This is a genomic window from Marseilla massiliensis, assembly GCF_016899955.1.
Taxonomy (GTDB): domain Bacteria; phylum Bacteroidota; class Bacteroidia; order Bacteroidales; family Bacteroidaceae; genus Prevotella; species Prevotella intestinigallinarum.
In genome coordinates, this window is record NZ_JACJJL010000003.1 from 57,672 (window position 1) to 115,342 (window position 57,671).

At 49.8% G+C, this 57,671-nt stretch carries 31 protein-coding genes and 1 tRNA gene (2 of these 32 cut by a window edge); 19 read left to right on the plus strand and 13 right to left on the minus strand.

Annotated features, from left to right (window positions below; translation table 11 throughout):
* Positions 1-124 carry the 5' end (the start) of a Do family serine endopeptidase gene (locus H6B30_RS02505; RefSeq protein ID WP_205107587.1) on the minus strand. 1,328 nt of this gene lie to the left of the window's left edge, so the window shows 124 of its 1,452 coding nt (coding positions 1-124); the start codon lies at positions 122-124; the stop codon falls past the left edge of the window.
* 494 nt (positions 125-618) lie between these two features.
* On the opposite strand from H6B30_RS02505, the gene uxuA reads away from it, so the two are divergent.
* The 4 genes from uxuA (at position 619) to H6B30_RS02525 (ending at position 5,975) form a co-directional block, all read left to right on the plus strand.
* A complete protein-coding gene (gene uxuA / locus H6B30_RS02510) occupies positions 619-1,818 on the plus strand; it encodes a mannonate dehydratase (RefSeq protein WP_205107589.1) in 1,200 nt (399 codons plus the stop codon).
* A 71-nt stretch (positions 1,819-1,889) separates the two neighbouring features.
* Positions 1,890-2,702: an SDR family oxidoreductase gene (locus tag H6B30_RS02515; RefSeq protein WP_205107591.1), complete on the plus strand. Its 813-nt coding sequence runs from the start codon at positions 1,890-1,892 to the stop codon at positions 2,700-2,702.
* 1,000 nt (positions 2,703-3,702) lie between these two features.
* Positions 3,703-5,142: a tagaturonate reductase gene (locus H6B30_RS02520; RefSeq protein ID WP_205107593.1), complete on the plus strand. Its 1,440-nt coding sequence runs from the start codon at positions 3,703-3,705 to the stop codon at positions 5,140-5,142.
* A gap of 95 nt (positions 5,143-5,237) precedes the next feature.
* A complete protein-coding gene (locus H6B30_RS02525) occupies positions 5,238-5,975 on the plus strand; it encodes a TIGR02757 family protein (RefSeq protein WP_205107595.1) in 738 nt (245 codons plus the stop codon).
* A gap of 111 nt (positions 5,976-6,086) precedes the next feature.
* On the opposite strand, the gene proS is transcribed toward H6B30_RS02525, so the two are convergent.
* On the minus strand, positions 6,087-7,568 hold the full coding sequence (proS, locus tag H6B30_RS02530) for a proline--tRNA ligase (RefSeq protein WP_205107597.1): 1,482 nt from the start codon (positions 7,566-7,568) through the stop codon (positions 6,087-6,089).
* Between the two features lie 130 nt (positions 7,569-7,698).
* On the opposite strand from proS, the gene H6B30_RS02535 reads away from it, so the two are divergent.
* Both H6B30_RS02535 and mtgA read left to right on the plus strand, forming a co-directional pair.
* A complete protein-coding gene (locus H6B30_RS02535; protein ID WP_205107599.1) occupies positions 7,699-8,373 on the plus strand; it encodes a YiaD family glycine zipper/OmpA-like lipoprotein in 675 nt (224 codons plus the stop codon).
* A 17-nt stretch (positions 8,374-8,390) separates the two neighbouring features.
* Entirely contained in the window at positions 8,391-9,104 is a 714-nt protein-coding gene (gene mtgA / locus H6B30_RS02540; protein WP_205107601.1) for a monofunctional biosynthetic peptidoglycan transglycosylase, read from the plus strand.
* Between the two features lie 276 nt (positions 9,105-9,380).
* On the opposite strand, the gene H6B30_RS02545 is transcribed toward mtgA, so the two are convergent.
* The 8 genes from H6B30_RS02545 to H6B30_RS02580 form a co-directional block, all read right to left on the minus strand.
* The gene (locus H6B30_RS02545) at positions 9,381-10,616 is read right to left on the minus strand and encodes a M64 family metallopeptidase (RefSeq protein WP_205107603.1); all 1,236 of its coding nucleotides are present in this window, start codon (positions 10,614-10,616) and stop codon (positions 9,381-9,383) included.
* Complete coding sequence (locus H6B30_RS02550; RefSeq protein ID WP_205107605.1) at positions 10,613-11,026, minus strand: 2-amino-4-hydroxy-6-hydroxymethyldihydropteridine diphosphokinase; 414 nt, start codon at positions 11,024-11,026, stop codon at positions 10,613-10,615. The genes H6B30_RS02545 and H6B30_RS02550 overlap by 4 nt, the downstream gene beginning before the upstream one ends.
* Positions 10,983-12,587: a GH25 family lysozyme gene (locus H6B30_RS02555; RefSeq protein WP_239483453.1), complete on the minus strand. Its 1,605-nt coding sequence runs from the start codon at positions 12,585-12,587 to the stop codon at positions 10,983-10,985. The genes H6B30_RS02550 and H6B30_RS02555 overlap by 44 nt, the downstream gene beginning before the upstream one ends.
* An 82-nt stretch (positions 12,588-12,669) precedes the next feature.
* Positions 12,670-14,631, minus strand: coding sequence for a transcription termination factor Rho (rho, locus tag H6B30_RS02560; protein WP_205107606.1), 1,962 nt, complete (start codon positions 14,629-14,631; stop codon positions 12,670-12,672).
* Between the two features lie 626 nt (positions 14,632-15,257).
* A tRNA-Cys gene (locus tag H6B30_RS02565) sits at positions 15,258-15,328 on the minus strand.
* Between the two features lie 133 nt (positions 15,329-15,461).
* Positions 15,462-15,932: a 23S rRNA (pseudouridine(1915)-N(3))-methyltransferase RlmH gene (gene rlmH / locus H6B30_RS02570; RefSeq protein WP_205107608.1), complete on the minus strand. Its 471-nt coding sequence runs from the start codon at positions 15,930-15,932 to the stop codon at positions 15,462-15,464.
* Positions 15,929-16,231: a DUF4491 family protein gene (locus H6B30_RS02575; RefSeq protein ID WP_205107610.1), complete on the minus strand. Its 303-nt coding sequence runs from the start codon at positions 16,229-16,231 to the stop codon at positions 15,929-15,931. The genes rlmH and H6B30_RS02575 overlap by 4 nt, the downstream gene beginning before the upstream one ends.
* A gap of 12 nt (positions 16,232-16,243) precedes the next feature.
* Positions 16,244-17,161 carry a glycoside hydrolase family 43 protein gene (locus H6B30_RS02580; RefSeq protein WP_239483454.1) on the minus strand — a complete coding sequence of 306 codons (918 nt, stop codon included), beginning with the start codon at positions 17,159-17,161 and terminating at the stop codon, positions 16,244-16,246.
* Positions 17,162-18,049: 888 nt separating this feature from the next.
* Between H6B30_RS02580 and H6B30_RS16265 the strand changes: the two genes are divergently transcribed.
* Entirely contained in the window at positions 18,050-18,187 is a 138-nt protein-coding gene (locus tag H6B30_RS16265; RefSeq protein ID WP_239483472.1) for a permease, read from the plus strand.
* A gap of 208 nt (positions 18,188-18,395) precedes the next feature.
* On the opposite strand, the gene H6B30_RS02590 is transcribed toward H6B30_RS16265, so the two are convergent.
* Positions 18,396-22,421, minus strand: a complete 4,026-nt coding sequence (locus H6B30_RS02590) for a hybrid sensor histidine kinase/response regulator transcription factor (RefSeq protein WP_239483455.1) — start codon at positions 22,419-22,421, stop codon at positions 18,396-18,398.
* A gap of 511 nt (positions 22,422-22,932) precedes the next feature.
* On the opposite strand from H6B30_RS02590, the gene H6B30_RS02595 reads away from it, so the two are divergent.
* The 12 genes from H6B30_RS02595 (at position 22,933) to H6B30_RS02650 (ending at position 55,282) form a co-directional block, all read left to right on the plus strand.
* Positions 22,933-24,024, plus strand: coding sequence for a glycoside hydrolase family 43 protein (locus tag H6B30_RS02595; protein ID WP_439116951.1), 1,092 nt, complete (start codon positions 22,933-22,935; stop codon positions 24,022-24,024).
* 465 nt (positions 24,025-24,489) lie between these two features.
* Positions 24,490-28,098 carry a hypothetical protein gene (locus H6B30_RS02600; protein ID WP_239483456.1) on the plus strand — a complete coding sequence of 1,203 codons (3,609 nt, stop codon included), beginning with the start codon at positions 24,490-24,492 and terminating at the stop codon, positions 28,096-28,098.
* 102 nt (positions 28,099-28,200) lie between these two features.
* The gene (locus H6B30_RS02605; RefSeq protein ID WP_205107618.1) at positions 28,201-32,451 is read left to right on the plus strand and encodes an alpha-L-arabinofuranosidase family protein; all 4,251 of its coding nucleotides are present in this window, start codon (positions 28,201-28,203) and stop codon (positions 32,449-32,451) included.
* 16 nt (positions 32,452-32,467) lie between these two features.
* Positions 32,468-35,179, plus strand: coding sequence for a fasciclin domain-containing protein (locus H6B30_RS02610; protein WP_205107620.1), 2,712 nt, complete (start codon positions 32,468-32,470; stop codon positions 35,177-35,179).
* 40 nt (positions 35,180-35,219) lie between these two features.
* Entirely contained in the window at positions 35,220-38,552 is a 3,333-nt protein-coding gene (locus H6B30_RS02615) for a SusC/RagA family TonB-linked outer membrane protein (protein WP_205107851.1), read from the plus strand.
* A 57-nt stretch (positions 38,553-38,609) separates the two neighbouring features.
* On the plus strand, positions 38,610-40,289 hold the full coding sequence (locus H6B30_RS02620) for a RagB/SusD family nutrient uptake outer membrane protein (protein WP_239483457.1): 1,680 nt from the start codon (positions 38,610-38,612) through the stop codon (positions 40,287-40,289).
* A 24-nt stretch (positions 40,290-40,313) separates the two neighbouring features.
* Positions 40,314-42,398: a fasciclin domain-containing protein gene (locus tag H6B30_RS02625; RefSeq protein ID WP_239483458.1), complete on the plus strand. Its 2,085-nt coding sequence runs from the start codon at positions 40,314-40,316 to the stop codon at positions 42,396-42,398.
* A 21-nt stretch (positions 42,399-42,419) separates the two neighbouring features.
* Positions 42,420-44,114 carry a fasciclin domain-containing protein gene (locus tag H6B30_RS02630; protein WP_205107625.1) on the plus strand — a complete coding sequence of 565 codons (1,695 nt, stop codon included), beginning with the start codon at positions 42,420-42,422 and terminating at the stop codon, positions 44,112-44,114.
* 162 nt (positions 44,115-44,276) lie between these two features.
* Positions 44,277-47,420, plus strand: a complete 3,144-nt coding sequence (locus tag H6B30_RS02635; protein WP_239483459.1) for a SusC/RagA family TonB-linked outer membrane protein — start codon at positions 44,277-44,279, stop codon at positions 47,418-47,420.
* A gap of 21 nt (positions 47,421-47,441) precedes the next feature.
* Entirely contained in the window at positions 47,442-49,205 is a 1,764-nt protein-coding gene (locus tag H6B30_RS02640; protein WP_205107629.1) for a RagB/SusD family nutrient uptake outer membrane protein, read from the plus strand.
* Between the two features lie 36 nt (positions 49,206-49,241).
* Positions 49,242-52,910 carry a glycosyl hydrolase gene (locus tag H6B30_RS02645; protein WP_205107631.1) on the plus strand — a complete coding sequence of 1,223 codons (3,669 nt, stop codon included), beginning with the start codon at positions 49,242-49,244 and terminating at the stop codon, positions 52,908-52,910.
* A gap of 2 nt (positions 52,911-52,912) precedes the next feature.
* A complete protein-coding gene (locus H6B30_RS02650) occupies positions 52,913-55,282 on the plus strand; it encodes a ricin-type beta-trefoil lectin domain protein (RefSeq protein ID WP_205107633.1) in 2,370 nt (789 codons plus the stop codon).
* 456 nt (positions 55,283-55,738) lie between these two features.
* Here H6B30_RS02650 and H6B30_RS02655 read toward each other — a convergent pair whose 3' ends face one another.
* Together H6B30_RS02655 and lolA1 are read right to left on the minus strand one after the other, a co-directional pair.
* Positions 55,739-57,217 carry a DUF5687 family protein gene (locus H6B30_RS02655; RefSeq protein ID WP_205107635.1) on the minus strand — a complete coding sequence of 493 codons (1,479 nt, stop codon included), beginning with the start codon at positions 57,215-57,217 and terminating at the stop codon, positions 55,739-55,741.
* Positions 57,214-57,671 carry the 3' portion of an outer membrane lipoprotein periplasmic chaperone LolA1 gene (lolA1, locus tag H6B30_RS02660; protein ID WP_205107637.1) on the minus strand. 145 nt of this gene lie beyond the right edge of the window, so only the last 458 of its 603 coding nucleotides appear in the window; its start codon lies off the right edge, out of view — the gene reads right to left on this strand; the stop codon is at positions 57,214-57,216. The genes H6B30_RS02655 and lolA1 overlap by 4 nt, the downstream gene beginning before the upstream one ends.

Genomic DNA, 57,671 nt, shown 5'->3' on the forward strand with positions numbered 1-57,671 from the left:
CGTAGGTTAAGTCAACGGGTTGCCCTGCCGGCGTGGCGGCACCTGCCTTGTTGAAGGCTGCGACCGAGAATACAATCGCCACCAGGCATACGGCCGGCAGCAGATAATTGATGATCTTTTTCATTCTCTTATTGTTTTATATTCATTAATACTGTTCGTTTTGATGTCTGCAAATATAGACGCAAATTTTTGAAATCTGTCATTTTGTCCTATTCTTTTGTCTGATTTTAACAGTTGAAACAAACGACTTAACTACAGTTTGCGGTTGGTATTTGAAGACTAAAAAAACGTAAACATAATATGGTTTAAAATGTCTTTAAGTTCCTGACAGGCTATGCCGCAGCAAGGCTTCGGGCCCGGCGTCGGCGATGACCCGTGGCGTTGCAACATGTGGCGGCGGCTTGGCCGTGGCGCCCGGCATGCCTTAGCGCAGTGTAAATATATTTTCTTGCAAACGTTTACACAACAAAAAAGCCCGTGGGGCGTTTCGCCGTGTCACTAATTTATATACCTTTGCAGTGTGAAAAGCAGCAGCGTGGGGTATACAGCGGGTTTGTTGCAGCCTCCGTTGCCCTTGTTTCCGTCTGTTTAATAATATGAACCTAAGCAAGACATAAAATGGAAAGAACGTGGAGATGGTTTGGCAAGAACGACAAGATAACACTTGCCATGCTAAAGGAAATTGGTGTGCAGGGCATTGTGACCGCATTGCACGACGTGCCCAACGGCGAGGTGTGGTCGCGCGAAAAGATAAGCGACTTGCGCAAGTACATCGAGAGTTACGGCATGCGTTGGTCGGTGGTTGAGAGTCTGCCTGTGTGCGAAAGCATAAAGTATGCGGGCCACGACCGCGACCACCTCATAGCCAACTACAAGGAGAGCCTCAAGAATCTTGCTCTTGAGGGCATACATACCGTTTGCTACAACTTCATGCCGGTGCTTGACTGGGCCCGCACCGACCTGGAGCACCCCAACCCAAACGGCACAACCAACCTTTATTTCTCGCATGCTCAGTTTGCTTATTTCGACATTTGCATACTGAAGCGCGAAGGAGCAGCTGCCGACTGGCCTGCAGATGTGTTGGAGGAAGTGGAGAAACTGAAGAAAACCATGACTCCCGACGACGACCACAAGCTGGTGGAAAATATCATCGTGAAGACGCAGGGGTTTGTCAGCGGCAACATCCGCGAGGACGATGAGCACCCGGTGGAGCTCTTCCGCCAGCTGCTCGACCTGTACAAGGGCATCACCAAAGACCAGTTGCGCGAGAACATGCGCTATTTCCTCGAGGCGATAATGCCCGTATGCGATGAGTACGACATGCGCATGTGCGTGCATCCCGACGACCCGCCATTCCCCATCCTGGGCCTGCCGCGCATAGTGACGTGCGACGAAGACATCAGGTGGTTCCTCAATGCCGTCGACAACCCGCACAACGGCCTCACGTTCTGCGCCGGGTCGCTGTCGGCCGGGGCCCACAACGACGTGGTCGACTTGGCCCGAAAGTATGCCGGACGCACATGGTTTGTCCATCTGCGCTCTTGCCACGTGTTCCCGAACGGCGACTTTACCGAGGCGTCGCACCTGGGCGGGCGCGCCGACATCATAGAGCTGGCCCGCATATTCGAGAAGACCAACCCCGAACTGCCCATGCGCGTTGACCATGGAATGACCATGCTCGGCGACGAGAGCAGGGGCTACAATGCCGGTTACAGCTTCCTCGGGCGTATGTTTGCCATGGGGCAGGTGCAGGGAATACTTGCCACCGTCGACCGAGAGCTCGGCATAGAGTACAAGCAGCCGGGCTTTTACGAGTGATGGCGCCTTCATCTTAATATATAACAAAGGTTTACTGCCGGCATAGGCCGGCCGAAATAAGATATCAGGAAATGAAAAACTTGTTTGACATAAAGGATTACGTGGTAGTAATCACCGGCGGTACGGGTGTGCTTGGGCGCGCCATCGCCAAGTATTTGGCGCTCAACGGGGCCAAGGTTGTGATATTGGGCCGCAAGGAAGAAGTGGGCCGCGAGATAGTGGCCGACATCGAGAAAGAGGGCGGCTGCTGTGAGTTTATGAAGACCGACGTGATGTCGTTGCCGACCGTGCAGGGCAATTGCGACGAGATAATGGCAAAGTATGGGCGCATAGACACGCTGCTCAATGCTGCCGGGGGCAACATGAAGGGGGCTACCATCGGCCCCGACCAGAACTTCTTCGACCTCGAGCCAACACAGTTCCAGACGGTGCTCGAGCTCAACCTCACCGGTACGGTTATACCCACACAGGTGTTTCTGAAGCCGATGGTGGCCCAGGGCAAAGGCTCGATTATCAATTTCTCGTCGATGGCTGCCTTCCGCCCGATGACACGCGTGTGCGGCTATGCCGCCGCAAAGGCCGGTATTAGCAACTTCACGGCCTTCATGGCCACAGAGTGTGCCAAGAAGTTTGGCGAGGGCATACGCGTCAATGCCATTGCCCCGGGCTTCTTCATCACCGAGCAAAACCGCTCGCTTCTGACCAATCCTGACGGCTCTTACACCCAGCGAGGCCAGGACGTGATACGCCAGACGCCATTCGGGCGTATGGGTGAGCCCGAGGAGCTGTGCGGCACCATACACTACCTGATGAGCGATGCGGCAAAGTTTGTCACAGGTACGGTGGCCGTTGTCGACGGAGGCTTCAATGCCTTTGCCATGTAAGACTGCGGATAAGCAATTTGATGAATGATAGTAGAGGCGGACTCCGGCGCATGGCGCCGGTGCTCCGCCTTTTCTGGCTGGCAGGCAGCTATGGCTTAATGGGCTTCGGCCATGTGGCGCTCGGTGAGATTCATGCCCGTGGGCTACGGGTTTGGCCTGTGAAAATAGTTTACTCTTTGCCATGTGGCCACGTTGCTTGCCATCAGTTGGCTGCTATGACGGCAGGCGGCTGGATGGCTGTGGGGGCCTGTTGCCTGCCACTTGGTGTGCGTGGGCAATGTGTCTTTATTGTTGTCGTTGCATGCCGGTGCCATCGTCGGCAGCCGGCGGCCGCGACCTTTCCTGCAGGTTCACCCCGTGGGTGGGGGTGTTGCATGGTTGGCGGCGCTGCGGTCGGCTGGCCTGGTTGCGCGCAATGTCACAATCGGCCTGTTGGATTTGCTGTTGGGCTAACCCGCTGGGTGCCAAGCGGTTGGTGCATGGATGCTGCGTCGGTCGAAGAAATGGCCCATTTGGGGTTCTGATATGGGCCGTTTTGCATTGCCAAACGGCCCGTGTCGTGGTGCCGAACGGGCCGTTCTGCCCATGCACACTTAGGAGGCAGCTGTCTTGTGGCGCGCCATGCGTCATCGGCCGGTGGCGCCCTGTGGGGCGAGCGCTGCTTTTTGCGTCATCATCGGGCGTTTCGCCATGTCCCGTGAGGCATGCCTTGTGTTCTGGTGCAACCATGTTTGTGCTTCGACGGCTCCCGATGCTTCGTTTTGTTTGCCCTGTTGCTTACAACGTCGGAATGTTTATCCCGGATGTCGGCGGCCGGTTGCGATTGGCATGGTGTGTGCTGTTGCGCGGCATCCTCGGCAAGGGGGTATGGCCGCCGTGGCGGTGCGTGCCCGCCAACGTAAACCTTTACGTTATAAATATTATCCCAATTATTTGCATGAATGCCAAAAACGCCGTATCTTTGCAATACGCAACAAGAACAAAATTATAATACATTATTATGAAACCATTAAACAAACATTTTGCGCCCAAGAGCGTTATGCCCGAAAAGGTAATCCAATTTGGTGAGGGCAATTTCCTCCGTGCTTTTGTTGACTGGATTATCTGGAACATGGATCAGAAGACCGACTTCAATGGTTCTGTGGTTATTGTTCAGCCGCTGGAGCATGGAATGGTCGACTGGCTCAACGGCCAGGACTGCCTGTACCATGTCAACCTGCAGGGCCGCGAGAATGGACAGCCTGTCAATACGCTCGAGCGTATCGACGTGGTTAGCCGTGCGCTTAATCCATACACACAGAATCAGGCATTCATGGCATTGGCCGACCAGCCTGAGATGCGTTTCGTAATCTCTAACACAACCGAGGCCGGAATTGCTTTCGACCCGTCGTGCAAGCTCGACGACGCGCCGGCAGCATCTTATCCCGGAAAGCTCGTGCAGCTGCTCTATCGCCGCTGGCAGACTTTCAACGGCGACCCGACCAAGGGACTCATCATATTCCCCTGCGAATTGATTTTCCTCAACGGCCATGTGCTCAAGGATTGCATCAACAAATATATCGAGCTGTGGAAGCTGCCGAAGGAGTTCAAGGAGTGGTTCGACAACAGTTGCGGCGTTTACGCCACACTCGTAGACAGGATTGTGCCCGGATTCCCGCGCAAGGAGATTGCCGAGATTCAGGAGAAGATAAGCTATCGCGACAACCTTGTGGTTCAGGCCGAGAACTTCCACCTGTGGGTTATCGAGGCTCCGAAGGAGGTTGCCAACGAGTTCCCTGCCGACAAGGCCGGGTTGCACGTGCTCTTCGTTCCGTCGGAGGAGCCTTACCACAAGCGCAAGGTGACATTGCTCAACGGCCCTCACACGGTGCTTTCGCCTGTGGCTTTCCTCAGCGGGGTCAACATCGTGCGCGATGCCTGCAACCACGAGGTCATCGGCAAGTATATACACAAGGTGCAGTTTGACGAGCTAATGCAGACTCTTGACCTGCCGATGGAGGAGCTTGAGAAGTTTGCAAAGGACGTATTGGAGCGTTTCGACAACCCGTATGTAGACCACCAGGTGACGAGCATCATGCTTAACTCGTTCCCCAAGTTCTGCGCCCGCGACCTGCCAGGTGTCAAGACATACCTCGAGCGCAAGGGTGAGCTGCCAAAGGGCCTCGTGTTCGGGCTTGCTGCAATCATCACTTACTATAAGGGAGGCAAGCGTGAGGACGGAACCGAGATTGTGCCCAACGACTCTCCGGAGATCATGGACTTGCTCAAGGAACTCTGGGCAACGGGAGACACGCAGAAGGTTACCGACGGTGTGCTCGGCGCTACGTTCATCTGGAACGAGGACCTCAACGAAATCAAGGGCCTCAACGGTCTTGTCAAGCAGTATCTTGACCTCATCCAGGAGAAGGGTATGCTTGAGGCCGTCAAGACAATACTGTAATTTCAGTGCATCAAGATAGGAATTATTTTTTATAGTTAATGTGGGCATTGGGAGCTGTGAGGGTTCTCAGTGCCCTTTTTCGCTGTTTTCAAGATATGGAAGATGTAAAGCAACTCCTGGCGGAATATGCCAGACGGTATGAGACCCCCGACTTCCTTCCGGCCGACCCGAGCTGTTTCATGCATAAGGTTGACGGCGACCTGAACAGGGAGACGCTGGCTTTCATAGCGTCGTGCCTTAGCTATGGCAGCAGGAAGCAGTTTTTCCCGAAAATCCAGTATGTGCTCGATTGTGCTCATGGCGAAGTGTACGACTGGGTGGTGTCTGGCAACTTTTCGGCAGACATACCCGACGATGACTCCAGATGCTATTACCGCTTGTATACATTCCACACGATGAACCGCTTTCTTCATGCCCTTAGGGACATGCTCTTGGAGCATGGGTCGATAGGCAGGTTTGTGGAGCGCAATGCCACCGACGGTTATTCGGCAGTGGTGGCTATATGCGGGTATTTTGCCTCAAAGGACATAGAGGTAATCATTCCAAAAGACACTAAGTCGGCTTGCAAGCGCGTGTGCATGTTCCTAAGGTGGATGGTGCGCGATGGCTCGCCTGTCGACTTGGGCCTGTGGGGGCATTTCATAGATAAGCGAACGCTTATAATGCCCATGGATACGCATGTGGTGCAGGAAGCGGTCAGGCTTGGGCTGCTCTCCAGCAAGGCGGCTTCGATGTCGGCGGCGAGGAAACTGACCTCGAAGATGGCCGAGATATTTCCCGACGACCCGCTCAAGGGCGACTTCGCCTTGTTTGGTTACGGTGTCAACCACTGACGCATGACGTGGCAGGCACAGGCCGCCCGGAGAATAGAAAAAGGGGATTGGAAGCCATTCCAATCCCCTTTGTTACTTCGCCTCTGGCTATGTTGTAGCCTGTGGCGGTTGTCAGTAGCTCCTTGCTATGATGACACGGCATTTCGCCGGCTTGCCGCTCACCATGTCGACGCCCGGAGTCTGCTCGTAAGCGAACGGGACGCAGCGTATTGTGGCCTGTGTCTCTTCTTTTATCTTTGCCTCGGTCTCGGCCGTGCCGTCCCAATGGCAGAGGAAGAAACCGCCGTCCTTGATGCGCTCCTTGAACTCTTCGTAATTGTCGCATTCATATACGTGAGCGTCGCGGAATGCCCTTGCTTTCTCGAATATGTTCTTCTGGATGTCGTCGAGCAGGGTGGTTATGTGCTCCACGATGCCCTCGAGCGGCAGTGTTTCCTTTTCGAGCGTGTCGCGCCTCATCAGTTCTATCGTGCCGTTCTCCAGGTCGCGGCCACCCATTGCCAGCCTTACGGGCACGCCCTTCAGCTCATAGTCGGCAAACTTGAAGCCCGGACGCTTGTTGTCTGTGTCGTCGTATTTCACGCTGATGCCTTTCTCGCGCAGTGCGTTTATTACCGGTGTAAGCTTCTCGGTGATTGCGGCCAGCTGGTCGGCTCCCTTTGTTATGGGTATGATAACCACCTGTATGGGGGCCAGTTTCGGCGGAAGCACCAGTCCGTTGTCGTCGGAGTGGGTCATGATGAGGGCTCCAATGAGTCGTGTCGACACACCCCACGAGGTGGCCCAGACGTACTCCGGCTTGTTGTCCTTGTTCAGGAAGGTAACGTCGAACGCCTTGGCAAAGTTCTGGCCGAGGAAGTGGCTCGTGCCGCTCTGCAGGGCCTTGCCGTCTTGCATCATCGCCTCGATGGTGTAAGTGTCCAGCGCTCCGGCGAAGCGCTCGGTCTCGCTCTTCACGCCTTGAAGCACGGGGACGGCCATCCAGTTCTCCGCGAAGTCGGCATATACCTTCAGCATCTGCTGTGCCTCGGCTTCGGCTTCCTCGCGGGTGGCGTGCGCGGTGTGGCCTTCCTGCCACAGGAATTCGCTCGTGCGCAGGAATGGGCGCGTGCGCATCTCCCATCTCATTACATTGCACCACTGGTTGCACAGCAGTGGCAGGTCGCGCCAAGAGTGTATCCAGTTTTTGTATGTATTCCATATTATGGTCTCTGAGGTGGGGCGGATAATCAATTCTTCTTCCAGACGGGCGGCGGGGTCTACTTCAACTCCGCTCTTGTCTTCTTTGGCACGGAGGCGGTAGTGGGTCACTACGGCGCATTCCTTGGCAAAACCTTCAACGTGTTCGGCTTCTTTAGACAGGAAAGACTTTGGTATCAGGAGCGGGAAGTATGCGTTTTGCACGCCTGTCTGCTTGAACATCAAGTCCAGCTGATGCTGCATCTTTTCCCATATTGCGTAGCCGTATGGCTTGATTACCATGCAGCCCCTTACAGCGGCCTGCTCTGCGAGGTCGGCTTTCACGACAAGGTCGTTGTACCACTGGCTATAGTTGTCAGCCCGTTTAGTTAAATCCTTCAATTCTTTAGCCATATCAAAACAGTATATTTAATATTTTTTGACTGCAAAATTACAAAAAAAACTTGGAAATGTGGTGGAATATCAATAAATAGATTACCTTTGCATATCGAATTTTATGTTCAACAATCAAAATTATACCACAATGAGAAAACTTAAAGTATTTACATTAATCCTGTGCTTAGGCATTGTCTTTGCCGGATGTAACAACACTCAAAAGGGTGCAGCCATTGGTACCGGAGGCGGCGCCGTGCTGGGTGCCATCGTTGGTAAGCTGGCCGGAAACACAGCTGTAGGTGCTGCCGTAGGTGCTGCCGTAGGTGCCGGAACCGGAGCTATCATAGGCAAGCACATGGACAAGGTGAAGGCCGAGGCTGAGCAGGTGGAGAACGCCCAGGTTCAGGAGGTTAAGGATGCCAACGGACTTGACGCCGTCAAGGTGACCTTCGACTCTGGCATTCTGTTCGCTACCAACAAGTCAGACCTGAACGCTGCCGCCAAGACATCGCTCGCAAAGTTTGCCACAGTGCTCAACAACAATAAGAATTGTGACATCGCCATCTATGGCCATACGGACAACACGGGCAACGACGGCATCAACCAGCCGCTTTCTGTAAGCCGTGCCACGAGCGTTGCCAACTACCTGAAGAGCTGCGGTGTGTCGTCTGCACAGATCAAGACCATCGAGGGCCAGGGCTCATCAAACCCTGTTGCCGACAACTCTACGGCTGCCGGTCGCCAGCAGAACCGCCGCGTGGAAGTGTACATGTATGCCAGCCAGGCAATGATTCAGGCTGCAGAGAACGGGACATTGCAGTAAGATAGTATTTTGTCGGGATGTTTATTCTGAAGAAAATACGCTCTATATTGAAGTGGATGGTGGTTGCCTTTTTCGGCACCACCATTCTTTCTGTTGTCCTGCTTCGTTTTCTTCCGGTTTATTTCACTCCGCTAATGTTCATCAGGCTTGTGCAGCAGGGGGGCAGGGGGGAGGAACTGCGCCTGCACCACAGGTGGGTTTCGCTTGACGAGATTTCTCCTTATCTGCCTCAAGCGGTGATGGCCAGCGAAGACCAGCGATTCCTTGTGCACCACGGTTTCGACTTCAAGGCCATAGAGAATGCCGCCAAGCACAACATGCGCAGCGGCAGCAAGCGTAAGCTTGGGGCCAGCACCATATCGCAACAGACGGCGAAGAATGTGTTTCTGTGGCCCGGGCGTACTTGGGTGCGCAAGGGCTTGGAGGCTTATTTCACCGCACTGATTGAGCTTATGTGGAGCAAGCAGCGCATAATGGAGGTTTACTTGAACTCAATTGAGATGGGCGATGGCATTTACGGGGCCGACGCGGTGGCCGAGCGGCATTTCGGTTGCCGGGCCAGTGAGCTCACCAAGGGGCAGTGCGCGCTGATTGCTGCCACGTTGCCCAACCCGCTTAAATATGACTCGGGTGCCCCAAGCCCGTATGTCAAGCGGCGTAAGCAACGCATATTGCGCGAGATGCGGAATGTGAAGATGCTGCCCGAAGAAGGCGAGGACGCCGCGAAGTGACAGCCTTCACGGTAGTTGACTGATGCGGCGGTGGCCAAATGCCGGGCCGTCATGGCCGTGGGTGCCTAATCCGTTGGTTTACAATGTATTGCATTATGTGCCGTTTTGCATTGCAAAACGGCACATAATGCTTTGTGAAACGGCCTGTTTCATTATGCCGAACGGCTTGTCGTGCACATTGGCCTCATGTCGTTGACTGTGCGCCTCCAAGGGCGTTGAAATGATGTGACACGCTGCCATTGACTTCGAGGCAGGCACTGCCTCAATGCCCACGTACTATTTTGTGTAGAAATCAATCATCCTTGTAAGGGCCTGTTGGCATACGGCGCAGAAGTCGGGCACGTCGTTGGTGCGCATGCGGCATTTTTCCACACCTCTGAAAACGCCTTGCTTCTGGTAACCTCCACCCTCGATGAGCGATGCCTTGCCCTGCTTTATCAGATTCTCCCATTTGCCTTTGAAGTTGTGCTTGGTGGTGAGGTTGGGCTCCCACGGCTCTGTGTCGGGGAAATACATGGGGTCGTCGTTGCCATATTCATACTCGTCGCCCAGTCCTCCGAAGCTGTGCCCGAACTCATGCACCACTACCGGCTTGAATTGGTTGCCTCGGGTGTACGACAGGTTGTAGGAGTTGTAAATGCCGCCACCGCCATATTTGGCAGTGTTCACAAGGATGATGATGTGTTCGTAGGGCGTGCCTGCAAGTTTGTCGTGCAGGTCTTTTATGTTTAGTGTGGTCAGGTAGCGGTCGCTGTAGAACGTGTCAAAGTGCGAGCTCAGTGCCGTGGTTTTCCAAATCCCGTTGGCCGGTTCGCTTGTGCCGCTGTCGGCAGAAGGCGACATGACGGCCACAATGTTGAAGCGGCTGCGCAACTGCTTGAACGGTTCGTGGGCAAACAGGGCCTCGGTGGCGTCTTTTGCATCGTTCAAGAATGCTTCCATCTCGTCAGAGCGGTATCCCTCGGCCACGTAGGCTATGTGTATGCACCGTGTGGTGTCGGCTGCTTTCTGGATTGTCTGGTATGGTGTAACGTGTTCAAAGCCAATGCGGCGTATCAGTATGTCGGCCGGCTCAACGGTGTGTGTTAGCGACGCCGTGATGCGGTTGTGGTAATCGCGCAGTTCTACAGTAATGTCGACAGCCTGCCTGGGGTAGGGCACGAGGAAGACGTTTTCAAACGACTTGCTCGTGTGCTTTGCCTCGGCCGTTGCCAGCCACTCCTGGAACAGCGTGGAGAACGAGTGGCGGTAAATCACCTGTCCGCTGCCTTTGTCTTTTACGGTAATCTGTCCGTTGCCGGCCACGGGCAGTTCGTCCAGCCGTTGCCTGCGCCCGTCCCATCGCGGTATGAGGCATTGTCCGTCTACGTATATTGCCTGGCGCGATGTGTCGCCGGCAAAGATGTAGTCGAGCCTCAGTGTGCTGTCTGCGAAAAACTTGTCGAATTGTTGTGCCGTGGCGTTGGCGCACATCAATGCCGCCATGGCGATGGTGCATAATAATCTGTTCATATATGTTTCATTAATTGTTTTATGTAGCTTCTGTTCCAGTCGTCGGGGTGCAGCCTGAGGCCGTCGTAGTCGAGGATGTCGATGTCGATGTCGATTCTTCCGGCTGCGGTTCCTTGCGCCGAACGCCCGCATTGGGCTTCCATCAGCTTGGTTGCCTCTGTCAGTTCGTCCAGCGTCAGGCTTGTCTGTCCGGCAACCATGCTGTTTAGGAACATGCCCGCAGCCTTGCCCACGGGTTCGGTCCACATGGCTGGTGTCTGCCTGCTGATGTCCACCACGCCGCCAATCAGTGTGAGTGCCCTGTTTAGGTTTGCCTCATGGTCGGCGTTCGACCCCAGCGCTATAATCACCCTGTGAGTCAGAGGGTTACTTGATGAGCTCTTTCTTGAGGAATCTGTCAAACTGTTCATGATACCCATTGAATACGTTAATGTCGACCTCGCCGTGTATTCCGTCCACCCTGCCGTCGGGGCACAGCTGCCAGTACACAAGCTTAATGTCGGGCTTGTATTCCCCGTAGCGGGCTATCCAGATGTTGTAGTTCTTCTTTATGTCGGGTGCACGGTTGAGGTGCTTGTTGACGAACGACTGGCTGACATACAGTATCGGCCTTACCCCGGTGTGCCTCCTTACAATGTTCATCCACGTCCTGACGCTGGCGAACAGTTTGTCGATGCCTCCCATTGCTGCTATCTGCCTCTCGGTAGGCTCAACATCGAGCACCGGAGGCAGGTCGCCGCTCCTGAAGCACGAGTTGCGTATGAAGTGCCTGGCCTGTGCCTGTGCCGTGCTTCTGGTCGAAAAGAAATGGTATGCGCCGCAGTGTATGCCGTGCTTTCGTGCCTGCAGGTAGTCGGCCCTGTAGTATCTGTTGCGTATCGAGGTGCCTTCGGTTGATTTTATGTATATGAAAGACACTGGATAGTCGACGGTGCCGCTTATTTTCTTCGTGCTTATCCGCCCGAGGTCGGTTATGCGCAGCTTGCCCCAATGTATTGGGTAGTAGCGCCTTCCGCGTCCGTGCTGGTAACGGGATATGTCTATGCCGTATATTCTTTCCGACGTGTAGTTCAGCCTTTCGCCCCGATAGACATCGGCCTGCCACTCTCCGGCCCTGAGCCTCTCGCTGTCTACGGAAAATCCGAAACCGTTGCGGCTGTCGCCTTTCCAGTGCCCTTCATAGTAAGTGCCGTTGTGACGGGTGTAAGTGCCGTGCCCGTGGGCGTCGAGCCCTGCCGAAAACAATCCTCGGTAGATGCCGGAGGTGTCGCTTCGAAGCCCTGTGGTCAGGGTGTCTGCCTTCCAAACGCCAGAAATTATTCTTCCTGCCGAGTCGGTGCCTATGCCACGTCCTTCGTTTGGCACCTTGAGCCAGATGCCGTTTTTCCATCTTCCGCCGTTGCATGCCACAAACACTTCCTTGGGCTTTCCTGGCCTGGCCTGGGCTTTTTGGATGCAGGTGTGGTCGACTTTTACTTTTGCCTTTGGGCCTATCGACTCAAGGGCGTCGGCCAGTTGCCTAAGCGAGGCTATTTCTTTCTCTGTCGCCGTGTAGTGTCCGGCCACCATGTCGTAGCCTTCGTCTTGCACACCGTGCACCTTCAGGTAGTATCCCATTTCGTCCATGGTGGCCTCGAGAAACGCAATCCTGTTTTCCAGGCTGTCTTTGCTGTGCCTGATTATGGCGCGCAGTTCGCTGGCATACGGAGCGGTTGCACTGCCAAACATTATGGTTTTGCTGTCAAACGTGATGCCCGTCAGTGTTGAGTCGTTGCTGATGCCTGTGAAATAGAGGATGTTGTTGCCATCTGCCGAAAGCGTGTTGTAAGAGCGGATGGCCGTTTGCGGCATGGACTTTTCTATGCCGCCGAATATGCCAAAATGCCATGTAAGGACGGCAGTTGCGGCTACTGCGAGTGCTGCAACTGCTGCGAAGAATGTCCTTTTCTTAATGACTATGTATCCTTCCATTTAAAAAAAGACCACACGAAAGCCCACCGGGGCGGGCTTGACGTATGGTCATGGATTGAGATTATTGATGTTTCAGCCGGCGTCAGGCATTCATCGACAAGAGGAATTCCTCGTTGCTTCTTGTCTGTATGAGCCTGTCGCGCACAGTGTTCATGGCTTCTATCGGGTTCATCTCGCTGATGAACTTGCGGCATACCCACATCCTGTTGAGTGTGGTCGGGTCTTGCAGCAGGTCGTCGCGGCGAGTGCTTGACTGCACAAGGTTGACAGCGGGGAATATTCTCTTGTTGCTCAGCGAGCGGTCAAGCTGCAATTCCATGTTGCCGGTGCCCTTGAACTCTTCGAAAATGACCTCGTCCATCTTCGAGCCGGTGTCAATCAGCGCTGTGGCAATGATTGTCAGCGAGCCGCCATTCTCTATGTTGCGGGCTGCTCCGAAGAATCTCTTGGGCTTTTGGAGGGCGTTGGCGTCTACACCTCCGGTGAGAACCTTGCCACTGGCTGGGCTCACTGTGTTGTAAGCGCGGGCGAGGCGGGTGATGGAGTCGAGGAAGATCACCACGTCGTGACCGCATTCCACCATGCGCTTGGCTTTTTCCAACACGATGCCGGCAATCTTAACATGGCGGTCTGCCGGCTCGTCGAAGGTCGAGGCTATCACTTCTGCATTTACCGTGCGGCTCATGTCGGTCACCTCCTCGGGGCGTTCGTCGATGAGAAGCATCATCAGGTATGCCTCCGGGTGGTTGGCGGCAATGGCGTTGGCTATGTCTTTCATGAGGATGGTCTTACCCGTTTTGGGCTGTGCCACGATGAGGGCGCGCTGCCCTTTGCCTATAGGCGAGAACAGGTCTACTATGCGTACGCTTGGGTTTGTGGTGGCTTTGTCACCGCAAAGCTTGAATTTCTCGTCGGGGAAGAGTGGGGTCAGATGCTCGAAGGCCACGCGGTCGCGCACTTCTGCGGGGTTTCTTCCATTGATTGTGCGCACGGTGCTAAGCGCAAAATACTTTTCGTTGTCGTGTGGCGGGCGCACGGTGCAGTCCACGACATCGCCTGTTTTCAGTCCGTATTTCTTTATCTGCTGTGGTGATACATATATGTCGTCGGGTGACGAGAGGTAATTGTAGTCGCTTGAACGCAAGAATCCGTATCCGTCGGAAAGCACTTCAAGCACGCCGTTGCCGCTTATTATGTCTGCGAAATCAAAGGCGGGCTTCTGCATTCCAGTCTGTTGCTGGGCGTGTTGGTATTCAAGGTCGGGTTGTTGCATGGTGGGCCTGTCGAATATGTCGAGTGTCGGCATGGCTCCCTGGTCTTCTATCGGCAGGTCGACAACAGTGATAAAGTCCGTTCCGTCTCCCGGGTCGCCATCCCAAACCCCTGTGGGGCTGAATTCCGTTTTTGCTTCGTCCTCTAGGTTGCGCTGCGTCATCTTCTCCTGAAGCTGTGCTATCAGGCTTTTGTCGGCGGGCGTTTCGTCTGCATTGTCGGCGCTGCCGAAGGCGGCTTCCGGCACAGCGCACTGTATGTCGTCGTTGGTTTTGTTTTCTTGGGCAACCTCTTCAACCGGCTCTTCTGCGCTTTCCGTCACAGGCTCAACGGCTTCTTCTTTTGCCGTTTCCTGCGCTATTTCCTTGCTGGCCTTGGCCGCTTTGCTTTTGGCGGGCGCTTTAACGGGTTCAGCAGGAGCCTCTTCTGCCGGTTCGTTGTGTTCTTCTGGTGCTGGTATTGCCGGCAGGTCATTGAAAAGCGAAGCTGGTTTTGACTCGGCGGCTTTGCTTTGTTTGTTTTTCAAGTCGAAGTTTTCGCCGTCCTTGCCGTTGACAGTGTAAACCTTGTTCGTATCTTTTTTTACTATTCTTGTTCTCTTTCGCTTTGGTGCGGCTGTCGAATTCATGGCACTTTCTTCTGCGGCTTTATCCAGGATGGAATAAACCACGGTCTCAAGCTCGTCGTCTGGTGAAACTTTGATGCCCAATTGCTCTGCGATACCCATCAGTTGGACGGTATCCATTGATTCTAGTTCTTCTTTTGTATACATACTATTATTTAGTATAATCTTGTTTGCTTGTGAAAAATTGAGGTAGAAGCGTTTCGCGGATGGAAACGTTGTTTTAAACATTTGCAAAGGTAGTAATTTATTCTTAAACATCCAAATAAATCATCTATGAATGTAAGGCGAAATTGATAAGAGTTGACATAGGTTGCCGATTGGCTTCGGGTGTGGTTCGGCAGCATAGTCATGATGGTTGGGCGATGCTTGTGCTTGTTGTTGCGCAATAATGAGCAAATTGTAATCTCGCCACCCTTGTTTTGTGGTCTTGGCCTATGGAAAATACTTCTTTTATTGGATAAAAATGAAGAAAATACGGAAATGTGTTATATAACATAAAAAATAATTTGCACAGGAAGTCAGAAATAGCTACCTTTGCCACCGTTATCCTGAATACAATCTTTTTACCTTAAAACGGCTAATACCTATTGAGTAATGCCTCCCACTGTGAAGTGGGGGGCGTTTTTGTTTTTTCCGGTCATCCTCCTGTCTTTCCGCGGCCCGCCTGCCGGTGTCTTGCCTGCCGCCTGCTATGGGCTTTTCCGTGGCCACAGGTGGTGGCTTGGCGTTGCGCAACAAAAAAGGATGCCCAAAGAAGGACATCCTTTTTGTTGAGGTACCTAGCAGAGTCGAACTGCTCTACACGGTTTTGCAGACCGTTACCTAACCGCTCGGCCAAGGTACCAATGTTGGTTTTGCGGGTGCAAAGGTAACACATTAATTTGGATTGTCCAAATTATTTTGCAATTATTTTTTCTGTTTTATAGTAAAATGCCACATATATTGCTTTTGGCCTGCAGTTGTTCTGTCCGTTGGGCTCATTCGTGGTGGTATGGCTCTCCTTTTATTATAGTGCACGCCCTGTATATCTGTTCGCTTATGATTAGCCTTATCATCTGGTGCGAAAACGTCATCCTCGACAGCGATATCTTGTCGTTGGCCCTGTCGTACACCTGTTTTGAGAAGCCGTAGGGGCCGCCTATGGCCAAAATGAGACGCTTGGCCGAGTTGCGTTGCCTTTCGAGCCACGCCGCAAACTGAAGGCTCGTAAACTCACTGCCGTGCTCGTCGAGAAGCACCAGCGTGTCCGTCGGACGCACTTGCTTGAGTATTTGTTCGCCTTCTATCGTTTTCTGCTGTTCCACAGTCAGGCTCTTGGTGTTCTTGGTCTCTGCTATGGTCACCGTTTCCATGGGCATGTAGTGGCTGATGCGTTCGGCATAGTCGTTGATGCCGGCCAGGAAATGCTTGTCGGTGGTCTTTCCCACCTGCAACAGGATTGTCTTCATTGCTTGCCGTATTCATGTTTGCGCTTGGGGTTCATGGGGAACCAGCCCTTCAGCACCCGTTTGCGCTGGTCGAACAATTCGCCTATCGACCAAAGGAACGAAGCTCCGACAACGCCGAATATTGACGAAACGATGACGTTTTCTATAAACAGGGCGGCTGCTACAGACGCGAGCCCGAGCACAAGGAACACCCACCACAGCCGGGTGCCTGTGTAATACTCGGTCTTTATCACTATGGGGTGGAAAATGCCAATAATCAAGAATGTGCTGACGGCTATGATAACTCCGGTGAAGTACATGGTTGATGCTTGTTATTTGTTGTTTATGGGGAATGCCTTGACAAGGCGCTTGCGTTCTTTCTTTGTTATCTGTATGGTTGTGCCGTGACGGGGCGTGAAGGCGCCGCGCATCTCGCTGTCCTGCACATATTCAAACGTGTTGAGGTCTGAGCTCTTTGCAAACTGGTAGTTATGGTCGCGGTAGCAGTCGTACATGAGGCACCATCCGCCCTGTATAAGCGGGAATACGCACGAGCCTTCGACGTCGCTCTTGGTTATCTCGCAGAACCCCGGGCGCAGCTTCCATGTGTCGGGAGAGTGCAGGTCGGTGAAGGTGTATTTGCGTATGCCCTTGTGCTGGCCGGCCTTCTCGGTCTTGAAAAACAGGTGGTAGGTGCCGTTCTCGTCTTCAACGATGTCGGTGTCGATGGTGGCTTCCTTATAGTCGAACAGCACTTTGGGCGTGCCTTCCAGTCCGCTGAAGTCGGGAGTGGCGTAGCAATAGTAAACCTTGTCGTACGGTATCGACTTGTCGTCTGTAAGGAGCGAGAAGTAAACCATGTATTTTCCGGCAGACTTGTCATATATTGTCTGCGGGGCCCACACCCGGGTGACGTTGGCAAATTCGGTGCCCTTGAATCTTTCGGGGAAGTGTACGGTGTGGTGCTCCCAGTGAATCAGGTCGTTCGATTTCATCAGTACTATGCCGCGGTTGCTTGTCCAGCCCAACGAGCAGCGCATGTCGGTGGCAACCATGTAGAAAGTGCCGTCGTCGGCTCTCAGTATGTGCGGGTCGCGCACGCCCTTGCTCAGTGCTATCGTGTCGCTGCTGATGATGGGGCGTCCGCCGTTAAGCGGTGTATAGTTGAACCCGTCGTCACTGATGGCGAAGCATATTTGTTCCTGTTCGGGGGCGTTGCCTGTGAAGTATGCAAACAGATAACTTGTCATTTCTGCTTTTTTCTTTGCCAATGACATTGTCGCGGTGGCAGGAAAGCACAGAGTGGCGATAAGTGCTACTAATAGTTTTCTTGTCTTCATGTTGATATGATTTATTTCCTTGTTTTGGTTTATGTTGCTTGTTGTCAGTCGGTTGCGGACTTTTCGTGCCGTTGTCTGCCGACCGTTGGCCTTGGCCGGGCCATGCCTGTTTTGCCCTCTGGCCCATGGTGTGAAGCCGCTGTTGCTGGGCCGGTTTGTCAAACGGCCCGTTTCGCAATGCGATACGTGCCGTTTGGCACCGCCGTTCATGCCGTTTTGCATTGCCGTTCGGCCTGTTTTGCCCGTGGATGTGGTTGTGTGGGGTAGGGCATGAATAGTTGGCTGCATGTCGAGGCTTGCCGTTTGGCACGAATCTGTACATGCCTGCATGCTGCATTGCCGGGCGTCCGGATGGCGTGCGACCCCCAAGCCATGCAGGGGCCGCCGCCGACTCTTATTTGCAAAAGTAACAAATTAACCGGAGATTTTGAAATAAATCTCTTTATTTTTCTTGCCTACGAGCTCTTTTCACCCTGTTGCTGCCCTTGCGGCAGGGCGGCCTGTGCCACACCCGCGGGGCGCGTTTTCCTTTCTGCTCATGCCGTTACAGCAAGCCGCGCGGTGGCTTTGTGTTGCTGGCTATGGCCCGGCTGTTTGTCGCCGGCTTTCTGCCTTTTTTCCTGATTGGGTTAGGGTAGACGGCAATGAACTGGTTCATACTTTTTGCTACTTCACTGCTTGGCTCAACCCACGATGCCACATCCATTGCAGGCATTGTGCACAACGAGTGGATACTGCGGGGCGGTAGGCGGCAATTCGCTCCTCTCGAACTTCTTGGCCGGTTTTGCCGGGGCGTTCATGAATTTTGCCACACTTACCGAAGAGCCTATAATTCAGGGACTTCTGGCCTCTTGCATGGGCGATGGCCCTGCATTGGCATTGCTCCTGGCCGGCCGTCGTTGTCGTTGCCGAGCATGCTTGTCATCAATCAGGTGATGGGGTTGAGGAAAACGGCAGTGTATGTTGCATTGGTCATCGTGATGGCCACTCTTTCCGGCTGGATATTCGGTGCTTTGTCATGATGCCTATTGGTTGGGATGACATGAGGCAAGATTGGGGCTCTGCTGACTTGATGCCGCAATTTGCGGCATCAAGTCAGGCCATTGCCGCTAAGGCTGCCTTGCCATACATTAGCATGATATCATTACTCAGATTCACGTCTTTCCGTATTGCTATCTGCCGTTAAGCTGCCTACATATTCTTTGATAGTCATTCCATACTCCTTTTTGAAGCACCTCGATAAATATTTTGATGTGTTGAACCCCACCTTCAGCGATAGCTCGGTGATGGTCATGTTTGGGTTTTGCTTTATTATCCGGCACGCCTCCTTCAGGCGTATGTTGGTGATGAATCCCGCGACATTGTAACCGGTGATGGCCTTCAGCTTATTGTAAAGGGTGGATGAGCTGACGCACATGTCACTTGCAAAAGTCTCCCTGTCGTAATCAAAGTCGTTGATGTGGGCTTTAACGCACTCTGTGGCTTTCTGCACAAAGGCATATTCAGGGTTGCTGTAGTGCTGTTCGTTGGCAGTTGAATCCGTGTTTCGTGTCAGCTGTTCTTTTATTCTTATTCGGTTTGATATTATGTTGTCAACCCTCAGCAACAGCTCGTCAAGTTTGAATGGCTTTGTGATGTAGTCGTCGGCTCCCGTTTCAAATATCTTGTACCTGTCTTCTTCTCGTATCTTGGCAGTAAGCAATATGACTGGCAATTGCCTGAACTCGTTGCTTTTCTTTATCTCGCGTGTCAGTTCCATTCCGTCCATGACCGGCATCATGACGTCTGATATAACAACGTCAAGTTCCTTGCGGCAAATAGTGTTAAGCGCCTGCTTCCCGTTTTTTGCCGTATATGTCGTGTATTTTTTGCTTAATAGCCGTTGCATGAGCTCGAGTAGTTCCTCGTTGTCCTCAACAATTAGAATCTTGAACCTATGGTCGTCGTTAACACTGTGTGAGAATCCGCTTGTTCGATGTTGTGTGCTGTCTATTTCCGTTACGTACGGGCCTATCATGTCGTTGCTGTTCATCTCTTCCGTTTCTTCCTTTGCATACTGCTTCTTGTCTGTCGGTATCCTTACGGTGAAAACAGTTCCCTGTTCAACTACACTATGGCAGTCGATGCTGCCATGGTGCAGTTTGACGAGGTCGTGGGTTAACGACAGGCCTATGCCTGTGCCTGTTGTGTTTTTTCGCCTGTAGTCACCGTCGAGAAACCTGCTGTACAGGTTTTTCATCTTGTCTTTTGAAATGCCAGTGCCTTCGTCTTTCACTTCCAGTATGGCTGTGTTTTTTTCCATGGTGAGCGTCACCGTTACAAGGCCATTGTCTTTGTTGTATTTTATGGCGTTCGATACAAGATTATATATTATCTTGTCTATCTTGTCTGGGTCGAACCATACGTCTTTTTGGCTGAGGCCGTTGTTGTTGACAATTAGTTTCTGTCCGCGTGCGCTTGCCATTGGCCTGATGTTATCGCATTCTTGTTCTACAAAGCCGGCCAAGTCGCCTTTGCTCACCTTCAGTTTCAACTGTCCAGCCTGCGACTTCCTGACCTCCAGTATCTGCCTCAGCAGTCGCGTGAGCCTGTTTATGTTGTTGTGTATCAGGCCATAGTCATTGCCGTACTGAGGGGCTTTTGCCTTTATTTCGTCGACAGCGGCCGAGATGACTGTTAGCGGTGTGAGCAGTTCGTGGGTAATGTTGGTAAACACCACCGACATCTGCAGTCTGTTTTTCGTTTTAAGGTGGTTCTTGTACCATTCGATGCAGGCAAACACTACTCCTGCCAATATAATAATGTATAGCGTGAAGGCCCACCACGACAGATACCACGGAGGCAATACCTTTACCTTGATTCCATATGGCAGTTGTTGCCAATGGCCGAAACTGTCAGATGCTTTCAGGTTGAATGTGTATGATCCCGGAGGCAGGTCTTTATACTGTGCGCTGTGTTGTGACGCATCGCCATAGTGCCACTCTTGGTCGTAGCCTTCGAGTTTGTATGCATATCTGTTTTGTTCCTGGTTGAAATATGTGAGCAGTGAAAATTCGATAGAGAACTTGCCAACTGTTGCCGGTATGGTCAACTTGCGTGTGAATACGGGCATGTCCGGCGATATTGTTTCCCTTAGTCTGGCCTCTACTTGCGCCAGTGGGGTGTTGTCGATTACTATGTCTGATATTATGAGCTTAGGCTGCCATTTGCCCTGATGGGCCATCAGGTTCTTTGGCGAAAACGCCATGATGCCGTTTCTGTTGCCAAATAGCAGCATCGAGTCGTGCTTGAAGCACATGTAAGGGCTGAATAGTCTGTGGCCAGCGCCGTCATTGTTGGCATATATGGCTACGTCAGGTTTCTGGTTTGAGTTGTCATTGCTGAATGACAGTTTTATCATGGCGCTGTTGTTTGTGAGCCATAGGTTGCCTTTGTTGTCTTCGTTTATAGTCAGAATGCCGTCGTTGCCTATATGGTATTCCTTGTTTTTAGGCTCAAACCTGTCTTCTTTTTCATTATATAAAAACAGGCCGCTGCTTTTGGATATTGCCCACAGGCGCCCGTGCGAGTCTTGCATGCACGTTGTTGCCTCGCCCACGGCAAACCTTCCGTTTCGTGGGTGATAGTGGGCGAAATGCAGCGTCTGGGGCTGTGTAGGGGTGCCGCTAATCCTTATGATGCCCTCGTTTTCTGTGGCTATCCATATATTTCCGCTGTTGTCTTCGGTTATGCCCCTTACGTCGCAGTTGGTGAAATCGTCATTGCCGTTTTTCATTTTGAGTATCAAGCCATCCCCTCCCGGGAGAGCAACGCTCACGGCCGAGCGTTGCCCAATCCAAATGTTGCCGTTTTTCTGTATGTATAGTGTATTTACATAGTCATCCTTGATGAAGTTGGGAGCGTTAAGGTGGTTTAGAACGCGAGCTCTGTCGTCTTTGCCATACACAATGACACCATAGCTTCGGCTTGCCATCCATATATCCCCCTGAGCAGTCTTGCAGATTGAAGATATGCTGGCCTTTACCACCTGCTTGAATATACCAGCCCCGTTAAGCCCGGGTATTTCACTGTCGTAGAGGGTCTTGCCCGTCGTGCGGTTGTGCAGTGCTATGCCATACGGATTGAGGCCGAGCCACAGTTTCTTTCCATCATCGGTGTATATTGTCTCGATGTGGCTTATGTTTCTGTGGCTTTGCCGTTCCAGTTTCCATGACTCATACATCGGTGGAGTGGTATGTATTTGTATTATTCCATCGTTCATGGTCCCGATGTAAATGTGGCCGGAGCCGTCTGTCGCCATGCTGTTGCAGAACTTGTACTTATCTGTATTGGTGAACTTTGTGTCGCTTTTTTCGTTGAGCATACTTATGCCGTCGCGTCCGCAGGTATATATGGTACCGGTGGCCTTGTCTTCGAGCATGTCGTGGATTATGTTGAAATTGTCGGAGTCGTTGTTGAATCGTCGCACTCTTGGCGACGAAATGTTGTCAGGATGCTCAATCAGTTCTATGCCGTGCCCCCAAGTGCCAATCCACAAGCGCTGCTTGCTGTCTATGAGCAGTTTGTAGGCAGAGTTCATGTCGTTTGTCTGCGGATACTGCTCAAGCTTGCTGCTTCCTTTGCGCAATCTGAACAGGCCGTTTATCCATGTCCCAACGTATATTGTTCCGTTCTTGTCTTCGGCAATCGATTTGACGCTGTAGTTCCTTGCATAAGGGTAGTCGTGGAATTTGCCGTCAGTCTTGTCGTAGCGTGTAAGGCCGCCGTCTGTGCCAATCCACACGGTTCCATTGCTTGAGGTGAAGAGGGTGTAGATGATGCGCTGAGTGTTTTTAGGCAAATGTAATGTCTTGAATGTGCCTTTTCGTTTGTTCATGATGGCCAGCCCGTCGCGCGTACCTATCCATATATTGTTGTCGTGGTCTTCTGTGAGCGACATTATATAGTTGTTAGGCAATATACCGGGCGAATAAGCGTCTGACTTGTATGTGCGGAAACTGTAGCCGTCGTAAGACAGCAGGCCCGAACATGAACCTATCCACATGATGCCATCGTTGTCGAGGAACACACATCCTGCTTCGTCGGTGTCGAATGCAGATATTTGGATTGGTGTTGTTATCTGATATTTCTCACCATGCGCAATGGTTGTGACGCTGAGAAATATCGACATAATTATTGGTAATATTGACGAATTGCTCATTTTGACTGATATATATAAATGCAAAGATACTATAATTTAGCCCAATGCGAAACATTTGAGTCATTTATTTTGCAGAATGTACCTGCTTGATACAAAAGACATAGTGCTATCATGTTTGTGGGGTAAGGTAGAAAGTTTGCTGCATTCTCTGTTGATTGGCGGTGGTTGTATGTATATGGGATGAGGGAAGCCGTGCCATTGTAATTTGTATGCTATTTTAGTTGAAAACAAAGGCCATGGTGCCCCAATTAACTATTTCGTCCCTCCAATTAATGATAAGTTTCCCTTATGTGGCGTCTATCATGGTAATTTTGCGCAGCTAAAAACGAAAGCGTTGGCTATGGGGACAAACTTCAGGGCACTGACGATGCCCCTATGATGTCAATGCGCTATAAAACCAAATTCAATCTGACTGATATTATTAAGATTAAACCTCGAAACAATGAGCATTAAGTCTGTTGTTATTGTATGCTTGGTGGCCATGATTCCATTTGCCGTGTCCGGCCAGACAATAAAACCGGGCCGGATATGGAAAGATAACCGTGGCATTCATATCAATGCCCATGGTGGTTGTGTTATAAGTCATGGCGGTAAATATTATTGGTATGGGGAGCACAAGTCGGACGACACATCATCTGCGATGGTTGGTGTGACGTGTTATTCGTCGGAGAATCTTGTAGACTGGACTTATGAAGGCGTGGCACTCCCCGTGTCTGATGAGGCCGGGCACGATATCGAGCGTGGGTGTATTCTTGAGCGCCCCAAGGTGGTTTACAACGAAGCCACCCGTCGTTTCGTCATGTGGTTCCATCTGGAATTGAAAGGCCGCGGTTATGCTGATGCTCGTTATGGAGTAGCCGTGAGCGACTCTCCTGTTGGGCCGTTTCGTTTCATTCGTTCCGGTAGGGTAAATCCAGGCTTGTGGCCTATGGATATGTCACAGGCAGACCGAGACGTGGCAGACGCGCTTGATTTGGGTAAGTATACAGAGTGGTGGACACCCGCTTGGCGCGATGCCATAGTCAAAGGCCTTTTCGTTAAGCGTGACATGCGGGCCCACGATGGGTTGCCGGCTGGGCAGATGGCCCGCGACATGACAATATATGTGGACAGTGATGGTCGGGCATACCATATTTATTCCTCAGAAGATAACCTGACAATTCAAGTGGCTGAGCTTACAGATGATTATACGGCCCACACCGGAAAATATGTACGTGTGGCTCCGGGGGATATGAATGAGGCACCTGCCATATTTAAAAAGGATGGCAAGTATTGGATGATAACGTCGGGCTGTACAGGTTGGGATCCTAATGAAGCCCGTATGTTTTCGGCAGACAACATTTGGGGGCCATGGTTGCAACACCCTAATCCCTGCGTGGGGCCCAAAGCCGAAAAAACTTTTGGTGGTCAAGGCACCTATGTATTGCATGTTGGCAACTCGTATATTTTCATGGCTGATGTGTGGCGACCGGAGTACCCAAGCGACGCACGGTATATTTGGTTGCCTATTGAGTTTGACAAGGGCAGCCCTGTGATTCGTTGGAAGACAGAATGGGCGCCTGGCAATATGTGAGTAAGGGGGATATGTTGTTGTGGCATGATACATGAACAGCCTCTGACTTGATGCTTGGAAATATCGATGACTTTTCGCTAAAAATGGATGGTTATGGCGGAATTAACGATAATGCCCCCTTAAATAATGATAATTTTCCCTTGTAGGGCCTTTACTTGATAATTTTGCAAAGACAATATAAAATATGAAATCAAATATGTATTACGTGGCGATAACCATTCTGCGGATTCAACCTTGGCACGGTCATTAAAGACAAAGGCCTGGCATTTGGATTTTGCAGAGCATATATATAATAATGTGTACTACTGCATCATGCTTTAGCTTGGCAGCACATTGCCTGTTGCATTGGCAAGCGGTCAGGTTTGGTGTGAATGTCACAGCCGATTGAACGGCTGTAGATGGCGCGGTACGTGATGTGACCAACTAACTTCAGAACACTAACAATATTTCATAATAACTAAAATCATGACTATGTTTATTGGAAAAAATTTACTTTTAGCGTCTTCACTTGTGTTGGCGGCAGTCGGCGCAAGTGCGGAGATTGTTGACGGCGTTCGTCAGCTGCCTTCGTATCCGCAGGTGACAAAGACATCACTGCAGTTCGACAAGTCGCTCTTGCTTTTCAACAAAGCCTCAGGCTTTTTCTGTGGAGCAAACGATTGGAAAACGCGTGCCAGTGTCTCTGAACAGGGATATCGTGTTTTCGTAAGCAAGCATCTCGATTCAAAGGGAGCTTGGGACGGCAAGACAGTCATACTCAAGGACTCCGTCGAGAAAAACAATAGCGGTGCTTTGGTCAACAAGATTCTTATGGTCTGGGCTGCCGAAGACGGTGCATCATGGGTGGACTGGAACAACCAGGCTGACACATTGTGGACAATAGCCCCTGCCGGTGACAATTATCGCATATCTGTTAGCAATGAAAATCCTGTATGCAATACTGCAGGAACTTTTTATGGTACTCAGAAAGGCAATGTTGAGGAGACGAGGTTGTTCTGGAACCTGCCATTGGACAAAGTAAACGCAGATTGGTATTTCGTAGACCCGGCAGTGTTTGCCAAGGAGAAAGAAAGCTTTGACGCTGCAATAGCTGAATACAAGAAGGCATTGGAAATATTCAAGGTTGCCGAAGGACTTAAGGTACTTCTTGATGAAGCCGAGGCAAGCCACGTGGATGTGGCAGCTCAAAAGGCTGTCTACCTGAATGAAAAGGCCACAAAAGAAGAGATAGAGGCTGCTATACAGGCAGTTAAGACGGCTCTGGCTGCAGTGGAAGAGGGTAAGGTTACTGCCGACAATCCCGTAGACAAGACGTCGCTTATCACCAACCCCAGCTACGACAAGAACAACAATGACGGTTGGAGTGGCGACAAGCCAGCATTCCAGTCACATACCGATGCAGAGTTCTACCAGAAGAAATTCAATGTATACCAAAAGATAACTTCTGCGCCCAAGGGAGTGTATGCTCTAAATCTCCAGGCTTTCTATCGTTCAGGTTTCTCTAATGTGGCTTATGAGAACTATAAGTCGATGACTGGTTACGATGCCAAACTTTATGCCGTAAATGGTGCGGATACTGTGGTTGCCAATATCGTAAACCCGTTCTCTGAGGCACTTACTGAGGCAAAGGGAATGAATGAGAGCTCTGTTGAAGACGGTGGAGTGACTTATTACATACCGAACAACATGGAGACAGCAGAGGCATATTTCAAGGATGGCCTGTATAATAACACTGTGTTCTTTGCGACAGAAGATGGTTCGATGACCATCGGTATGTTTAAGAATAATTCCGACCAGCCCTCTGGCAACTGGGTGTTGTTTGACAACTGGGGCCTGAAGTATTATGGTAGCGGTGCTGATGCTTATACGTTGTGGCTCGAAGACGTGAAGAAGTCGGCAAAGGATTATTCTCAACTTCCCGACGGCATGCTCATTACCGATGGCATGGTAAGCAACTATACAAATGTGATTAGGAGCTTCGTAAAGGCATCGAACAAAGCAGAGGTATTGGACGCCATTGCCAAAATCAACGGTGAGTCGGCTAAGATTGAAGCAAATCTTGCTGCATGGAAAGAATATCAGGAGGCTTTGGTAAAAGGTAAGAAAATTGCAAACGACGAGTCGATTGTTGGACAAGACAAGAGCGACCTTGCCGATTACATCGACCTTGAAAGCGAGGACATAATCTCAGGTCTTTCTCTTACTACAGATGAAGTGAAGGCAGAGACCGCCAAAGTGCTCGCAATGATAGATGCAGCTATAAAGAATGGCATCACTCCCGGTACCGATGTTACAGACAAGTATCTTGTGAACGCAGACTTCGAAGTGAAGGACAAGGGTTGGACTGTGAAGAAAGCAAATGGCGGCAATGTTGCTTATGGTGGCACAACGACCAATAAGTGTTTCGAGGCATGGAACAATTCTAATTTCGATGTTTACCAGGAAGTTAACAGCGCTCCTGTTGGTGTCTACGAAATATCTGTACAGGGTTTCTATCGTTACATGAGAGGTGCCAATGCCTATAATGCATATCAGGAAGGAACAGCCCCCAACGACGTAGTAAACATATATGTAAATAATCGGAATGCGCATTTCAAGAGCGTGTTTGACGAAAAGGTAGAGAATGGCCAGATGTATAGCGTTACTGATGACAATCCTCCTTTTGTTGATCCTGAAGAGGCTTACTGGTATCCCAACGACATGGCCAACTCAAGTATTGCTTTTGCCAATGGCCTGTATAAGGCTACATCTTTCGGTGTTGTTGCCAAGGCTGGCGACGTGCTCCGCATAGGTGTGAAAGGTGCGACAAACCAGCAGGGAGACAGCTGGGCCATCTGGGATGATTTCAAGATGGTGTTCAGGGGCACTGATGCAGAAGTGGTGAAGCCGCTTCTGACAGATGTCATTGCCGACCTCAAGAAGACTATCGATGAAGGCAAGACAGTAGGCAAGTCTGTTCTTGAGAATGCCAACACTGTTCTTGCAGGTTCCGAAGAGGCCGTTAATGGCTCAGACGGTAAGGCTATGTTCCAGGCTTTGTGCGATGCATTGGCAGCAAACGAGTCTATGGCCACTTCTGCTGATTTGTTTGCAAAGCTAAGTCTTAAGGCTGAAGAGCTCAATGCAGCTTATCTCTCTTCAGAGGCTGCAGAAGCAACGAAGTCGGAAGCTGCAGCGCTGTTTATCGAAATCACCGATGGTATTTCTGCCGGAACGATTGAAGACGGCGATGTTGCCGGATATATGGAGAAAATAGAGGGCATGATAATCAAGTTGGCGATACCAGCCGAGGCAGCTAATGCTTCAGACGACAATCCTGTCGACATGACGCAGCTTATCAAGACCCCGACATTTGACGATGGCCTTGGAGCAAATTCAGTTGCAGGTTGGGAAGGAACAGAAGGCTATAACTTTGGCAATGATGACACACAGAAGGCTGCGCTTGCCATCGAGTTCTATTCAAAGACGTTTGACATCAACCAGACAATAAAGGGCTTGCCTAACGGTACTTACAAGGTGGCAGTGTCGGCACTCTACCGTTTTGGAAGCATAGCTGACGATTATGCTGCCTACAAGGCCGATCCGTCGGTAGCTGGCAACGCGTTTGTTTATGCAGTGACAGGAGGCGACTCGATAAAGGCACCTGTTTGCCTGCTTGCATCCGGGGCAAATGAAGACCTGGGTATTGCAGGAACAAGCAATATCAGTGGTACTGATTTGTATGTTCCTAACAGCATGGTTTCTGCTGTGGCTTATTTCACAGACCTCAAGGCTTATGCAAATGAAATAATTGTGAAGGTGACAGACGGAACTCTCAAGATAGGTCTGAAAAAGCCGGTTAAGCTTGATAACGACTGGGTTATCATGGACAACTGGACTCTGACATACTATGGCGAGAACAGTACCAAGGAGCCTACAGACGGAATAGACAACGTTAATGCTGCTGAGGCCGCCAAGGTTGAAATATTCAACATTAACGGCATCAAGGTGAACCGTTTGGCTAAGGGTGTTAACATAATAAAGACAACATCTGCTGACGGACGTATCACAGTAAAGAAAGTATATGTAAGATAAGGCACACTTTAGCCGAAATCCGATGATTGATGTGGGAGGCAGATATGCCTGTCTGCCTCCCATTTTCTAACTAACATTAATATTTATCAACGCAAACCTAAAATGAAAAGATTTCTAACTCTGGGAGTACTCTGTGCAATTGCCATCCATTCATTAGCACAAGTTTGTATGACCATAGATGCAACGCGGCGTGGGCCGCATATCGGGCCTTACCATAATGGATTATTCTTTGAAGAGATAAATCATGCTGGTGATGGTGGGCTTTATGCCGAATTGATAAGCAATCGTTCGTTCGAAGACGGTATGGCAAACTGGTCTCCGTATAATGGCGCTTCAATACGGCTTAAAACAAAAGGCTTGCTTAATGATTCTCAGCGCAACGCGTTGTCGATTACTGTTTTAGGGGCGTCGAAATCAAATATCAAGGGAGTTGCCAACAGCGGATTCTGGGGCATGAACATCGTTAAAGATTCAACTTACAACCTTTCACTGTGGGTGAAAGGCGATGTTGCATTTTCTGGCAAGCTGATTGCGCAGCTACGTTCAAATGACGGAAAGACTATTTTAGGTACTGGTGTATTGCAGGGAACTGTCAGCAACACGTCTTGGTCGAAGCTTAATGTTGCCATCACACCAACAAAATCAGATGAAAGAGGACAGCTACTGTTGCTTACGGGCACCAATGGACGTCTTGACATTGATGTGGTGTCAATGTTTCCATATACATGGAATAATCGTCCCAACGGCCTGCGTAGCGATTTGGCACAGTTGCTGGCTGACATGCATCCTTCATTTTTGCGCTTTCCCGGAGGTTGTTATGTAGAAGGAGAGGGTAGCTATGGCAACGCTTTCCAATGGAAAAAGACAATCGGCCCTATTGAAGCCCGCCCCGGCCATTATAATAAAAACTGGGGATATTGGTCGTCTGATGGCCTGGGGTTTGATGAATACTTGCAGTTATGCGAAGATTTAGGAGCAGCCCCAATGTTTGTTGTAAACATCGGCTTGGGGCATGGATTCTCATTGTCACACGATTCTACAATGGTTCTTGTCCAGGATGTACTCGATGCTATAGAGTATGCCAACGGAGACGCTACCACTTATTGGGGAGCGAAGCGGATTGCCAACGGTCATTCCGAACCTTATGGCTTGAAGTTTGTAGAGATAGGCAATGAGAATTATTCGCCGGGCGAGAAATCGGAGTATGCAGAAAGGTATATTCTGTTTTATGAGGCTATCAAGGCAAAATACCCGGATATCGTGACCATAGGCAATGTAGAGGCATGGGGCACTGACAATCCATCATGGGGCAACAGTCATCCTGTGGAAATTGTTGACGAGCATTATTACCGCCATTTCCAATGGATGCGCAACAATTATGGCAAGTATGACAACTACCCAAGATTCCCGATTGTGTACAATGGTGAATACGCAGCGAACGGAGGTGGGTATGGTAAGTATGGCAACATGAACAGTGCGCTTGGCGAGGCAATATACATGTTGGGTATGGAACGCAACAGCGACGTGTGCCAGATGGCGTCTTTCGCACCGATATTTACTCACGAGAAAGATCTGCGTTGGCCATACGACATGATTCATTTCAATGCTTCGGACTATTTTGTAACACCGTCGTATTATGTCCAAAAAATGATGAATTTGAATCTTGGCCAACAGAACCTCTTGTGGACTGAGACGGGTAATGCTTTGGCTCAAGCCAGTGGTGATGTTAAGGTAGGAATTGGTTCATGGGGTACACAGGTAGCGTTTGATGATATATCCGTAAATGGTTCTGATGGTAGTCTGATGTTCTCAGACCATTTTGATGGTGGTCTCGGGGCTTGGATTGTGAACGATGGCAATTGGAATGTTTCCGATGGCACTTTTGTTCAATCTTCATCTTCAGAGAATTGCACAGCCGTGATGGACAAGTCTCTGCATGGCAATTATATATATAAGGTGCGTGCAATGAAGACCGGTGGCAACGAAGGTTTCCTAATCTTGTTTAATTTCAAGGATAGTAAAAACTATGCATGGTGGAACATCGGAGGTTGGAACAACCGGAAGCATGGGGTAGAGATATGTGTTAATGGCACTAAATCGACCGTAGTAGAAAGACAAGGAAGGATAGAGAACAACAAATGGTATGATATTGAAGTCCGTGTTAATGGTGCCGATGTTACCTGTTTGTTAGATAATGAAGTGATTCATACGTTTACCCTTAATACAGAGTGTGCCTTATATCAGAGTGTGCAAATCGATGAAGGCAATGGTGAGCTTATACTAAAGGTTGTCAACCCGCATGGCGAAAGTCAGCGGCTCAATGTCAATGTGCAAAACATGAAGATATCAAGCGGAACCGTAGAGAGGCTCTCGGCTGATTCCGGGACAGATGAGAATACGATGGAGCGCCCTGATGTGATTGTTCCCACGAAAGAGCCTGTGGCCGTTGACAACGGTGAAAATGTGGCATTAGACATTCCACCATATTCGCTGAATGTATTCCGTCTGGGTGCAGAGTCCATAAGCAAAGAAATCCGAGTGTCGTATCCGGAGTATGAAAGAGAGGACAGGGGTATGGGGGCGTATCTTTTTGTCCATATGAACAGAAATGGAGAATACACGAGCTATGCATTGAGTAAATACGGAAACAACTGGCAAGATATGCTTGGTGGGGCAGAGGTCTTTGACACTAAGGCCAATACAGTTACCGGAGGAATGCGCGATGCATACATAACACGCATGCATGACGGTAATTTCATGTTGGCCGGTACAGACATGACGTCACGACTGGGATGGACGAGCAACCATATCATGGTACTTATGCTTTCGCCCGACCTCGTGCACTGGACGAAAAATGTAAAGATAGACCTTGAGTCGGAAGACAACCTAAAGGCTCTTGGCGGCATTACCGCGGATGAGATGACAGCCGCTTGGGCTCCGCAAGTGATATACGACAGGGAGAGTGGAAATTATGTCATGTACTATAGCGTTGGCTTTCCTGACCGACATCGTATATATTATAGCATCATTGACAAAGATTTGAATGTACTTAGTCGCCCGGCGTTGTTGTTTGATCCAGGCTACGATGTCATAGATGCAGATATTGTATGGAATGATGTAGACAAACACTATGTGATGCTTTATAAATGCGAGAAGACATCAGGGTTTGACAGGGCAACAGCCAAACATCTTGTCCCTGCCGCCAACGAGACATCCGGAGTTTGCCAGTGGACTATTACACCTGATTTCCATTATGGTGAAAACAATCAGGCCATAGAGGCTCCGACCCAATGGCGCCAAATCGGTTCAGACAAGTGGATGTTGGCTTATATTAATTATTCCGGCAATGGATACGGATATAAGATTTGCGGCATGGACGAGCATGGATTGAATGTCGGGGCACCGGCAATGATTAATGGCAGTGTGGCCGCCCAGCACGGAAGCATACTGAAGATATCATCAGAAGAGTATGATTATCTAAAGTTATGGGAAAGGGTAAAGACGCTATTGCCTGACGCAGAGTCATATTATAAAGCTTGTAAGCACGACGCTATTGCCGATGCAATATTGAAAGCTCAAAATGCGCTAAGTAACTCAACAACGTTTGATGAGAACGTTAAGGAGATGAATGCAGCATACGATGCACTAGTAAAATGCAAGGATATATACATGGAATATATCAAGAATATGGGTGAGGCAGGTAAGGCTGTGGATATGACGGCCTTGCTTGTCAACCCTGACTTCAGGGACGGTGCGAAAGGCTGGAATGTTTCAACCAATTTTACCCAGGCCAATGGGGCTGTTGCTGAATATTGGAATACATCATTCGATTTTTCACAGACCATAGAGAACATGCCTAAGGGGGAATATGAAGTAAGTGTGCAGAGCTTTTATCGTAACGGTTCTGTTTCGGATGCGGTATCTGCACACGTTAACGGTACCGAAAAGTCCTGCGCTGTGTTATACGCAAATGACAGCGAGGAACCAATTATGAGCATATACGATGAAAGTGTAACCCAGTATGGGTTATCACCTTATACTTATCCTGACAATGTAACAACGGCAAATGAAGCCTTCAATAAATTCGGTTTGTATACAAATGCATTGCGGCTGTCACACAACACCACTGGGCCGATAACAATAGGTATAAGGAAGATGGAACATGTTGCATCTGATTGGTGCTGCTTTGATAACTTCAACCTGAAGTATCTCGGCGAGCCTTCATCCGTGAATGGCAATATAAAAGCTAATGTGCAAAAGCATAAGCTATATACTTTGGACGGATGCGAAGTGCAAAACAAGGGCATGCATGGGAAAGTATACATCAAGGATGGACAAAAAATAATAGAATAACTAAAAACATAAAAGCATGAATTGCAAACAAATCAGGCACGGTGCCTTCGGCCCTATGATTGCCATAGGGCTAATGTTGGGAACCGCAACATTATTCCAGTCATGTGAGGATGATTTGCTCACAGGACAGCCGTCGTGGTTGGGCAACTCTATTTATGACGAGTTGGACTCTGATGGCAATTATAAAACGGTGTTAAGGCTTATTGATGACTTGGGGTTTCATGATAAGATGAGCCGTACAGGCTCTGTGACAATATTTGTTGCAGATGACGCTGCTTTTGACCAATGGTTTCAGACAAACAAATTGGGCGTGAGGTCGTACGAGCAATTGTCGACCGCACAAAAGAAACAGCTCCTCAATAAGTCGATGATAAACAATGCCTATCTCATTGAGTTAATGTCTAATGTAAGTGCCGACCCACCAGAGGCAGGAAAGGCAATGAGGCGTCCTAATTCTTCGAGTGTCTTTGATTCGATTTACGTGATGAGGCACGAAGACATGAATGGGGATATGCCGGCCTGGGCATGGTATAAGCAAAACAAAAAGGATATCATACTGTTTAAGGACGGTAGGATAATGAACAATGGCTCGGTGGCTGGATTGTCGCAGCCAATGATTCACCTATTGCCTGCGTTCATGCGTAAGCAGGCGTTTACTGATGAAGATGTGCGTATCTTGACAAATGGCAAGGCCACGTCGGTCAACGATGCCTTTGTTGAAGGCCGAAAGGTGGTTGAGCGTGACATAACTTGCAAGAATGGTTATATACATAAGGTGGACGGAGTCATTGAGGGTTACGACAACATGGCAGAAATATTGAGGCAGCATCCGAACATGTCATTGTGGTCGCATCTCATTGACCGTTTCAGTGCACCGTATTATGACAAGTATAAGACAGAAGAGTACAATCGTCTATACGGGCGTGATGTCGACTCCGTGTTCACCCTGCGTTATTTTGCCGATTCCAGAAAAGATGGGCTTGCCGTGACGACATATCCGTTGACATCAGGAAATCCTGTAGAGGAGAAAGTGCCGGCTACTCTTACATTTGATCCGGGCTGGAATCAATATATGTATGAGAACACCAGTGGTTATGACCTTCACTATGACGCAGGGGCAATGCTGGTGCCGAGCAACGAGGCTTTGCTGAAGTGGTGGAATGCCGATGGTAAAGTGTTGAAAGACAAGTATGGATCTTGGGATAATATACCTGAATTGGTGTTGTCAAAGTTGCTCAGGGTAAATATGCTCGGAACCTTTACCGATGCCATACCTTCAAAATTCTCATCCATTGTCAACGACGCCAAGGTGTCAATGGGGGTCAAGGTCTCTGATGTGGACAGTTGTTTCATTGGTTGCAATGGCGTTGTTTACCAGACTAATCGTGTGTTCAGTCCGATGGAATACTCAAGTGTTTCGTTCCCGGCCCTTATTCATCAGGATCTCATGAGTGTAATATATTGGGCTATCGACGAACTGGAGTTCACCCCATATCTAAATTCAATGGACTCATATTACAGTCTGATGTTGCCAACAAACACGTCGATGCTTACCTATGTAGACCCATGTACATACGGCGATACCCGACAGACGCTTCTCGAGTTCTATTATGACTTAAGAGAGAAAAAAGTAAAGGCACATCGCTATTTATGTACCATTGGCGATGATGGAGAAATTGTTATTGGCCAGAAAATAGTTGAGAACGTTCCGGAAGCACAGGTGAAGAATCGTCTTAAGGATATAGTTAACCAGATGATTGTAGTAGGCAACATAGAAAACGGATATAGCTATTATAAGTCAAAGAATGGCACCATGGTAAAGGTTGCCGATGCTGGGAAACCCGGGCAGATGACCGTATCGGGTGGCTGGCAGTTGGAGCATGGCTTAAGTGTCAGGGTAGATTCCATTTATGATATGTCAACTACCGGCAATGGCAAGTCGTATAGCATTTCCAGCCAAGTGCCCATGCCTGCATCCAAATCTGTTTATCAGACACTTCTTGAACATGAAGAGTATTCGGAGTTCTTGAAGTTGCTGGTAGGATCACAGTATCTGGACAAGGACGATATAATACTTGCAAGCAGCGTCAAACTGGGTGACAACAAATACAGTTGCCTGAATCCCAATAGCAACAGTAACATAAGTTTGTTCGGAACATACAACTATACTGTTTATGTTCCAACGAATGAGTCAATACTCAAGCTGGTTAATGACGGGGTTCTGCCCACGTGGGATGATTACGACGAACAGTTCTTGCTGTCGGAGAATGCGCCTTCGCAAGAAGAACGCGATGCAGCCAAGGCGGCATGCACAATGATTAAGAACAGGATACTTGATTTCGTTAAATACCATATCCAGGATAATGGTGTCGCAGTGAACGGAGCGCCTGAAACAGGCGAGAATGGTGTTGCCATATTCAAAAACAACTACGAGACGATGGTGCTTAACGCGGAGACGAACCGTTACTACCCGGTTGCGGTTGACGTTTCAAACAAAGGGCTGAATATAACCGACTTGACAGGAAATGTCCGCAAAGTTGTTAAAAACACAGGCCTTTATAATAATATCTGCCGCGAGTATTGGGTGTCAGGTTCTGGCTACAACAAACTTCTGTATACTTCGGCCGATGCCGTGGTTCATCAGATAGACGGACCATTGTTCTATAGCAATAGCCAGAAGACATTGTGGAAGAATGAAATATCGAATGCAAAATTAAGGAGGAGATAATTTTATGGAATACTATAATTGTAAAATGCAGGCACGAGAGATGCGTCGCACAACCAATAGCTTGCTTCGGGTCATACTCTCGATGCTTCTTATTGTGTTAAGCTCTCCGGCTTTCTCGCAAACAACAACTGTTCATGGAACATTGTCCGACGAAATGGGGCCGTTGATGGGTGCAACCGTTTGCGAAATTGATGTGAACGGGCGTATCATTAATTCAGCAATCACCGACTTGAATGGTAATTTCACAATGTCAGTGAAGAGCGACAAGAACAAGATACGTTTCAGCTATGTAGGTCTCAAACCGCAGACAATGCCTATCAACCGTACTGTTTATAATGTGAAACTTGGCAATGCCACACAATTGAAAGAAGTTACTGTAACCTCCAAGAAAAGAGTTGGTGGCAATAACCTTGCTGTGCCCGAGCGAGAGATTTCATACGCCAGCCAGAGCATCAACATGAAAGAGTTTGAAGGTTTGTCGTTCACTTCTGTTGACGAGGCTCTGCAAGGGCGTATTGCCGGTCTCGACATCGTGGGCAATTCCGGTGACCTTGGTGCGGGCTCTACAATACGTTTGCGTGGCGCTTCGTCTCTGTCGTCTCTGACAGACTCAAACCCTCTTATCGTTATCGACGGCAACATTCGCAGCGTCGATTTGACCGGCTACGACCTGGCTTCGGCAAGCAATGAAACTTTTTCTGAATTGCTGAACATAAATCCTGAAGACATCTCAGACATCAAGGTGTTGAAAGACGCTGCAGCCACAGCCGTTTACGGTAGCCAAGGTGGCAATGGTGTAATTGAGATAACTACCAAGCGTGGCGCCATGGGGGCTCCAAGGGTGTCTTATTCTTTCAAACTTACCGCAACACAGCAGCCCAAGGGTTATGAGTTGCTCAGTGGCGATGACTATACTATGATGCTCAAAGAAAGCTATTTCAATCCGACCCAGGATGATAACAGAAGCCAGAGCATCAGGGAAATCAACTACGACCCAACCTTTTCGGAGTACGAGCAATATAACAATAATACCGATTGGCGCGATGCCGTAACCCAAATCGGGTGGCGTCAGAACCATTATATATCGATAACCGGAGGAGGTGAAAAAGCGCGATTCCGTATTGGTGGCGGCTATGATACAGAGAAAGGAGCTGTCATCAAGCAAGGCCTTGACAGGTTCTCTACCCGTGTCGCCTTGGACTATTATGTCAGCGAGCGCATAACCGTTTCAACTAACTTTGCGCTTACTTACACGAAGACAAAATTCAACAGCGATGGGCTTTTGGCTATTGCAATGAAGAAGATGCCCAACATGAGCATTTACGAGCAAGACCCGGTGACAGGTGAAGACACTGACCGTTTTTACGAAATGTTGCAATCTGCGTCAAGTGTGTTCGACAAGAATCAAAAGGACTTGGTAAACCCGGTGGCAAGTGCCTACTTGGCCAAGAAGACGAGGAGTACATACGACCTTGTGCCCGAACTGGTGATAAACTATCGCCTTCTTGGTACGGATGATCAGCACACACGTCTCGATTGGCGTGGTAGTGTGTTGATGAGTGTATATAATCAATACGACGATTCATTTTATCCAGCAGAACTCAAAACCGTATCGTGGGACAATGGGGTCAATACATCTTCTTCGTCAAGCTTGAAGAGCGTGAATTTTAATACGAAGCAGACACTCACGTTTACTCCGCATTTCAACAATATGGATCACTCTCTCATCATGATGGGGCGGTTTGAGTTGAATTCGGGCACAAATAGCTCTCAGTCTAACGGAGCCAAGCTACTTCCTTCTGGTGGCATCGAAAGCCCTGATGCCGGCGGAGTGAATACGGGTCTGGCATCATCATATTCACAGTCGCGCACCATGTATTTCACTTTGTCTGCGCATTATGCATACAAAGGCAAGTATATGGCAGATTTCTCTATGCGTGCCGATGGCACCACGAAGTTTGGCCCCAACAAGCGTTGGGGGTATTTCCCGGCATTGTCGCTGCGGTGGAATATATCTGACGAAGAGTTTATGAAGCCTGCACGCAAATGGCTTTCAATGCTTTCGTTGCGTCCGAGCTGGGGACGTGTGGGAACGGCACCGAGGATTGACTACCTGTATACAAGTAAATATGCTTCGGGAAACAAATACATCGACATGCAGACTATGTACCCTTTAAACATACGCCTTACCGATTTGCGTTGGCAGGAAACGTCAAGTTACAACTTGGGTGTTGATATTGGTTTGTGGGATGACAAGTTGACCATAGCCATCGAGACATACCGTTCCACCACATCAGACATCCTTCTTGAGAATTATCGCATACCGTCTAACAGCGGTTTCGTGACAGTGCCTTACCACAATAGTGGCAAGATGCGCAATGTCGGTTGGGAGTTCCACGTAAACACCAACAGGCTGATAAAATTCGGAAAGGCTATAATGGACGTAAATGCCAACTTTGGCAACAACCGCAACGAGATACTTGAAATGGACGAATATGTGCTCAAGTCGCTCAATTCAACTTTTGCCTATAAGAATGGTGAGTGGTTGCGTCGCGTTCAGCTGTTCAATCCCCAGGGAGCCATTTATGGCTTCAGGTACAAGGGTGTCTACCAATATAATTATGAGACATTCAAGGATCTCGATGAAGAGCAGTGTGCTGCCTTCCTGGCTTCCGGTAAGACAGCTCCTGTAGCCTTCAATTCAAAAGGCCAGGTTATTGTTGACTCTGAAGGCAACCCATTGCGCATGCGCTACAACTATAATAATGATGGCACGGGCAAGAATTATCCATTCACCGGTGGAGATGCAATATATGAAGACATAAACCATGACGGTAATATCGATGCTCTCGACATTGTGTACCTTGGAAGCTCATTGCCCAAGCTTGTCGGAGGGTTTGGCTTTACCTTGACATACAACAAATGGCGCTTTACAGCCCAGTTTGCTTACCGTGTAGGTAATATGATATTGAATATGGCCCGACTTCATGCTGAGTCTATGACTGGAAATGACAATCAGAGCCAGGCAGTGAACTACAGATGGCGCAAGGAAGGCGATGTGACGTCGATACCGAGGGCAATGTTTGGTGAGACTTCCAACTACAACACTTTGGTCAGCGACCGGTTTGTTGAGTCGGGATCTTATTTGCGCGCCAGTTATTTCCAGCTTTCCTATGCGTTGGAAAAGAAACAGCTGAAAGCTCTGGGATTAAACCGTATATCATTGTATGCCAGCGCAAACAATCCTCTTGTAATCACAAAGTACACTGGCGTCGACCCTGACATAAGCGCTTGGGGATATGACCCGGCTATAGATAACGCACAAACGCCACGTACGCGTTCATATACATTAGGTGTAACTGTTGATTTTTAAATGAAAGATGTTATGAGAATAAAAAATATAATTTGGGGCGTATTCGCTGCTGGCGTTATGTCATCAGGACTTTCGTCTTGTGGCGACTTTCTGGAACTCGAGCCCCAGAACGAAATAATATTAGAGAAGTTCTGGAATGAGAAGACCGACGTTGACGGTATCATCGCTGGCTGTTATTCTGGCATGCAGTCAAACAACCTGATGCTCCGCATGATGATATGGGGAGAGTTCAGGAGCGACAACATATCCAGAGGGCAGAACCTGGACAAGGATTTGAACATAGAGAATGTCCTCAAGGAAAACATCCTTGCAACAAACTTCTATACAACATGGGACGGCTTTTATAGTATCATCAATAGGTGCAACACGGTGATAAAATATGCTCCGGGCGTTGCAAAGAAAGACCCGAACTTTAGCGACAGTGAGCTAAAGGCCGACATTGCAGAAGTTACGGCATTGCGCGCGCTTTGCTATTTTTATTTGATACGCACGTTCCGTGACGTGCCGTATTCAACCGAGGCGTTTATAGATGATAACCAGAAGATGGATTTGCCTGCCACTAAGTTTGATGTTGTGCTCGACACCCTCATTGGCGACCTTGAGAGAGTAAAAGACGACGCTGTCGAGAAATACCCAGAGGCAAGTTCGGCGCAACGCCTCTATCAGACAGGGCGCATTACCAAGATGGCCATCTATGCCATGTTGTGCGAGATGTATTTATGGAAGAAAGACTATAACAACTGCATACGTTACGCTGATCTTGTCATCGACAGGATGAAGAAGCAGGCTAAAGAAGCCAATGGCGGCATGGTCAATGATGACTATGCAAAAACCAACGGCTACCCTCTGATTCCCACCGACTATAACAGCTCAATGTCTACTTACGGATATGCCTATAACCAGATATTCGGTACAGGCAATAGTTCCGAAAGTATCTTTGAGCTGACCTTCATGCCAGATGACAACATGCCATCTAACGGAGCCGTTAGTCTTTGCTATGGCAACTCCAAGAACTCCGGCATCATGGGATACGCATCAGCATCGTCATTTATAGGCGATGACATGGAGTCTAAGACCTTTGCCGTGTTCAACAACAAGTATGATGCGCGGGCGTATGAAAATATCATGCGTGGCAATGTTATAATAAAGTATGCGCACACGCTGTCGCAGATTAACTTTTCTTCTGGTACGGCTGAGGTTACGGTGAGTGGCTTTTTCCCGGAAAACAAAGTTAAGACCAACTGGATAATATATCGCCTGTCGGACATAATGCTCCTAAAAGCCGAGGCTTTGGCTCAGTTGATAAGCAATAATGAAACCTTTACGGAACAAGACGAGCGTTACTACAACGAAGCGTTTGCTTTGGTAAATGCGGTCAACAAGCGTTCTTTGTGCCAGCCGTTAAGCCAGATTAAAGATACGCTTGTGGCTACAGCTTACAACACAAAGGAGAAAATAGAGTTGCTCGTCATGCAGGAGCGCCAGCGTGAATTGATGTTTGAAGGAAAACGGTGGTATGACCTCGTCCGTCGTTCACTCAGGGATGGTAACACAAATTTCCTCAGCACACAGGTGCTCCAGAAATTTACCTCCAATACGTCTGCCATACAAAACAAGTTCAGAAAGCTTGATGCCATCTTTTGGCCATATAATGTAGACGAGTTGAAAGTGAACAAGAATTTGCATCAGAATCCTGCTTTCGGTAGTGGTGAGAATAATAGTTATAAGAATAATTGAGATTGGTATCAACATAAATGTAAAATGGAGAATTCTATGAAGCGGCTAAAATACATATTTGTCGGTGTCGTATGCGCACTGACCGGGATGGCTACCGTAAGTTGCTCTGACGAACCTGATGATGAGAATTTCTATACATTTACAGGTGAGATGATGAGCGACTATTTCAGGAACAGGCCGGAATACAGCGACTTTGCTTACATTGTCGACCAGGCTGGCATGACCGATTTGCTGTCGGCATACGGCCACTATACATGCTTCCTTCCTTCAAACAAGGTGGTTGAAAACTATTTGAACAAGAAGGGTTTGAATAGTGTAAAGGATCTTACCCGGGAACAGTGTGACACCATCGCACGCACGCATCTTGTCAATAACATGTATGCGACTATTGACATGAACGACGGTACGCTGAATACTGCCAACATGAACAAGAGGTACATACAGATTACTCATACTGTAGACAAGAACGACAACTCTGTCGTACAACTCAACCGTATGTCAAACATCATTTTCGACCTGAAAGACGATTCTGTAGAAAACGGAATAATCCACCCGATAGATGTCTTGCTTGAGAATTCCAACAGTTCAATATCTGATGTTTTGAAGGCAAATGACAGGATACGCATCTTTTACGAAGGTCTTGTTGCCACCGGCCTGCGTGACACACTCATTAAGACGAAAGACGAGTCGTATGACGGTTCGAAATATGGAACATATTCATACACGTCTGATTTCTGGCGCGAGATAGCTGTCGCTCCTGAGGAGAAAAAGTATGGTTTTACTGTTTTTGTCGAGCCTGATGACTTGTATGAGAAAAAGTTCAAGGAATACGGCATTTCCACATCCAACGGCATGGTAAGGGCTCTTTATGACCTTGCATGCATGATTTATGACCCTGTTTTTGCCGACGACGCTGATTACAAGGCAGCCTATGGCTTTGACAAGATCACAGACAGGAATAATCCTCTCAATATGTTTATGGCCTACCACATACTCACGCGCGACGTGATAGGGTGGAACAAGCTTACTCCGATAGAGGTTCACTCCGGCATAGTGGATGGTGCCATAGGCATTAAGATAGACAAGATGAATCCTTGCGACTGGTATGAAACATTGATGCCTCGCACCATGATGAAGCTGGAGCAGGCCACGGTGCGCGAATATATGGGGAATTCTGAGCGTGGGCAAAGATACATCAACCGTCGTGTAGATGACAAGTTTTCCATTGATGGCAGTAAAATCCAGCCCACGGTCGAGGCCGACTATCTGCAGGATGCACCCAATGGGCGGTATTTCTATATTGACGATATCATTGCCTTCAATAAGGACACTCAGGAGAAGGTGCTGAACGACAGGATAAGGATGGACTTTTCCACTATCTTCCCCGAAGTGATGACAATGAACATGCGTCTTAACGGTGACCCGACAAAGGATGATGAAAGTTCTAAAGCCGACCAGACATTTAAGAACGGAAAGAATTATTGGTTCCCAAAGGGCTATCTTGACAATGTGACCATGGAAGGTAACGGAGTGCTTGTATACCGTCGCCCTCACTGGAACTTCTGGTCGTACGAAGGTGATGAATTCAATCTGTTTGGCGACTATGACTTTACATTCCGATTGCCTCCGGTGCCATACGAAGGTGAGTATCAGATTCGCCTGGGATTCTGTGCCCTTGATACCCGTGGCGTTGCACAAATCTACTTCGATGGTAAGCCCCAGGGCATACCTGTAGACATGCGTAAGCGCTTGTCTGACGAGACAATACTCGGCGACCAGTTCGGCACAAAGAAGTGGGCAGACATGACAGATGAGGAGAAGGCTGAAGACCAGAAGATGCTTAAAAACCTCGGTTATTATCGTGGTGCCTACGGTGGCTACCATTCAAGCGGTTCCACAATCAACGAATTTGTAGACAACCCGCGTACATACAGGCTTGTGCTTTGCACTGTGCACATCAACCCGAAGAAAGACCATTATATCCGCGTACGTTGCACATCGTCGAGCAAGCTTGGTAACAATAACGAGTTTATGATGGACTACTTGGAGATTGTTCCCAAAAGTGTTTATGGGATATCGTCGAGTGGTGCAATGGAGACAGATCTGTAATTGATTGAAAATTAAAAAGTTATGGCAAGATATAATATAACAAACAAAAGGTTGTTGGGAACTGTTGCGGTGGCCTTGAGCATTGTGGCATGTACTGATAATTGGGATGAGCACTATAACATGGGTTCTCCTTATGACGGAAACTTGTGGGAAGCAGTTTCATCCAATCCCAATCTGACAAATTTCGCACGCGTCATCGAAGCATGCGGGTATGATTCGTCATTGGTAAGTTCTCAGATGTTTACAGTGTTTGCTCCGACAAACGATTATTTCACTGCAGAGGATGCAAATGCTCTGATATCGGTATACAATGAGCAGAAAGCCAAGCATGTGAAAGACAACGATAACATGACAATAAAGGAGTTTGTCCAAAATCACATCGCCCTTTACAACTATTCCGTATCCAGCTTGAGCAACGACTCAATCGTTATGATGAACGGCAAGTATTTGCCTCTGACTTCCAGTTTTATTGGTGGGTCACAGATGTCGTCGAGCAAAACAGTTGGCAACGGTATCCTGTACACGGTCGACGGTCGGCTGCAATATTCCCCGAATGTGTTTGAATATCTTGAAAAAGATGCAGACCTTGATTCGGTTGCGCGCTTCCTTTATTCTTTCAATAAGTATGAGTTCCAGCCGGCATTGAGCGTGCCCGGCGACATCGTTGACGGCAAGACCCAGTATCTTGATTCCGTTACGACATTGACTAATGAAATTTTTGTAGAGTTGGAAGCCCGTCTCAGTTCTGAGGACAGCACATATTGGATGGTTGTTCCTACCAATGATGTGTGGAGCGCTTTGGTGCCAGAATACGAGAAATATTTCCAGTACGACAAGTCTGTTAACAAGCGTGACTCGTTGCAGTTTGTCAATGCTCGCATGGCCTTGCTCCGTGGAACGATATTCAGTCGTACCAACAACAGTGACCAGTCGGTCAAGGACTCTGCCATGTCTACAAATGCCGTACCGTATGGGATGCGTCGTTTCTTTTATGGCTCAAGTTCAGACAAGTATTACCAATATGAACGTCCGTTCGAGCCGGGTGGTGTCTTTTATGGGTCAACGTCTGACAAATGCAGTAATGGCCTCATATATAAGGCCGGTGATTGGCATATAGACAAGACACAGACATTCTTCCAGACTATACGTGCCGAAGGAGAAAACAATGAGCGCCTCGACTCCGTTGACCAGGCTTCGACAAATGCTCCGTTGGCCATCTACAAGGTGTCGCCAAGTAATAAGTTTTATGATAAGATTTCCGGCAAATCCTATTCAGAGATATCTCCTGCCAGTGGCGCTGCAACTAACATAAAGGCAGTGTTCAACATACCTGGTGTTTTGTCAAACATCGGCTACGATATTTATGTCGTAACAGTTCCTGCTTTAGCCGGCGACACATTGGCTTCTGCAGCAGATCGCCTGCCTACCAAGTTCAGAGTCAGGATGGCTTATAACGACGAGAACGGGAAGCAGCCTGCAAAGGAGTCTAACTGGACTTTGCTTCAGCAGGCTTTGCAGACAACTCCCGATGCTGTAGATACGTTCCTGGTGGCAGAGAATGTCAAGGTGCCGTATTGTTCATGGGGTTCCAACATGCAGCCGCAGGTTAAGATTATCTTCGATACGCGTGTAAGCAACGCTGATGTGAGGAAAGGAGTATTCAACCGTATCCTCCGCATTGACTGCATTGTTTTCAAGCCACATGATGAAGAATAAAACTTATTAACATAACTATAAAGTGACATCAAAATGAAGCTCAATAATATCAGATATAATAAAACACGTTATTGTGTTCCGGCTGGGGCATTAATGCTATGCATGGGGATGTTGGTGTATGCTCCTAATGTGTTGGCCCAGACCGACGAACCAGATGTTGTCATGAAGAAATCCGATACCCCAAAGCAACGGCAGTATACTCTGCGTGCTGTCGAGGGGCGTGTTACAGATGCCGATGGCAACCCTGTGTTTGGTGCAATGGTTAAGGCCATGAATGTCGAGGGCTACAGTACGTTTACAGAGGAAGATGGTACCTACAAGCTTTATGTCCCTGTGTTTTCCAGTTCGTTGATTGTTTCAGAGCCGAAACACAATCCTGTGGTCATCGGGTTGCTTAAGGGCGAGAGGCAATATGATGCAGTAATGCATTCAATGTCATTCACTGCCGACTACAGCGACGAACAGAATGAGTTTGGCGGCAAGAGCGCAACATCGTTCAACTATACGTCTGCCCTGAATGTAAAGGAGGAGATACAAAAGCAGTTGGGCGGAATGGCCTATACCAAAATGCGTAACGGCACACCCGGCATAGGTGGCGACATCTTTATCAACGGCATTAATTCGTTGAATGTCAATGCCCAGCCTCTTGTCGTTGTCGATGGCGTTGTGCTCGACCAGCAGTATGGCCGAACGATGATTCATGACGGGTTTACCAACGACATCCTTTCAAACATAAGCCCGGCAGACATTGCCAAGGTTACAGTGCTTCGCAACGGGACTGCGCTATATGGCGCAAAAGGTGCCAACGGTGTCATACTGATAGAGACACATCGATGCAGAAGCCTGGCTACACGTATCTCTGCCACCCTCTCGGCTGGCGTGACCACCATGCCCAAGTTCATCGACATGATGGATGCCGAGCAGTACAGGGGGTATGCCTCGGAGATGCTGAAGACCACTTTGTCGAAAAACAGGGAGTTCAAGTTCCTTAACAATGATCCAGGCTATTATTATTACAACCAGTACCATAACAAAACCGACTGGAAAGACAAGATATACCGCACGGCCATATCTCAGAGCTATGGCATAACAGTCGAAGGCGGTGACAATGTTGCCACATATAATCTGTCGGTCGGATATACCAAGGCGAACAGCACCATGGAGTATAACGACATGTCGCGCCTTAACGTTCGGTTCAATACAGACATCAACCTGCTCAAGAATCTGTCTGTGAGGTTTGATGCTTCATTTGCCGACATAACACGCGACATAAGGGACGATGGCGCTCCTTCCGGCTATAGCGAAGGCACCCCAACGTCGCCTGCGTTCCTGGCCTATGCCAAGGCGCCGTTCCTCAGCCCCTACGCCTTCGGCCGTGGTGTCATATCCGATTCGCATCTCGATATTGTTCCCGAGAGCTACTTGGACGAGGCATTGGCCAACTATCCTGATTACAACTGGAAACTTGCCAATCCCGTAGCCTTGAATGAGTATGCAGAGGCTTCAAACAAGAACCGCTTTGAAAATTCGCTGTTAAACATATCAGTATGGCCCGAATACCGTTTTTCGCCCAATCTGTCGATAAGCGAGCACTTTAGCTATACATTGGTAAACACCAATGAGAAATACTATATTCCTATCAATGGTGTGCCGTCATACTACGTTGCAGCCGTCAACGGCTTCAGGACCAATGAGGTGCGTTCGCTTTTCTCAAAGCAAAACTCGGTCATGAGCGACACTCGCTTGTCTTGGCATAATAGGTACGACGCACACAACTTAGAGTTGTTTGGTGGTGCCCGCATTTTGTGGGAGTCGTATTTGCTCAACAATCAGTTGGGATACAACACCGGCAGCGACAAAACCCCTTTCATGAGTTCCAGCCTTATGAATGCCAGTTCGTTTGGAACTAAAGACAATTGGAACTCCCTGGCCTGGTATCTGCAGGCAAACTATGATTATATGGGCAAGTATTTCCTGCAGGGCAATGTCACCATTGAAGGTTCGTCTCGTTTCGGAAGCGAGGCTTCCGGTTTAGACCTGTTTGGTGCCAGATGGGGTGTGTTCCCGTCGGTGCAGGCATCGTGGGTGGTGACCAACGAGCCTTGGATGGCCAAATCCTCGGTGTTCGACTATTTGCGCCTGTCGGCAGGTTACGACGTCAGCGGAAACGACGACATCGACTACTATGCCGCGCGTAGCTACCTGAGGTCAAAACTGTTCCTCCATGCACTGTCGGGCTTGTCTATCGATGGCATTGGCAATACGCAGATAAAGTGGGAGACCACGCGCCGCGTCAATATCGGACTCGATGCAAAAATGCTCAGCAACCGTCTGTCGTTGTCGTTCAACCTGTATAAGTGCTGGACGAGCGACCTGCTGACCATGCAGAGCATCGGTTTCTTGTCCGGCCTCGATTCCAACTGGTCTAATGGTGGGAAGCTTGAGAATGTAGGGCTTGATGTAGCTGCAATGGTCAAGGTCATCTCAAATTGCAATTGGCAGTGGGAAGTAGGAGCCAGCATGGGGCACTATAAGAACAAGCTGACCGAGTTGCCAGACAACAAGACACACATTGACAACGAGATGTATGGTGCAGTAATACGTTCGGAGGTTGGCTCGCCCGTCAATATGTTCTACGGCTACAAGACCGAGGGTGTGTATTCAACGTCAGAGCAGGCAAAGGCTGCCGGATTGTATGTTCTTGACGCCAATGGCGTGACTAAGCATTATTATGGTGCAGGCGACATGATTTTCGTCGACAGGGATGGAAACCACGAGATAAATGAGAACGACCGTTTCATTATCGGTGACCCCAATCCTGATATTTTCGGCAATATTTCCACATCATTGTCATATAAGAACATCAGACTTGATGTTTGTTTCAATTACAGTCTGGGCAATGACGTTTATAACTATATGCGTTCGCAGTTGGAGGGAGGCAGCCGTTTCATTAACCAGACCACCAACCTGCTTGGCAGGTGGCAGTCAGAAGGCCAGGTGACAAACGTGCCGAGGGTTGTGTTCCAGGATCCTATGGGCAACTCGCGTTTCAGTGACCGTTGGATTGAAGACGGTTCGTATCTTCGTTTGAAAACAGTGACCTTGAGCTATCGCCTGCCAATTAGCTCGCAGTACATACAAGGCCTCGAGTGTTGGATACAGGGCAACAAACTTTTGACGCTGAGCAAGTACCTCGGTTCCGACCCGGAGTTCTCTGCCACGACATCTGTCATAGGGCAGGGCATAGACTGTGGCCAGCTGCCGCAAAGCGCCTCGTTTGTTGCCGGTGTGAGAATCAATTTGTAAAACATAATAATAAACGAAAATATGAAAACGAAATATCTGCTGTTTGGCGGGCTTGTTGTCGCATCGTCTCTGTTGTCGGCATGTAGTGATTTCTTCGACCAAGATTCCGACCACGTGATTTTTGCCGATGATTATGAGTTAAACAAGTCGTCGGATACCATCTACTCACTTACCGGAATAATGTCAAAGATGCAGGCTTTGGGCGACCGCACCGTCCTTCTTGGTGAAGTCAGGGGTGATTTGGTTGACGTTACAAATTCTGCAAACGCCGATTTGCGAGAGTTGGCACAGTTTGACGTAAGCGACGGGAACAGGTATAACAGCCCCAAGGACTATTATGCTGTGATCAACAACTGCAACCTCTACTTATCCAAGGCTGACACGGCTGTTAGGAACAGTGCCAACAAGTCGTTGTTCATCAAGGAGTATGCAGCAGTAAAAGCCTATAGGGCATGGACCTATCTGCAGCTTGCGTTGAATTATGGAAAGGTGCCATTTTATACCAAGCCAATAACGACGAAAGAGCAGGCCGAGGCAAAATACCCGGAAAAGGATATCGTTGATTTGTGCAATACACTTGTTGCCGACATCGCTCCGCTGGCCGAGGTCGAGATGCCCGGGTTAGGCAATATCGGTATTACCGACAGCCGTATGCTGTACTTCCCGATATATGTGTTGTTGGGCGACCTTAATCTGTGGGCCGGAAATTACAAGGAGGCTGCCATGGCTTATTATAAGTACATCACCACCGCCAACGGTAGCAATTCGTATTTCCCCATCACTTCACGCAGTGTGATGTGGAACGGCCCGGAGTGGGTATCTATCGGTGACAATTGGAGCAACATGTTCAACTCGGAGATTTTTACCAACGACCGTGAGATAATTACGATGATAGCCGGCGACTCCATACCTTCTGAAGGCAACTACAGTCAGTTGCGCAATATATACAACAGCAGTGCAGACAATGATTACAAGGTCAGCCTTGTTCCATCTGAGTCATTGAAGGAGTTGTCGCAGCGTCAGGTTTGGTGTTATTTGGCAAACAACGGACGTGATACGGTGTATGCTCCTTCAAACCTCACGAGAAATCGTGCCGGCGACTTGAGGCTTGTTTCCTGCTGGAGGTCATATCAGTCGGTTTATGAGGGCAACACTGTGACGAGGCAGGTCGTCAGCAAGTTCCTTACCAGAAACATCCACGTTTACCGTCGGGCTACTGTTTACCTGCGTCTTGCCGAGGCGTTGAATCGTGCCGGCTACCCGCATTTTGCCTACGAGATATTGTCGGAGGGGGTTAACAACAAAGTGATTGAGCGAGATGTGCTGCCGTATTGCAAGACCCCGGCAGACTCGGCTTTCGTCAAGTCTTTCAATTTCCCGTACAGTTCCAATTCGGGCTACATCGTGCTTGATGCCGGGGCGGAACATTCGTACAATACCATTGGATTGCATTCGCGTGGTTGCGGCCAGAGCCAGTACAACAAGTACTATCTTATGCCCGATGATTCCACCCTCAGCGAAAAGGAGCGTCTGGACTATCAGATACGCAAGGTAGAGGACATGATTGTCGACGAAGGTGCCTTGGAGTTTGCTTTTGAGGGCGTTCGTTATTACGATTTGTTGCGTGTGGCCCTCAGGCGCAATGACCCAAGCTATCTTGCTGACCGTATTTACGCCCGCAGGGGGGCAGAGCGCATAAGCGAGGTCAAGTCGGAAATAAAGGCAGACCTTACCGACAGGGCTAATTGGTTCTTGTCGTGGAATGGTAAGTTGGGTATTAAGTGACGCTTGTCTAATAAACATAATGAATTCACTATGCGAATGAATATGTCATATAGATGGGCAATACTGTCCCTCGGCCTTCTTGCCGGTTCGGTTGCCGAGTCGGCCAATAAGGTGGTGACTGTTGGCCAAGTCACCTCGGATGTGGTTATTGCCGATGATGTTGATTATCACATAACAGACAGTGCCCCGTTTTCCATGACGGGCAGCATCAATATAACGGCCGTTGACCATGCCGTGGTTGTGTTTGACAATGTCAAGCCGTCAAGGCTGCTTGCCTTTCTGCCTCATGTCAGAATCAACGGCCAGGAAGCCGTCAACAATAAGACATGCCAGGTAAAGATATACAACCAGGGGGCCATGATACTGCCATACGGCAGCGACCTCAGGCCGCTCACTGTTTACAGCGGCCAGAATTTCACGGGCGAGGCGGTCAATGACTTCAGGCTCGAGAGCAGCGGTGGCTTCATGAACACGCTCAGCGACGGCAAGCTTAACAACAAGATACGCAGCTTCAAGTTGAAAAGGGGCTATATGGTCACTTTTTCAACCCGTGCGGGTGGTTATGGCTACAGCCGTTGCTTCATAGCCGACACCGAAGACTTGGAAATGGCTGAAATGCCCGCAATACTCGACCGCAGCATATCGTCATACCGTATCTTCAAATGGAATGACGCCAGCAAGAAGGGTTTGGCCAATGATACGCGTTCTGGTTCGAATGATGCCTTGAACACAACATGGTGCTATTCGTTCGGACTGGGCGAAGACACGGGCATCGACCGTGAGTGTGTGGCCCACCATATTTACGAGGGCTGGCCGTCGGTGGCCGATTGCGGAAGAAATGGATATACCACTTCGGCGCCTACGATGAAGACGAACAACGAGCCGGGCAACAAGGCCGACGACCATCCGCAGAGCGTGGCAGAGGTGCTGGCAAACTGGGAGCGCCTCATGGCCACCGGTTTGCGGTTGTGCTCGCCGTCGTCTCATGACGGAAGCTTGAGTTGGCTGAAAGAGTTTATTGATTCCGTTGATGCAAGGGGGTGGCGTTGCGATGTGCTTGACGTGCATTCCTATTGGCCGTCAGGCAGTTTCTATGGTCTGCAGTCGTGGTATAACAACTATGGCCGTCCGTTGTGGATATCCGAATGGTGTTGGGGCGCTTCGTGGAATCGCAACGGAGCTTTCAACCCTTCGCTTAGCGACGATGAGGCCAGGAGGCAGAATGCCGACAAGGTGAAAGAGCTGACCGAACTGATGAATGGTTACGGATATGTAGAGCGTTTCTCATACTGGAATTCAGAGGCCGACAGGTCGAAACTGTATGTCAATGGCGTGTTGACCGGTGCCGGCAAAAACTATGCAGCCTTGCCCGGAGTGATAGGATATAACAAGCGTTATGAGTTCATTCCGAAGCTGCCAAAGTCGAAGGGGGCACCGTCGGACCTTTCGTGCCGCTTCAGCGCTGCCGACGGGGTGGCCGTGCTCAGTTGGCACGAGCCTAATGGCGAATACAATAAGAGCATGTTTGTGGAGCGCCGCAAGAAAGGCGCCGCCTGGGAACCCTTGGCGGAGGTCGAGCTGAAAGAAGGTGAAGCCGACTACCGTCTGGAAGATACCGGGGCGTTCGATGGTGCAGAGTATCGCATACATGTGGTTTATGCCGATGGCAAGGATTATTTCACGGCCAAGTCGGCAACGGCTGTTCCCGACAGGTTGGTAGCCGGCGATGCGCTTGTCATAGGCGGGAAAACCTACTACATAGGAGGCAACTTGTTGCCAAACGGCAACTTTGACTTCGGCACATACGGGTGGACCAATGGCGAAGGCAGGCAGCTGTCGTGGCCCGACTTCGAGGTCATGGGCAAGGGCGGATACGACGGCGGCACATATCTGCAGGCATATTCACACCATTCGCCTGACAAGGCCGGTGCCGTCAAGACCGTTGTCGACTTGGAGAAAGGGGCCGACTATTACTTTAGTGTAGCCTCTTATTTCAACGGCATGTCGGTAAACAAGTTGAGCATGACGCGCGATGGTGTCACCGAAGACTCTACCGTGGTTGGAATACCCAACAACGTGGTGTGGTCGAAATATGCAACAGCATTCAATGCGGGTACTTACAGCAAGGCCATTGTCTCACTCGCATATTTAAGGTCGTGCGCCCAGTTTGATCAATTCATGGTTTCGCGGCTGTTTGCTTCAAAGGATGCAGCCATTGCCGACGGGTTGATGGCCGAGGCAAACAGGGCCCGCATGCTGATAGACTTCAACAAAACGCTGCCAAACCTTAACGCCGGCGTCAGTTCGGTGTTGGAGCGTACCGAAACAACTGAGGCCCATTTGAGGGCGTTGGTTGCCGTTGTCGACAACACCATAAAGGCCATCCAAGGCAAGCGCAAGGCCGACTCGCTGGCTGTCTTGGCCGACGCTGCCATCAGCGAAGGGTTTGACGGCAGCGAAAGCCTTGAGGCGTCGATGGCTGTGCTGAAGGAGACATCGTCGGCAGAGACATATCTGAGCGAGGTGGAAAATATGGAAGGCGTGCTTTCGTCGTGCATGCCGTTAAATGCCACCACATTCATCAAATATCCGTCGTTTGAGCAGCAAACCGCCGATTGGGTTCAATCTGGGTCATACGCCGGCGGACAGCAGGGCGTGATGACAGCCGATGGCAAAAAGTGCTGGCGGGCACAGTGGGACGGTTTGGGCGCATCGGAGTCGAACGACAAGTCGATGGCTGTGTCGCAGACAATAGTCAAGGATGCCGACGGCGAATATCTTTCACACGGTTTGTATGTATTGGAGTGCAAGGCGTCGACGGAGCATTATTGCATCACCGACCAGCATTCATACCTGTTGTATAAAGGCGACAGCATTGTCTCGCCGGTATTGTCGGCCGACTACATGGACATCCCCACCATATCGGGGGATGGCAAATGGCAGACATTGACAACACCGCCGGTGTATGTAGGCGACAGGGATACCCTAACCATTGGGTTTGCCGCAACCAAAGCCAACGCCATAGACAATGCGTGGAAGCCTTATGGCGACAATGGTGGTAAGGGCGACATGCGTGAGGGCAGCTGGTGGGCAACCGATTTTGTGCTCCGCCATCTTCCCGTTTATCATTACAAAACCGACGGCAGTGGGTGGTTTACCCTTTGCCTGCCTTACGACGCGGCACCATCCAAGGGGGTAAGGTTTTATCAAATTGCAGGCATCACGCAGGGTAAGTCGCAGATTTGCCTGGAGGAGATTGCCGGCACGCCAGCCGGTGTGCCGTGTGTGGTTTATTCAGACCATGCTGATGTGGTGATTTATGAGACAGGCGAGAAGGTTGCAAGGCGCACGCCCGGCCCCAACGGGCTCAACGGGTTGTTCATAACTTCTGCCACCACGCCCGAGAACGGACTGGTCTTGCAGAATGGCGAATGGGTTGTGCAAAACTCACCCAACAGGGATGAGAGGGCCGCGATTGGCAACTACTCCGCCTACATCAAGAGCCTCGACAACATCAGCGAGCTCGCCGCTTGGAGCGGGGTAACCCTTCCTGTCGGCATGCTTGTGTCGTCAATCAGCAATGCCAAGGCCGACGGGGCCACGCCTGCATATTATTCTCTCGACGGCGTAAGGTACAAAGATGAACCCAAGTCAGGGGTTTATTTGAAGGTAATTAACGGTAAAGCAATTAAAGTAGTGAGATGAACATGATTAAGAACAGACTATTCATGGTTGACAACAAGGCTTTGTCTGTGTTGGCGATGCTGGCTGTTATGTCACTGCGGGTTTTTGCCGGCGACATAACAGTTACCACCGACAAGCGTTTTGCCAGGGGGGCAACGATGGCTTTCGGCCGTATGACCGTTACAGGCTCCGACATCCGTGAGACCGGTTTCTGTTGGGCTGAGACACCGGAGCCAACAGTCGACGACAACAAGACTGTGAAATACCTGTCGAAAAATGGAAAGATATATTGGTTGCAGAACCTTAATCCTTCCACATTATATTATATGCGTGCGTATGCCATTGGCAATGATGGTACTGCGCATTATGGCCAAGTGATAAGGTTTTACACCATACCAATGGGGCGTATAGAATATACCATACGTGATGGTGGCCCCGATGACGCCCGTAACCGAATAGCCAATGCTACCAAGAGCGCCATTGACTGGTGGAACAACCTGACGTCGATTACCGGCTTTTCTACGAGCGTAGGCTATGAAGCCGGGGTGAACACCGCCGATTGCTCTTATGGAGGATGGGTAAGGGTTGGCCCCAACGCCTCGTATCAGCGCACTGGCACTATACTTCACGAGCTGCTTCATGGCGTCGGCGTCATACCATGGGCCGACACGGAGTGGAGCCGCCACAACCTAAGGGCTTCGGTCAACGGCGATGGCTATGGCACAGGTGCATGGTTGGGCGACCGTGTGACTGAGGTGGTAAGGTTTTTGGAAAACAACAACTCTGCAAGGCTTAACGGCGACTACCAGCATCTGTGGCCATACGGCATAAACGGAGCGCACGAGGACGACGGCTCCGAGGTGCTTTATATAGGCAACAGCCTTGTTTGCCAGGCTCTCGGTGAGGACGGACTGCAGCATACCGTGTCGAGCTTTGCGCGCCCGTACCATGCGTTCAACCATGAAGAGGGCAGGAAATACTACATCAAGAACGAGTCGGTTGACTGCGGGCTGTACGACTCTTACCTCATGGTGGCCGCCAATGGGGCGCTGGCCTGGAAGAAGATGTCGGCCGAAGAGGCCGCAGGCAACGACAGCGCGGCATGGACAATCACGTTTACGCCGCAAAACCAGTACTATCAGTTGAAAAACGTTTCTACCGGCAGGTATATGAGTTATGCATCTCCCGGGCCCGGGGGCATAGCCACGTCGGCAGTGGCGGTGCCTGCGACGGCAGAAGATTTCCAGCTCATGCGTGGGCGGAATGACATATATGCGGGCATGGCCAGATTGTCGAACCGCGGATATTGGATAGTTCACCCCGAAAGCAATTGGACGCCAAACTGCCTGCAGGCTGCCCCCGGCGGAGCAACGGCGGCCGCCACTTTCAACATCTCAAACTCTGCTGAAAGCCAACGGTGGCTGATACTGTCTGCCGACGACATCGACGAGGTAAGCACTGCGTCGGTAAATGGAATCAAGTCGGAGATAGAAAACTCAATATCCGAGTTGGAGAGGCTTGTTGCCGTGCCCCATATAGAGAATGTTGCCGGGCTTGACGCCGACATGGCTACGGTTGTGGCACGGGCGCGCGAGGTCGTGGGCAGTTCCGACGACATGGCTGAGTTGGAGTCGGCCAGGGACGGCCTGCGCGAAGCAGTGGGCACATTCCTCAACAGCGTGGCGGCCAAGAGCGCCGACGAGCCCTTTGACCTCACATACATGATGGCCAATCCGGGCTTTGAGACGACCGACGGCTGGGCCGTGTCGCCTGTTGTCAATTATTCGTGCGGCGAGTTTTACAGCAAGGCCTTCGACATGAACCAAGTCTTGGCCGGTATGCCAGCAGGCACGTACAGCCTGCGTGTCAAAGGCTTCCAGCGTCCCGGGTCGGCTTCCGACGTTTGGGCAAAATACTCTGCCGGGCAGAGCAAGGTGACGGCATTCATGTATCTGTGGTCTGCAGTCAAGCGGTTGAGCAACATCTGTGCGGGCGCTTCTGGCAGCAGGTTGGGCGGAAGCGAGTCTGCCGTCGGTGCCCCTGCCATGTATATACCCAACGACATGCAGTCGGCAAGCATATACTTCTCGAAAGGGATGTACGAAAACGAAGTGGTGTATGACAACCCAAACAAAGGCGGCTCATTGAAACTGGGCATCCGTTCGGCAAGTATGCCTGATAAGTATTGGTGCATTTTTGACGACTTTCGCTTGTATTTCTATGGAAAGGAGTCGTCGACGTCACTCGGCATCGATGATGTCGATGCCGGCAGGGCCTGTCGTTCGTCGGGCATTTATTCGTTGGATGGCCGTCTTGTCGGTAGCGATGCTTCTGCGTTTGAGCGCCTTCCCAAAGGCATCTACATCGTCAACGGTATGAAAGTAGTGAAGTAGGGGCGCCCGGTCTATTGTGCCTAAAGCATTGACGTCGGCGTTTGGCCCATGCCCGCAATCGTGGCTACGCACGGGCAGCGACTGTTTGTCTTGGCTTGCGGCAATGCCGCGCGTTCAAGACGGGTGGTTGCGTAACGTCAAACGTGCCGTTTCATTTGTCGGAACGGCACGTTTTGAAGTCTCAAACGGCAGGCTTTGCAATTCGTTGGCAACCAGGCTATTGCAACCTACCGTCTCCGTCGGTTTAAGAGGAGGCAAGAGGCATGCCTGTGGATGGGCGTACTGGGCGCCTGAAAACGCTACGGTGGAGGTAAGATATTGGTTTCTAAATGATTTTTGTTCAGTTGTTTGTGGTTATGGTCTTGCCTGCGAAAAGGTAAGACCATAACTTTTTCTTTATCTGCGGGGGTGGGGGCGGGATGGCGTGTCCCGTCGTATTCCGATGACTGCAACACGTTATCTTGTGGCGTGGAATCCCTCGAGGTTTGCGTGTTTCTTGCGCATCATCCTTGCATATATGTTATGCAGCCACAACTTGTGGGTCACGGTAAACACCAACCCTGCGACCGTCATTATCAGTAGCGATGTTTCCTTGCCTACAGCGAGGGCAATCAGCTGTATGGCAGCTATCGGGGCAATGAACGAAACAATGCCTATCATGGCCGGGATGGCATTGTTGGAGCCCGGCCTTCCTATTGCAGTATTGTTGAGAGGCATTGTCTGCCGGTTGTTCACTGCCAGTTGGAAGAGGATGAAATAAATCGGCCCGGTGGTTGTGAACAACCCGGCAAAGACCAATGACGGTGGCAGCTTGCCCGAAATCATGGCCGGCAGCAGTATGGCCAGCGGCACGGCCAGCACCATGCAGTAATAGTAATATTTTGCCTTGAGCAGTTGGTAGGTGCTCTCTTTGTGCGTCATGAGCATGTCGATGTAGTTTCCCTCGGCTCCCATAATTCTTGTCAGGTTGACTATACCAAAAAAGATGAAGCAGTAGAAGCAATAGGTGGTCTGCGAGAAACTGTCGTTGTCGTAGATGGTGGTAAATGTAATCATCGCGCTCAGTAGCGACATTAGCAATATGCCCTGCATGAAATTGCGCTTGATGGCTTTGTTGCGCATCGTGCTTTTAATCTCAAGTTTCATGTATTCGCCGGTTATTCCCCATTTCTCGGGCAATGTTATCTTTGTCGCGGCCTTGCGCTTAGTGCCGTCGCCTGTGGCTTCTTGCGTGGCGGAACACAGCAAGACGTGACGGTTGGCCACAAACAGCATCGCGAAGCATGCCATGTATGCCAAGATAGAAACCGGCGTATGTCCGTGTGCGACAAAGAAGTCGAGAATGGCCTCGGGGGCGTCGCTTGTCGACGCCATGCCGGCGGCAGCCATCGGCATGGCGTATGCCATGGCAGGCAATGCCCACCAAGCCAGGCTTTTGTTTGTCAGGGAGCGCACCAACAGTTGCCACAGGCAGTTTGTCTCTATCAGAAATTGGCAGACCAGCGCAATGCCCGCTGCCTCTGGCAGGGGTGCCACGCCCATGGCGGCAACAGTGATGCAGTGTGGAATGAAGAGGCATAGCCAAACGAAATTGTAGCCTGCCGCGAGCGAAGAGAGCAGCAAGCTGTCTATCACTTCAGACCGTTTGACCGGGAGGATGAGATATGGCGTAATGTCGATGGGCTTCTTTCGGGATGCAAAGCGCATCGAGAAGTCTACAATAAGCACAAACGGCATTACGCCCACGATGGTGTACGGGCCAATGTCTTTTGCCAAGAAGCCGAGGCCCACACCGCATGCCGAAAGGTAAAGGCATGCGAGTGCGGCCCCAAACCATTCCAGCATCTTCGACCACCGTGAGCCTGACGCCGGGTTGCGGCGCTCGCCCAGTCGCATGATGCCGAGAAACAGCCGTATGCGCTGAGCCCTTGTCATCTGAGGTCAATTATTTCGGCCTTCGGATAAGCTTTTGCGTTGAATGTGAATGTCGCGTCATTCAGATTGGCTTTCTTGAAGTTGCTTATTACTATAGTGCTCCAGTTTGCCCCTTGACGCATCTTGATTTGCGTTGGCACATAGGTCGACTTGTTTACCGTGATGTACATTTCCTGAATCTGGCGCGACTTGTTGGTCGCTGTCAGGTGAACCTGGTAGTTGGTGCCAACGGTCTTCATCTTATACGTAAACCCGGTTCGGTACATATTGATGAAGTTGTAGGGATTGATTGCCTGTAGTTCGCCTTCGGTCGGAGTGTTTATGTTCACCTCGTTGCTTCTGGCCATGTAGGTCCACTGGGTAGTACCGTCAAACCACACGGTGGCCGCCGGTGTGGTAGTCTTAAACTTCCGGCCTTTTATCGCAATGCTTCCTGTAGTATTGCCGTACTGGC

What these genes read in the sequence shown, in the direction of transcription:
- H6B30_RS02595 (WP_439116951.1), top strand. Translation starts at nt 22,933, where the DNA reads ATGATTCCATTTGCCGTGTCCGGCCAGACAATAAAACCGGGCCGGATA.
- H6B30_RS02550 (WP_205107605.1), bottom strand. Translation starts at nt 11,026, where the DNA reads ATGAACAGTTTGACAGATTCCTCAAGAAAGAGCTCATCAAGTAACCCT.
- H6B30_RS16265 (WP_239483472.1), top strand. Translation starts at nt 18,050, where the DNA reads ATGAATTTTGCCACACTTACCGAAGAGCCTATAATTCAGGGACTTCTG.
- uxuA (WP_205107589.1), top strand. Translation starts at nt 619, where the DNA reads ATGGAAAGAACGTGGAGATGGTTTGGCAAGAACGACAAGATAACACTT.
- H6B30_RS02650 (WP_205107633.1), top strand. Translation starts at nt 52,913, where the DNA reads ATGATTAAGAACAGACTATTCATGGTTGACAACAAGGCTTTGTCTGTG.
- H6B30_RS02610 (WP_205107620.1), top strand. Translation starts at nt 32,468, where the DNA reads ATGAATTGCAAACAAATCAGGCACGGTGCCTTCGGCCCTATGATTGCC.
- H6B30_RS02535 (WP_205107599.1), top strand. Translation starts at nt 7,699, where the DNA reads ATGAGAAAACTTAAAGTATTTACATTAATCCTGTGCTTAGGCATTGTC.
- H6B30_RS02645 (WP_205107631.1), top strand. Translation starts at nt 49,242, where the DNA reads ATGAATATGTCATATAGATGGGCAATACTGTCCCTCGGCCTTCTTGCC.
- rlmH (WP_205107608.1), bottom strand. Translation starts at nt 15,932, where the DNA reads ATGAAGACAATCCTGTTGCAGGTGGGAAAGACCACCGACAAGCATTTC.
- H6B30_RS02580 (WP_239483454.1), bottom strand. Translation starts at nt 17,161, where the DNA reads ATGACAAGTTATCTGTTTGCATACTTCACAGGCAACGCCCCCGAACAG.
- H6B30_RS02625 (WP_239483458.1), top strand. Translation starts at nt 40,314, where the DNA reads ATGGAGAATTCTATGAAGCGGCTAAAATACATATTTGTCGGTGTCGTA.
- H6B30_RS02640 (WP_205107629.1), top strand. Translation starts at nt 47,442, where the DNA reads ATGAAAACGAAATATCTGCTGTTTGGCGGGCTTGTTGTCGCATCGTCT.
- H6B30_RS02635 (WP_239483459.1), top strand. Translation starts at nt 44,277, where the DNA reads ATGAAGAAATCCGATACCCCAAAGCAACGGCAGTATACTCTGCGTGCT.
- H6B30_RS02600 (WP_239483456.1), top strand. Translation starts at nt 24,490, where the DNA reads ATGACTATGTTTATTGGAAAAAATTTACTTTTAGCGTCTTCACTTGTG.
- proS (WP_205107597.1), bottom strand. Translation starts at nt 7,568, where the DNA reads ATGGCTAAAGAATTGAAGGATTTAACTAAACGGGCTGACAACTATAGC.
- H6B30_RS02555 (WP_239483453.1), bottom strand. Translation starts at nt 12,587, where the DNA reads ATGGAAGGATACATAGTCATTAAGAAAAGGACATTCTTCGCAGCAGTT.
- H6B30_RS02655 (WP_205107635.1), bottom strand. Translation starts at nt 57,217, where the DNA reads ATGACAAGGGCTCAGCGCATACGGCTGTTTCTCGGCATCATGCGACTG.
- H6B30_RS02575 (WP_205107610.1), bottom strand. Translation starts at nt 16,231, where the DNA reads ATGTACTTCACCGGAGTTATCATAGCCGTCAGCACATTCTTGATTATT.
- H6B30_RS02620 (WP_239483457.1), top strand. Translation starts at nt 38,610, where the DNA reads ATGTCATCAGGACTTTCGTCTTGTGGCGACTTTCTGGAACTCGAGCCC.
- H6B30_RS02630 (WP_205107625.1), top strand. Translation starts at nt 42,420, where the DNA reads ATGGCAAGATATAATATAACAAACAAAAGGTTGTTGGGAACTGTTGCG.
- H6B30_RS02525 (WP_205107595.1), top strand. Translation starts at nt 5,238, where the DNA reads ATGGAAGATGTAAAGCAACTCCTGGCGGAATATGCCAGACGGTATGAG.
- H6B30_RS02545 (WP_205107603.1), bottom strand. Translation starts at nt 10,616, where the DNA reads ATGAACAGATTATTATGCACCATCGCCATGGCGGCATTGATGTGCGCC.
- H6B30_RS02605 (WP_205107618.1), top strand. Translation starts at nt 28,201, where the DNA reads ATGAAAAGATTTCTAACTCTGGGAGTACTCTGTGCAATTGCCATCCAT.
- H6B30_RS02615 (WP_205107851.1), top strand. Translation starts at nt 35,220, where the DNA reads ATGCGTCGCACAACCAATAGCTTGCTTCGGGTCATACTCTCGATGCTT.
- H6B30_RS02590 (WP_239483455.1), bottom strand. Translation starts at nt 22,421, where the DNA reads ATGTCGATATTTCTCAGCGTCACAACCATTGCGCATGGTGAGAAATAT.
- H6B30_RS02515 (WP_205107591.1), top strand. Translation starts at nt 1,890, where the DNA reads ATGAAAAACTTGTTTGACATAAAGGATTACGTGGTAGTAATCACCGGC.
- H6B30_RS02520 (WP_205107593.1), top strand. Translation starts at nt 3,703, where the DNA reads ATGAAACCATTAAACAAACATTTTGCGCCCAAGAGCGTTATGCCCGAA.
- mtgA (WP_205107601.1), top strand. Translation starts at nt 8,391, where the DNA reads ATGTTTATTCTGAAGAAAATACGCTCTATATTGAAGTGGATGGTGGTT.
- rho (WP_205107606.1), bottom strand. Translation starts at nt 14,631, where the DNA reads ATGTATACAAAAGAAGAACTAGAATCAATGGATACCGTCCAACTGATG.